This window comes from Sphingobium sp. 15-1, from assembly GCF_013375535.1.
Classification (GTDB): domain Bacteria; phylum Pseudomonadota; class Alphaproteobacteria; order Sphingomonadales; family Sphingomonadaceae; genus Sphingobium; species Sphingobium aromaticivastans.
The window spans coordinates 113,575-171,245 of the sequence record NZ_JABXJG010000001.1; the positions used below are offsets into that span (position 1 = coordinate 113,575).

General features: G+C 64.3%; 49 protein-coding genes (2 of these 49 only partly in view). 24 read left to right on the forward strand and 25 right to left on the reverse strand.

The window, feature by feature from the left end; all coding sequences use genetic code 11:
• The 3 genes in view from HUK72_RS00510 to HUK72_RS00520 are tightly spaced (at most 25 nt apart) and all read right to left on the reverse strand, a layout consistent with a single transcriptional unit that may run on beyond the window.
• A protein-coding gene (locus tag HUK72_RS00510) for an AMP-binding protein (RefSeq protein ID WP_176595042.1) crosses the window boundary here: on the reverse strand, positions 1-674 show its beginning. The gene continues 892 nt to the left of window position 1, outside the view; only the first 674 of its 1,566 coding nucleotides appear in the window; its start codon is at positions 672-674; the stop codon falls past the left edge of the window.
• Between the two features lie 19 nt (positions 675-693).
• On the reverse strand, positions 694-1,467 hold the full coding sequence (locus tag HUK72_RS00515; RefSeq protein WP_176595043.1) for an SDR family NAD(P)-dependent oxidoreductase: 774 nt from the start codon (positions 1,465-1,467) through the stop codon (positions 694-696).
• Between the two features lie 25 nt (positions 1,468-1,492).
• A complete protein-coding gene (locus tag HUK72_RS00520; protein ID WP_176595044.1) occupies positions 1,493-2,734 on the reverse strand; it encodes a thiolase family protein in 1,242 nt (413 codons plus the stop codon).
• 88 nt (positions 2,735-2,822) lie between these two features.
• On the opposite strand from HUK72_RS00520, the gene HUK72_RS00525 reads away from it, so the two are divergent.
• A complete protein-coding gene (locus HUK72_RS00525) occupies positions 2,823-3,770 on the forward strand; it encodes a nitronate monooxygenase (protein ID WP_336950549.1) in 948 nt (315 codons plus the stop codon).
• Here HUK72_RS00525 and HUK72_RS00530 read toward each other — a convergent pair whose 3' ends face one another.
• A complete protein-coding gene (locus HUK72_RS00530; RefSeq protein WP_218035882.1) occupies positions 3,771-4,430 on the reverse strand; it encodes a TetR/AcrR family transcriptional regulator in 660 nt (219 codons plus the stop codon).
• Between the two features lie 163 nt (positions 4,431-4,593).
• Between HUK72_RS00530 and HUK72_RS00535 the strand changes: the two genes are divergently transcribed.
• Genes HUK72_RS00535 through HUK72_RS00545 form a run of 3 tightly spaced genes read left to right on the forward strand, consistent with a single transcriptional unit; the run spans position 4,594 to position 8,560 of the window.
• Entirely contained in the window at positions 4,594-6,960 is a 2,367-nt protein-coding gene (locus HUK72_RS00535; protein WP_176595046.1) for a TonB-dependent receptor, read from the forward strand.
• Between the two features lie 60 nt (positions 6,961-7,020).
• Positions 7,021-7,779: an alpha/beta fold hydrolase gene (locus HUK72_RS00540; RefSeq protein WP_176595047.1), complete on the forward strand. Its 759-nt coding sequence runs from the start codon at positions 7,021-7,023 to the stop codon at positions 7,777-7,779.
• A complete protein-coding gene (locus HUK72_RS00545) occupies positions 7,769-8,560 on the forward strand; it encodes an enoyl-CoA hydratase/isomerase family protein (protein ID WP_176595048.1) in 792 nt (263 codons plus the stop codon). The genes HUK72_RS00540 and HUK72_RS00545 overlap by 11 nt, the downstream gene beginning before the upstream one ends.
• Positions 8,561-8,858: 298 nt before the next feature.
• Here HUK72_RS00545 and HUK72_RS00550 read toward each other — a convergent pair whose 3' ends face one another.
• Complete coding sequence (locus HUK72_RS00550; protein WP_176595049.1) at positions 8,859-9,686, reverse strand: IclR family transcriptional regulator C-terminal domain-containing protein; 828 nt, start codon at positions 9,684-9,686, stop codon at positions 8,859-8,861.
• A gap of 199 nt (positions 9,687-9,885) precedes the next feature.
• Here HUK72_RS00550 and HUK72_RS00555 point away from each other — a divergent pair, with 199 nt between their 5' ends.
• Complete coding sequence (locus HUK72_RS00555) at positions 9,886-10,332, forward strand: cupin domain-containing protein (protein WP_176595050.1); 447 nt, start codon at positions 9,886-9,888, stop codon at positions 10,330-10,332.
• A 17-nt stretch (positions 10,333-10,349) separates the two neighbouring features.
• Positions 10,350-11,204 carry an SDR family NAD(P)-dependent oxidoreductase gene (locus tag HUK72_RS00560; protein WP_176595051.1) on the forward strand — a complete coding sequence of 285 codons (855 nt, stop codon included), beginning with the start codon at positions 10,350-10,352 and terminating at the stop codon, positions 11,202-11,204.
• Between the two features lie 129 nt (positions 11,205-11,333).
• Here the strand turns inward: HUK72_RS00560 and HUK72_RS00565 are convergent, their stop codons facing one another.
• Together HUK72_RS00565 and HUK72_RS00570 are read right to left on the reverse strand one after the other, a co-directional pair.
• Entirely contained in the window at positions 11,334-12,185 is an 852-nt protein-coding gene (locus HUK72_RS00565; protein ID WP_176595052.1) for a fumarylacetoacetate hydrolase family protein, read from the reverse strand.
• Positions 12,186-12,243: 58 nt separating this feature from the next.
• The gene (locus HUK72_RS00570) at positions 12,244-12,708 is read right to left on the reverse strand and encodes a cupin domain-containing protein (protein WP_176595053.1); all 465 of its coding nucleotides are present in this window, start codon (positions 12,706-12,708) and stop codon (positions 12,244-12,246) included.
• 263 nt (positions 12,709-12,971) lie between these two features.
• On the opposite strand from HUK72_RS00570, the gene HUK72_RS00575 reads away from it, so the two are divergent.
• The 3 genes from HUK72_RS00575 to HUK72_RS00585 all read left to right on the forward strand — a co-directional run bounded on the left by HUK72_RS00575 (position 12,972) and on the right by HUK72_RS00585 (position 15,423).
• The gene (locus HUK72_RS00575) at positions 12,972-13,172 is read left to right on the forward strand and encodes a ferredoxin (protein WP_218035884.1); all 201 of its coding nucleotides are present in this window, start codon (positions 12,972-12,974) and stop codon (positions 13,170-13,172) included.
• Positions 13,173-13,176: 4 nt separating this feature from the next.
• Positions 13,177-14,409, forward strand: a complete 1,233-nt coding sequence (locus tag HUK72_RS00580) for a cytochrome P450 (protein WP_176595054.1) — start codon at positions 13,177-13,179, stop codon at positions 14,407-14,409.
• Positions 14,410-14,523: 114 nt separating this feature from the next.
• Positions 14,524-15,423: a LysR family transcriptional regulator gene (locus tag HUK72_RS00585; RefSeq protein ID WP_176595055.1), complete on the forward strand. Its 900-nt coding sequence runs from the start codon at positions 14,524-14,526 to the stop codon at positions 15,421-15,423.
• Between the two features lie 93 nt (positions 15,424-15,516).
• Here the strand turns inward: HUK72_RS00585 and HUK72_RS00590 are convergent, their stop codons facing one another.
• Positions 15,517-17,265, reverse strand: coding sequence for an MFS transporter (locus HUK72_RS00590; protein WP_176595056.1), 1,749 nt, complete (start codon positions 17,263-17,265; stop codon positions 15,517-15,519).
• A gap of 14 nt (positions 17,266-17,279) precedes the next feature.
• Complete coding sequence (locus HUK72_RS00595; protein ID WP_176595057.1) at positions 17,280-18,722, reverse strand: DcaP family trimeric outer membrane transporter; 1,443 nt, start codon at positions 18,720-18,722, stop codon at positions 17,280-17,282.
• A 180-nt stretch (positions 18,723-18,902) separates the two neighbouring features.
• Here HUK72_RS00595 and acs point away from each other — a divergent pair, with 180 nt between their 5' ends.
• Both acs and HUK72_RS00605 read left to right on the forward strand, forming a co-directional pair.
• Complete coding sequence (gene acs / locus HUK72_RS00600) at positions 18,903-20,855, forward strand: acetate--CoA ligase (RefSeq protein ID WP_176595058.1); 1,953 nt, start codon at positions 18,903-18,905, stop codon at positions 20,853-20,855.
• On the forward strand, positions 20,852-21,472 hold the full coding sequence (locus HUK72_RS00605; protein WP_176597678.1) for a response regulator transcription factor: 621 nt from the start codon (positions 20,852-20,854) through the stop codon (positions 21,470-21,472). The genes acs and HUK72_RS00605 overlap by 4 nt, the downstream gene beginning before the upstream one ends.
• Here the strand turns inward: HUK72_RS00605 and HUK72_RS00610 are convergent, their stop codons facing one another.
• The 3 genes from HUK72_RS00610 to HUK72_RS00620 all read right to left on the reverse strand — a co-directional run bounded on the left by HUK72_RS00610 (position 21,473) and on the right by HUK72_RS00620 (position 28,611).
• A complete protein-coding gene (locus tag HUK72_RS00610; RefSeq protein WP_176595059.1) occupies positions 21,473-24,802 on the reverse strand; it encodes a PAS-domain containing protein in 3,330 nt (1,109 codons plus the stop codon).
• A gap of 202 nt (positions 24,803-25,004) precedes the next feature.
• On the reverse strand, positions 25,005-26,264 hold the full coding sequence (locus HUK72_RS00615; protein ID WP_255325574.1) for an MFS transporter: 1,260 nt from the start codon (positions 26,262-26,264) through the stop codon (positions 25,005-25,007).
• 22 nt (positions 26,265-26,286) lie between these two features.
• Positions 26,287-28,611, reverse strand: a complete 2,325-nt coding sequence (locus HUK72_RS00620) for a TonB-dependent receptor (RefSeq protein WP_176595060.1) — start codon at positions 28,609-28,611, stop codon at positions 26,287-26,289.
• Positions 28,612-28,769: 158 nt separating this feature from the next.
• On the opposite strand from HUK72_RS00620, the gene HUK72_RS00625 reads away from it, so the two are divergent.
• Positions 28,770-29,387, forward strand: coding sequence for a TetR/AcrR family transcriptional regulator (locus HUK72_RS00625; RefSeq protein WP_176595061.1), 618 nt, complete (start codon positions 28,770-28,772; stop codon positions 29,385-29,387).
• Between the two features lie 14 nt (positions 29,388-29,401).
• Entirely contained in the window at positions 29,402-30,022 is a 621-nt protein-coding gene (locus HUK72_RS00630) for a glutathione S-transferase (RefSeq protein WP_176595062.1), read from the forward strand.
• A 15-nt stretch (positions 30,023-30,037) separates the two neighbouring features.
• On the opposite strand, the gene HUK72_RS00635 is transcribed toward HUK72_RS00630, so the two are convergent.
• Complete coding sequence (locus HUK72_RS00635) at positions 30,038-30,406, reverse strand: YciI family protein (RefSeq protein WP_176595063.1); 369 nt, start codon at positions 30,404-30,406, stop codon at positions 30,038-30,040.
• Between the two features lie 187 nt (positions 30,407-30,593).
• Between HUK72_RS00635 and HUK72_RS00640 the strand changes: the two genes are divergently transcribed.
• The gene (locus HUK72_RS00640) at positions 30,594-30,788 is read left to right on the forward strand and encodes a CYTH domain-containing protein (RefSeq protein WP_176595064.1); all 195 of its coding nucleotides are present in this window, start codon (positions 30,594-30,596) and stop codon (positions 30,786-30,788) included.
• A 31-nt stretch (positions 30,789-30,819) separates the two neighbouring features.
• On the opposite strand, the gene HUK72_RS00645 is transcribed toward HUK72_RS00640, so the two are convergent.
• Positions 30,820-31,991 (reverse strand): IS3 family transposase gene (locus HUK72_RS00645; protein ID WP_176595065.1). Its coding sequence is split into 2 segments (ribosomal slippage): positions 30,820-31,727 and positions 31,727-31,991, totalling 1,173 coding nucleotides; the frame shifts between segments, so codons are not numbered across the junction.
• Positions 31,992-32,091: 100 nt separating this feature from the next.
• On the opposite strand from HUK72_RS00645, the gene HUK72_RS00650 reads away from it, so the two are divergent.
• Positions 32,092-32,337 (forward strand): hypothetical protein, encoded by a 246-nt coding sequence (locus tag HUK72_RS00650; protein WP_176595066.1) that lies wholly within the window; start codon positions 32,092-32,094, stop codon positions 32,335-32,337.
• An 11-nt stretch (positions 32,338-32,348) separates the two neighbouring features.
• Here the strand turns inward: HUK72_RS00650 and HUK72_RS00655 are convergent, their stop codons facing one another.
• The 4 genes from HUK72_RS00655 to HUK72_RS00670 form a co-directional block, all read right to left on the reverse strand.
• Positions 32,349-33,302 carry a transporter gene (locus HUK72_RS00655; protein ID WP_176595067.1) on the reverse strand — a complete coding sequence of 318 codons (954 nt, stop codon included), beginning with the start codon at positions 33,300-33,302 and terminating at the stop codon, positions 32,349-32,351.
• Positions 33,303-33,511: 209 nt separating this feature from the next.
• Complete coding sequence (locus HUK72_RS00660; protein WP_176595068.1) at positions 33,512-34,309, reverse strand: YncE family protein; 798 nt, start codon at positions 34,307-34,309, stop codon at positions 33,512-33,514.
• Between the two features lie 163 nt (positions 34,310-34,472).
• On the reverse strand, positions 34,473-35,624 hold the full coding sequence (locus tag HUK72_RS00665; protein ID WP_176595069.1) for a TonB-dependent receptor domain-containing protein: 1,152 nt from the start codon (positions 35,622-35,624) through the stop codon (positions 34,473-34,475).
• On the reverse strand, positions 35,624-36,736 hold the full coding sequence (locus HUK72_RS00670; RefSeq protein WP_176595070.1) for an endonuclease/exonuclease/phosphatase family protein: 1,113 nt from the start codon (positions 36,734-36,736) through the stop codon (positions 35,624-35,626). The genes HUK72_RS00665 and HUK72_RS00670 overlap by 1 nt, the downstream gene beginning before the upstream one ends.
• 476 nt (positions 36,737-37,212) lie before the next feature.
• Between HUK72_RS00670 and HUK72_RS00675 the strand changes: the two genes are divergently transcribed.
• On the forward strand, positions 37,213-39,753 hold the full coding sequence (locus HUK72_RS00675) for a TonB-dependent receptor (protein WP_176595071.1): 2,541 nt from the start codon (positions 37,213-37,215) through the stop codon (positions 39,751-39,753).
• 272 nt (positions 39,754-40,025) lie between these two features.
• Here the strand turns inward: HUK72_RS00675 and HUK72_RS00680 are convergent, their stop codons facing one another.
• The 7 genes from HUK72_RS00680 to HUK72_RS00710 form a co-directional block, all read right to left on the reverse strand.
• On the reverse strand, positions 40,026-41,360 hold the full coding sequence (locus HUK72_RS00680; protein WP_176595072.1) for a sensor histidine kinase KdpD: 1,335 nt from the start codon (positions 41,358-41,360) through the stop codon (positions 40,026-40,028).
• 1 nt (position 41,361) lies between these two features.
• The gene (locus HUK72_RS00685; RefSeq protein ID WP_176595073.1) at positions 41,362-42,054 is read right to left on the reverse strand and encodes a response regulator transcription factor; all 693 of its coding nucleotides are present in this window, start codon (positions 42,052-42,054) and stop codon (positions 41,362-41,364) included.
• A gap of 285 nt (positions 42,055-42,339) precedes the next feature.
• Complete coding sequence (locus tag HUK72_RS00690; RefSeq protein WP_176595074.1) at positions 42,340-43,680, reverse strand: alkaline phosphatase family protein; 1,341 nt, start codon at positions 43,678-43,680, stop codon at positions 42,340-42,342.
• A 4-nt stretch (positions 43,681-43,684) separates the two neighbouring features.
• Entirely contained in the window at positions 43,685-46,006 is a 2,322-nt protein-coding gene (locus tag HUK72_RS00695) for a TonB-dependent receptor (RefSeq protein ID WP_176595075.1), read from the reverse strand.
• A 242-nt stretch (positions 46,007-46,248) separates the two neighbouring features.
• Positions 46,249-46,998, reverse strand: coding sequence for an SDR family NAD(P)-dependent oxidoreductase (locus tag HUK72_RS00700; RefSeq protein ID WP_176595076.1), 750 nt, complete (start codon positions 46,996-46,998; stop codon positions 46,249-46,251).
• 71 nt (positions 46,999-47,069) lie between these two features.
• On the reverse strand, positions 47,070-49,304 hold the full coding sequence (locus tag HUK72_RS00705; protein WP_176595077.1) for an amylo-alpha-1,6-glucosidase: 2,235 nt from the start codon (positions 49,302-49,304) through the stop codon (positions 47,070-47,072).
• Positions 49,305-49,319: 15 nt separating this feature from the next.
• Entirely contained in the window at positions 49,320-50,414 is a 1,095-nt protein-coding gene (locus HUK72_RS00710) for a glycosyltransferase family 4 protein (RefSeq protein WP_176595078.1), read from the reverse strand.
• Between the two features lie 277 nt (positions 50,415-50,691).
• Between HUK72_RS00710 and HUK72_RS00715 the strand changes: the two genes are divergently transcribed.
• From HUK72_RS00715 to HUK72_RS00750, 8 genes are all read left to right on the forward strand, one after another.
• Positions 50,692-51,228, forward strand: coding sequence for a hypothetical protein (locus HUK72_RS00715; protein ID WP_176595079.1), 537 nt, complete (start codon positions 50,692-50,694; stop codon positions 51,226-51,228).
• A gap of 235 nt (positions 51,229-51,463) precedes the next feature.
• Positions 51,464-51,916: a hypothetical protein gene (locus HUK72_RS00720; RefSeq protein ID WP_176595080.1), complete on the forward strand. Its 453-nt coding sequence runs from the start codon at positions 51,464-51,466 to the stop codon at positions 51,914-51,916.
• Positions 51,913-52,623, forward strand: coding sequence for a response regulator transcription factor (locus tag HUK72_RS00725; RefSeq protein ID WP_176595081.1), 711 nt, complete (start codon positions 51,913-51,915; stop codon positions 52,621-52,623). Before HUK72_RS00720 ends, HUK72_RS00725 begins: the two co-directional genes overlap by 4 nt.
• Positions 52,624-52,897: 274 nt before the next feature.
• Positions 52,898-53,596, forward strand: coding sequence for a carbonic anhydrase (locus HUK72_RS00730; RefSeq protein ID WP_176595082.1), 699 nt, complete (start codon positions 52,898-52,900; stop codon positions 53,594-53,596).
• A gap of 4 nt (positions 53,597-53,600) precedes the next feature.
• Positions 53,601-55,097 (forward strand): SulP family inorganic anion transporter, encoded by a 1,497-nt coding sequence (locus HUK72_RS00735; RefSeq protein WP_176595083.1) that lies wholly within the window; start codon positions 53,601-53,603, stop codon positions 55,095-55,097.
• A gap of 293 nt (positions 55,098-55,390) precedes the next feature.
• Positions 55,391-56,233, forward strand: coding sequence for a TorF family putative porin (locus HUK72_RS00740; RefSeq protein ID WP_176595084.1), 843 nt, complete (start codon positions 55,391-55,393; stop codon positions 56,231-56,233).
• Positions 56,234-56,424: 191 nt separating this feature from the next.
• The gene (locus tag HUK72_RS00745) at positions 56,425-57,135 is read left to right on the forward strand and encodes a response regulator (RefSeq protein ID WP_176595085.1); all 711 of its coding nucleotides are present in this window, start codon (positions 56,425-56,427) and stop codon (positions 57,133-57,135) included.
• Positions 57,132-57,671: the beginning of an ATP-binding protein gene (locus HUK72_RS00750; RefSeq protein WP_176595086.1), read on the forward strand. The gene runs 765 nt beyond the window's last position; 540 of the gene's 1,305 nt are visible here — the first part of the coding sequence; the start codon lies at positions 57,132-57,134; its stop codon lies off the right edge, out of view. Before HUK72_RS00745 ends, HUK72_RS00750 begins: the two co-directional genes overlap by 4 nt.

Consider the following 57,671-nt stretch of genomic DNA (forward strand, 5'->3'; position numbering starts at 1 on the left):
AGGATGAAGGTACCGGCCGCATGACTGTTGGGCGCGACGCCGAGATAGCTGGGCAGCTCCGGCAGCTCATAATCGCTCAGCGGCGCGAACAGTGCGAAGGCGCTGGCGGTCCGCTGAAGCCGGACTGCCCCTTTCGCCCGCCCCGTCGTGCCGCCGGTATAGTGGATCATGGCGATGTCGTCAGGTTCGGCGCGGCTGCAGGGAGTAGCCGTCCCCGTCTCTTCGGCCAGGCGGACCAGATCGGGGGCGAAGTCGGCCTTGCCGATCGCCAGCACATCGATGCCTGGCTCCAGCGCAGGCAGCAAGGCCGCCGCCGTCGCCCCATGTCCCAGCGCGTCGATGATGAGGCATTTGGCGCCGGCATCCTTCACCTGGAAAATATGGTCGGTGATGGCGTTTTTGGGATGCAGCGCCGTGACGCCGCATCCCAGTGTCTGCACGGCGATGGTGGCGCACCAGGATTCGAAACTATTGTCGGTCAGGATGGCGACGATGTCGCCGTTCCGCAGCCCGCGCCCCGCGAACACGGCCTGCATCCGCCCGATCAGTTCGAGCGTTGCGCCGTAGCTATAGCTTTCCATGTCGGTCCGGAACGCGATCCTGTCCGGGAAACGGCGCAGCGCGAGCAGGGCCTGGGCGCCGAAATTCACGGCATTATGATTGGATTGAGACATCATACCCTCCGATGGAGCGTCAGCGTGCCGTCATGCGCGCGCCACCGTCGAGATCGATGGTCGCGGCATTGAAATAGGCATTTTCCACGATCTGCCGGACAAGGCTACCGAACTCCGCCGGATCACCCATGCGGTTGGGAAAGAGGATCGTGTTCTGCACCAGCGAATCCACCACCTTCTCGGGAAGTTCCAGCAGCATGGGGGTCGCGAACACGCCCGGCGAGATCGTCATGATCCGGATGCCAAGCGGCGCCAGATCGCGCGCGACGGGCAGGGTGAGGCCGATGAGGGCCGCCTTGCTGGCGCTGTACGCGGCCTGACCGACCTGTCCCTGCGTCGCGGCGCCCGATGCGGTGCTGATGATGACGCCACGCTCCGCCCCCGGCTCTTCCGGCGCGTTGTTCGCCATGTGGACGGCCGCCAGCCGGATGATGTTGAAGCTGCCGGTCAGGTTGACGGCGATCACCCTGTTCCAGAGGTCGAGCGGGAAGGGCTTGCCCTTCGACACCGTCTTTGCGGCTCCCTCGATCCCGGCGCAGTTCACCGCGATGTCGATCGATCCGAAACGGTCGACCGCCCCGTCAAGTGCGGCGGCGACGGCCTGTTCATCGGTGACGTCGACCGCCAGGGTCAGGCAGGCGTCGCCCAGCTCGTCGCCTAGCGCGGCAAGGCGATCCTTATGCACATCGAAAGCGGCGATCCGGCTTCCGGCGGACGCCAGGGCGCGCGCGGTCGCAAGGCCCAGTCCCGACGCCGCGCCTGTGACGACCGCAACCTTATTTGTTGGATTCATGTCCTCTTACTCTCTTTTTTGAATTTCACCGGCCAAGGATCGTGATGCAGGCGACCGCTTCCTCGATGCCGAACAGCCCGCCGCCATTTTCAGCGAGGCCGATGCGGGCGCCCTCGACCTGACGGTTCCCGGCGTCGCCCCGCAGTTGAAGCACCAGCTCGTGCAACTGGCCAAGGCCGGTTGCAGCGATCGGATGGCCCTTAGATTCCAGTCCGCCCGATGGATTGATGGGAATATGGCCGCCGATCGCGGTTTCTCCGCGTTCGGCCAGCACCCCGCCTTCACCGAACGCGCAGAAGCCCAGATTCTCGGTCTGGATCACTTCGCCCACGGCGGTCGCATCATGGACTTCGGCAACATGGATGTCGTCCGGCCCCAGACCCGCCTGCGCATAAGCGTGCCGCGCCGCCAATGCCGTCAGATGTTTGTCGGACGCCAGCGGGTCCCGCGTGCTGCCGGTCTGGATCACCGACGCCAGGATGCGAACGGCCTGTCGCTCCGCAATACCCAACCGCTTCAGCCCGTCGCGCGATGCGACGATGACGGCGGCGGCGCCGTCGGAGATTGGCGAGCACATGGGCAGCGTAAGTGGATAGGTGATCGGCGCGGCGGCCAATATCTCATCCACTGTGAACGGGTCGCGAAACTGTGCCAGCGGATTATGGACCGAATGCTGGTGGTTCTTCGCCGCGACGCTTGCGAACTGCCGCTGGGTCGATCCGAACTGGCGCATATGTTGCCGGGCGAATGCCGCATAGACATCCATGAACACGCTATAGGGTTTGGGAGAGGTGGTTCCTTCCGGAATCTCGACGCCCCCGCCCAGCGCCGTCAGCCGCGCGCGGTTGGCTTCGGCATCGGCCATCTCCCAGCCGCTGTCGAAGACCGACATCATCCGGTCCCGGTCGGGGGAGAACATCTTCTCCGCGCCGACGGCCAAGGCGATGTCGCAGCCGCCGGCCCGCACATGATTGACGGCCAGCGCGAAGGCGGTGCTGCCGCCCGCGCAGGCATTTTCGACATTGATGACGGGAATCCCCTCTATCCCCAGCGGACGCAGGGCGATCTGACCGCGGATCATATGCTGCCCGTCCATATGGCCTTGCGTGGAATTCGCGAAATAGGCCGCGCCCACGGCACCGACCTGCGCACCGGCATCGTCGAGCGCTGCCCGCACGGCTTCGCCCGCCAGCGATTTCAGCGTCCTTTCCGGCCATCGCCCGAATGGCGTCATGCCCGTGCCGACTATGAACACCTCTCCCATCATGCGTCTCTCCCTTGATTCGTCTTATTAGAATATATATTGACCCATTAGTCAAATCGACAAATCGGGATTTTTGCAGGAGGGAAGAAGCGTGACCGATCGAATGGGCAATCCGGCGCTGATCAGCGAACTGAAGGCGAAAATGATCTTGCCCGTTATCGCCGGGCCCATGTTCCTGGTGTCCAGTCCAGAGCTGACGATGGCCTGTTGCCGCGCCGGTATTATCGGGTCCCTGCCTGCGCTCAACGCGCGTACATCCGACATTTTCGAAAGCTGGATGGCGGAGATGGCGCCGCAAGCGCGGGAAGAAGGGATGGCGCCTTACGCCATCAACCTCATCGTCCATCACAGCAATCCGCGTCTTGAAGCGGATCTGGCGATAACGGCCCGATATGAAGCGCCGATCATCATCGCGAGCGTGGGCAATCCCGCTCCCGTCGTCGACAGGGTCAAGGGCTATGGCGGACTCGTCTTTTCCGATGTGGCCTCCGTCCGCCATGCGCGGCGGGCGGCGGCAAGCGGCGCGGATGCGCTGATCCTGCTGTGCGCGGGGGCGGGCGGCCAGACCGGCTGGCTCAATCCCTTCGCCTTCGCTGCCGAAGTGCGGGAATTTTTCGACGGACCCGTCATCCTGGCCGGCGGCGTCACGCGTGGCTCCCACCTGCGTGCCGTCGAACAGGTCGGCGCGGACTTCGCGCTGCTCGGCACGCCCTTCATCGCGGCGACCGAGAGCTTCGCGTCCGAAGCCTATCGCGAGATGCTGATCGAAAGCGGCGCCGACGACATCGTCACCACATCTGAGGTGACGGGCATCCCCGCGAACATGCTGCGCCCCAGTCTGGAGCGGGCAGGCTTCAAGCCGTCGAAAGAGGTGAAGGAGGGGCCGTTCAGCGTGATTTCCGAAACCGACACGCTGCGGGCCTGGCGCGATGTCTGGAGCGCCGGCCATGGCGTGGGCGACGTGCGGGCGGCCGAGCCTGCGGCGGCGATCGTTGCCCGGCTCGCCAGCGAATATGGGGTGGCGGGCAACTCCTCCTGATCAGGCCTTGATCGCGGCGGCCAGCAGATTGGCGAACTGGGCGGCGACGAGGCTGCCGTCCAGTTCCCCGTCAGGATCGAACCAGCGGGTCGCCCAGTTCACCGCGCCCAGATAGAAAAATTCGGTGATCTTGGCATTGATCTCGCTCCGGATCGAACCATCGGCCTGGCCCCGCTCGATCAGCTCCCGGAAAAAGCCGCCGAAGCGCGCGCGTCCGGCCGCGACGATCTTGCGGTTTTCGGGTTCCAGCGCGTCGAACTCGGTGAGGACGGCGAAGGTGCCGGTCTCACCGACCAGCAACTCCATATAACGATGCGCCAGCGCCACCACGGCGTCGAAGCCGCTGCCTTCGATAGACCGGGCATAGTCGATCGCCCGGTCGCCCAGATCGATCGAGCTTTTGTGACATTCGAACAGGATTTCCTGCTTGCTCTTCACATAATAATAGAGCGCGCCCTTCGTCACGCCCAGCTCGCGGGCCACGTCGACCAGCGATGTGTCGTGATAGCCGCGCGCGGTGAAGGCGCGGGCCGCCTCCTGAATGAGCGCCTTGCGCTTGAGATCATATTGCTCATCGCGGCTCAGGACTGCGTCCTTCCAGACAGAAGCTTTTCCCAAATCCGCCACTGACGCCTGCTCCATTTCTGCTCCCGCGGGCACGACGCCGCGGATGGGCCTCCTCCATGTCGCATTCCAATCCGACAATCAACATTCCCTAAGGCATATCTATTGACTCATGGGTAGAATCAGGAGTAATCCCTCCTTCGGACAGGGGACAAACCCTGCCAGCCAATCCTGGGACATCCTTGGGAGGAGGGGATTAATGTCGAACAAGCCATATTCTTATCGTCACCGGTCATGGGCTATTGCTGCGCTGGCGGGCGCGTCCTGCTTTGCCTTCGCGACACCGGCGCTGGCGCAATCGGCGCAGGCGTCGGCCACGGCCGGGCCGGAAGAGCAGGGGAGCCTTCAGGACATTGTGGTGACGGCGCGCAAACGCGCCGAGAATCTTCGCGACGTTCCGGTCGCGATCACCGCCATCGGCGGCGAGATGCTGCAACAGAAGAACATCACGCAGGTGATCGACCTGCCGCAGATCACGCCCAATTTCAGCTTCAGCTATGGCGCGGTCCAGCCTTTCACCTTCATTCGCGGCTTCGGTTCCGGCGCGAACGCCTCGTTCGAACAGTCGGTCGGCAAGTTCATCGACAATGTGTCCTTCGGCCGCGACCAGGACGGCCGCATTCCGATCTTCGACGTCGAGCGGTTGGAGGTGCTCAAGGGGCCTCAAGTCCTGACCTTCGGAAACAGCGCGACGGTGGGCGCGATGAACATGACCACCAGGAAGCCCGGCAGGGATTTCGAGGCGGACGGGTCGATCGGCTATGAATTTTACAATCACGAATTTCAGGTGCAGGGCGGCGTGACCATCCCGATGGCGGACTGGGCCAGCCTCCGTCTGGCGGGCTTGTATCAGGATCTTTCAAAGGGACGGCTTTACAATCCGATCAAGGACCAGTCGGAACCCAGGACGCGGAATGTCGCGGTCCGCCCGTCACTGTTGCTCTCGCCTGTTCCGGGCCTGGAAATATTGCTCAAGGCGGAGGTGGACCGCCTGCGCGACTATGGCAATGCGGTCGTGCCGGTCGCGCAGCCGCTGGCGGCCGGGCGGGCGCCTTATCCGGTCGTCGGGGACAAGGACCGGCGTTACGTCACCTATGATGTCGCGCCCTATTTTACCGACGAATTCAGCTTCATGAACGCCAATCTTTACCAGATCGACGTCAATTACGATCTGCTTGGCGGCAAGCTCACATCGACGAGCGCATGGCGTACTTCACGATCCGATGTCCAGTTCGGCACGGACGGCGTCAATCATGCGCAAACCTATCTGAACGCCCTGTGGCAGCATTATCAGCAGTTCAGTCAGGAACTTCGCTTCAGCGGCACCTATGGACGTCTGGACGTGACGGCGGGCGGCTATTATCAGCGCGACACGCTGGGGATCGAACTGCTCCAGGAATTCACACTCGGCGGCTTTGGGCTGACGGGCGCCGCCGCCACCCCGATCGGCCGCGTGGCGACCTATGACCAGAATAATCGCGTCTATTCCGGTTTCGTCGATCTCAGCTACAGGCTGACCGATCGACTGAGCCTGTCCGGCGGGGTGCGCTATGTCGACATCCGCAAGATCGCCGGACAGGCGATGTTCGGCACCGGCATCATAGCCGCCGTCGATTTCGACACGAGCCGGGCCGATCTGGTGGCGGGCCGCAACCCCGCGCTCGATCCGATCTTCGCCGCCGTCTTCCGGTCGACGCAGCATGATTTCCCTTATGGAACGCTGCGGCTGTCGGAGGATCATTGGCAACCGCAAGCCATCATCCAATATGAGATCGCTCCGCGCAACAAAGCCTATCTGAAGTTCGTGCGCGGCGCGAAATCCGGCGGCTTCGACTATGCCTATGCGGGCGGCACGGCTTCGGCGGCGATGTTCCGGCCCGAATTCGCCTCCATGTTCGAAGCGGGGATCAAGGGTCTGATCCTCGACAACAAGCTCGAATATTCGGTCGCCGCGTTCAGGACCACCTTCACCGCGCTTCAGCAATCGGTCTTTCAGAATCTTGCCTTCGTCGTCTCCAATGTGGGCAAGGCCCGGTCGCAGGGCATCGAACTCGACCTGACGGCTCATCCGGCGGCTGGGCTGGAGATCGGTTTCAGTGGCTCCTATCTCGACGCGAAGTTCGTGGATTTTCCGGGAGCGGCCTGTTCCAGCGCGCAAAATGCCGGCTTGCAGTCCGGATGCGTCGGAGGGGCCCAGGACCTGTCCGGAACGCCGACGCAATATGCGTCCAAATGGACGGGTTCGCTGCGGGTTGACTATTCGCGGCCGATAGGGTCCGGCGCCTATCAGGTCGCAGGCGGCGCTTCGATCTTCGCGCGTTCCCGATATAATGCGGGCGCCTATAACGATCCCCGGATGGAGCAGGGCGGGTTCGCGCAGATCGATGCCCATCTCGACTTCGCTCCCTCCGACGATCGCTGGCGCATCTCCCTGTTCGGCCGCAATCTTGGTGACAAGCGCACCCTTGAATATGCGGTGACGCCGCCCGCTCAGCCTTCGGCGGTCGTGGGCACCTATTCGCGCGGACGGCAGATCGGCCTGAAGCTCAGCTTCTCGACGCGCTGATCTCATGGAACCGATCACCCCATCGATGATCCGGAAGGGTGGCCTGTCGGCCGCCCTTCCATGCCGTTTCGCAAGATGACGACGTTCCTGCTGATCCATGGCGGCTGGCATGGGGGATGGGCCTATCGTCCCCTCGCGCAAAGTCTCTCCGGCCATGGTCATGAGGTCTATCGACCTACCTTGGCCGGCCTGGCCGAACGCGCATGGGAGGCGCGCCTCGGGATCAATCTCCAGACCCATGTCGAGGAGATCAGGGCGCTGATGGACTGGGAAAATCTCGACGATGTGGTCCTTGTCGCTCATTCCTATGGCGGATTTGTTGCAACGGCGGTCGCTGATGCCATGCCGGAACGGTTCAGGGCGCTTCTCTATCTCGACGCCTTCGTGCCGGAGAATGGCGATACGCCCTTCGATCTTGTGCCGCGCTCCGATGCTCTCGTCATTGGGGCAGCCGCCGAGAACGGCTTGACCATGGCCTTGCCGCCCGGCGATGCCCTTGGCCTGGAAATGGATCACCAGCGTCGCGTTGCCCATTATCCCATCGGCCACCCGCTGGGCACAATGATGCAGCGCGTCAAGCTGTCGGGCCGATACGCGCAAATAGCGCGCAAGGCCTATATATTGGCCGAGGGAGAAGAGGGGGAAAAGCGCGTGACGCCCTTCCGGCGCTTCTATGAAGCGGCATCCCGGCATCCCGGCTGGGACGTCCACTCGCTTCCGGGCGGGCACAATCTCATGCTTCACGATCCCGCTGGCGTCGCTGCCATATTGATGCGCTACGCCGACAATGAAGATGAAGGCAATTCTCATGATATTTGAACAGATCGCACTGGAGCGTCGCGGACCTGTCGCGTGGATCGCCCTCGACCGGCCCGATGACCTCAATTGCCTCAGTCCGGCGATGATCACCGAACTGAACGCCGCATTGGATGGGATACAGGCGGACGAGGAAATCCGTTGCGTCGTGCTGACCGGCCGCGGCCGCGCCTTCTGCGCCGGCGCTGACCTCAAATTCGTCGGGGACTTCGCACCGGCCGAACGCGATGCGGCAACGGCACGCTTCCTTCGCCATGCGACCGATCTCGTTTCCCGCATCGAAGCCTTTCCCAAGACGGTCATCGCAGCCGTCAACGGCATTGCGACCGCCGGGGGGATGGAGATCATCCTGGGATGCGACATCGTGATCGCCGCGGCCGGCGCGCGGCTTGGCGACGGTCACGCCAATTACGGTCTTTTGCCCGGAGCTGGCGCTTCGGCCCGTCTGCCCCGCCGGCTCGGTCTCAATCATGCCAAATATCTGATGTTCACGGGTGACCTGCTCAGCGTTTCGAATCCGCTTTTCGCATCGCTGGTGAGCATGATCGTTCCGGATGCCGAACTGGCGGAGGCGGCGAACGAACTGGCGATGAAGATCGCCTCCAGAAGCGCATTGGGCCTGCGGCATATGAAGCAACTGTTGAACGCTGCTTTGGAGGCATCGCTGGAGAACGCGATCGAGCGGGAGCTTCAGGTCAATTCGACCTATTCCTCATCCTATGATCGCAATGAAGGATTGGCGGCGTTCCAGAACCGTCGAACGCCTGAGTTCAAGGGCATCTAGAGCATCGTGCGCAAAAGTGGGAACCGGTTTTGCGCTTAAAACGATGCGACAACAAAAGCTTAGAGCGCGCGGCCTGCGTCCGATTTAACGCAGCGCGCTCTAGAGCGTCGATTCCCCGCTGAGAGTTCACCCGGGATTTTCACCGAGAAGTGACCCAATAGGAACACCGCGGCGCCTTTGATGAGCGGATCGGATATATTCCAATCACTCGGCCCCACACACCCTAGTTGGGGCGACGATCAAGATAGCCGTGAAGGCGATGGAAAGTCAGTGGAACCATGTTGACCGCCAGCATCGCTCAGGCGCGGGTCGATGCGCGCGACCGGAGCGGCGTGGCGCCATATCCCATGTCCCGGCTGATCGCGGCAGCCAGCTCGACCACATGGGGAACCACGGTCTTGCGATATTGGGCGACGGTCGATCGCCCTTTCGATGTCCAGGAAGCGAGGGCTGCGATCACTTCGCCGTCCGCGTTGAAGACCGGCGCCGATACGGACAGCAGCCCTTCCTCAAGCTCTTCGTCGATGATGGAATAGCCATCCTTGCGCACTTGATCGAGTATGTCCCTGAAGGCTTGCGGTGATGTGACCGTCCGCGGCGTGAAGGCCTGGAATGTGATCGCGGCAAGATAATCGTCGATGGCGGCGGGGCCCCGCCAGGCCAGGAGAACCCGGCCCATGGATGTCGGATAGGCGGGCGTGCGCATGCCGACCGACACATTGACGCTCATGATGCGGCGGACGGGAACGTCAGCGATATGCACGACTTCCATGCCGTCCAGCGCGGCCAGCGAGGCCGGTTCCGACGTCCGCTCCGCCAGCGCGGCCATATGCGGTTGCGCGATCTCTATGAGGGCATGGCTTGCCGTATAATGCTGGCCGATGCTCAGCACGCGCGGCGTCAACGTCCATCGCCCGTCGGCGCCGGCGACATAGCCCAGTTGTTGCAGGGTCAGCAGGATGCGGCGGACCGCCGGGCGCGACAGGCGGGTCTTCTTGGCGATCTCCGCAAGGGTGGGGCGGGGCAGATCGGCGTCGAAGGCCGTGAGAACCGCGAAGCCCCGTTCGATGCTCTGGATGAAATCGCGATCGCTGACCTGGTCGTTCAGCGTGTCGGGGCTGTCCATTTCGAAATCGTCTCCGCGCCATGTGCTTGCGCCCTCCTTGACACAGCAGGTTTCGCAAGGCAAACATCCGTATCTGACGCATAGCGTTCATTATATACGCATAGCGTACATATCTGGCATGTCGGCCTTGGCCTGATCGGGCATGGTCGATGGGATTGGAAAGTCGGCAAGGAGCGTGGCGGCGGTGAGAGGAGCGAACATGAACATGGACGATGAAGTCGCCACGGGGCGAGCGGGCGGGCAACCCAAGGTTCGCCTGGCCGTGGCCCATGAAAAGTCGCTGCCGCGCATCCCTGGCCGCCGCGATTGGGTCGAGTTTTTCGACTATGGCGTGACCGACGCGACGGCCGGCCGGATGCGCGTGCAACGGGCCATGGTCAAAGGGCGGCCCGAGCCCACCGGCTGGCACTATCATCTTTGCGAGATGCAATATGTCTATCTGCTGGGCGGCGGATATACGCTGCGGTTCGAGGACGGGCGCACCGTGCGGCTGGAACGCGGCGACAGCATCCTCATCCCCGGCGGCTGCAAGCATAGCGAAGTCGATATTTCCGAGGATTTCGACGTGCTCGAAATCTCCATCCCGGCCGACATGGGCACCCGTCCCTGCGACGTCCCTGACCATTGGCGCGCTGAATTTCCGTGAAACCAAAGGAGCTTGTTATGGAGAGTGATGCTGTTGCCGGACCTGCGCGTCTGGCGCTTGTGACCGGGGCTGGCGGAGGATTGGGGCGCGCGATGGCGCTGGCCCTGGTCGATGCGGGACATCGCGTCCTGTGCGCTGAATATGATCAGGGGTTGCTGGACGAGTTGCTGAGCCAGCTTCCCAAGGATGCGAGTGACCGCGCCTATCCCGTCCTCGTCGATCTGACCCGCGCGGACGAGGTGGACGGCCTGATCGCGAAGCTGGAAGGGCAGTTCGGGCCGATCGACATATTGATCAACAATGCCGGCGTCGCGACCAGCATCATCCGCGGCGATATTTTCCGCCGGCCCGTCACGTCCGACGAGATGACGCCAGCGGTCGCCCGCCGCATGTTCGAGATCAATGCGATCGCGCCCTTTTCGCTCTGTCTCCAGCTCTTGCCGGGGATGAAGAGCCGGGGATGGGGCCGGATCATCAATGTGACGACCAGCCAGGATTCGCTACTGCGTCTCGGCAATATCGGCTATGGCGGGACCAAAGCTTCACTGGAGGCCCATTCCGCAATTCTGGCGCAGGAATTGCCCGGCACAGGGGTCACGCTCAACGTCATCGTGCCTGGCGGCGTCACCAACACCGCGATCATCCCCGACGATTGCGGCTGGGACCGGGCGAACATGCTGCAGCCCACCGTCATGGTGCCGCCTTTGCTGTGGCTGCTGGGCGAAGAGGGCGGCGATGCGAACTGCAAGAGGATCGTCGGCGCGGAATGGCGGCAGCCGGATGGCGCGGACGGGATTGCGGCGATGGACCCGATCGGCTGGCCTACGCCCAGCCGCGCTTTCTTCCCGGAACTGGCCGAAGCCGAAAGCTGAACGTCCGGTCTCTTTATCCGTCTCATGATCGGGAGAACGGCCCAATGCTCTAGCTAGGGCCGTTCTCCCGGCAATCGCTGCGCGGGATCGGTACGCCGGCCAGCCCCTTGGGGTGGAATTCTCCACCCTCTATTCGGGGCGCACGACATTCTCGATCGCGCCTATCCCCGCTATCTCCACCCGCACGACATCGCCGTCGCGAAGCCATCGCGGCGGTTTCATGGCTGACCCGATTCCGCTGGGCGTGCCGGTGAAGAAGATGTCTCCCGGTTCGAGCGTCATGGCCTGCGAAAGATGGGCGACCTGATCGTAACAGTCATAGATGAAGTGGCGGGTATTGGACCCTTGCCGTTGCTCGCCATTCACGAAGGTCCGGATGTCGAGCCCATGCGGGTCGATGGCGTCGGCGGTGACGATCCACGGTCCCATCGGGGCATGGCTGTCGAACGACTTGCCCAGATTGAACTGCGACGTCCTGAACTGCCAGTCCCGCACCGACACGTCGTTTCCGCAACAGAAGCCGAAGATCGCCTCTTTCGCTTGTGCGCGGGTTGCATGCCGGATGCGCTTGCCGATCACGAAGACCAGTTCGCCTTCATAATCCAGAGCATTGGACATTTTGGGAAGCTGGATCGTGCCGTAGGGATCGTTGACGGTGGTCGCCTGCATCGCGAACCAGAGCTGATCCTTGGGCATTTCGATACGGGCTTCGCTGACATGATCGGCGTAATTGAGGCCAAGGCCCATGATCTTGCCTGGACGCGGGACGGGCGCGTGCAGGACGATATCGTTCAGCGCATGGGTCGGCGTCGCGCCGGCAAGCGAGCGCACCGGCGTCTCCCACGCTTCCCAGTCGCGCATCAGATCGATCATGGTCGTGGGCGCTCCATCGAGCCGGGTTAGCGCGATCACGCCATTTCCCTCCACGAGCCCAACTTGCAGCGGGCCGCCGTCGCGCGGCGAAAAGCTTGCGAGTTTCACCTGTCTCTCCTCACTGCTTTGAAAAATCGATCGGCGCGCTTTGCTCAGCCGTCGCCTTCTACGCATCGACCTTGTTCCGCCACGCTTCCGGCGGATCGCAGGGGACCGTGCCCAGATCGGCCGGAACGGACAGTTCGAGCGTGTCGAAATCCTCTGAAATATCGATCTCGGCATGTTTGTAGCCGCCCGGAATGAAGCCGGCATCGCCCGCATCCAGCCGCAATGTGCTGCCGTCTTCCAACTGGAAGACGATATGGCCCTTCAACACATAGAAGAACTGCATCTCGCACACGTGATAGTGCCAGTCGGTCCCCTGGGTTTTGCCGGTCACGATGATCCGTTGCGCGCGCATGCGGCCGCTCGTCGCATCGGTGACGCCGAAATCCAGATAGTCCATCCAGTTGCGCCGCCCTTTGAGCACGGGAAGATCATTGCCGTGCGCGGCAACGAAGCGGAACCCCTGTTCCTTGCCCAATTTGCCGGGCTTCCCCAGGCTTGCGTCCGCCGTCCCATTCTCCGTCATGGAAATCCCTCCACCTATTTGCTGCCGCCGCGGGGCCGGTGGCCTGGGCCGCATATGCGTTGTGTACGAATTGCGTACTATATGAACGCTATGCGTCATGCAATCTCCTGTCTGCCGCGCGGCGCATTTTACGGATCGGATTGTGGCGACCGCCTGTCGCGGCCTCTGTCTTGACGGCCGCCGGCCTCGCTTATATATGAACGCAATGCGGTCAGGTGGTACGCATTGCGTTCAATCGAAGAAGCAAGCTTTTTTGGGGAGGCATGGCGATGAAGGTGAAAATAGAGGCGAGCTGGTGCGTCGCCAGCGGTTCCTGCGTCCTCGCATCTCCCAAAGTCTTTGGTCAGGACGAGAATGGCGTTGTCGTCTTGCTCGAAGGCGCGCCTGGCCCTGAATTGCACGAAAGCATCCGAACGGCGGCCTCCGTCTGTCCGAGCGCCGTCATCACGATCGAGGAAGACTGAGAAGATGAGCATGCCCGAAGATCCCATCCAGTTCCCGCCGCCACGCAGCATGCAATGCCCGTTCGACCCGGCGCCGGCGCTCACCGATCTCCAGCGGTCGGTTGGCATCGCGCGCGTGAAGATCTGGGACGGCAGCGAGCCCTGGCTGATTACGCGTCATGCGGATGTGAAAGCCATCTTCATGGACGAAAGCCGGGTCAGCGCGGACCCGGACAAGCCGGGCTATCCCGAACAGAATGCTGGCTACAAAGCGACCGTGGGAGCCGATCGGTCCTTGCGTACGCTCGACAACCCCGAGCATGACATCCAGAAGCGCATGATCATGGGTAGTCTGTCCGCCCAAGCCGTCGAAGCGATCCGGCCGAAGATCCAGGAGACGGTGGACGGTCTGATCGACGCCATGCTGCGCCGGGGGACGCAGGCGGATCTGGTTGCCGATTTCGCTGCCATAATTCCGATGATGGTCCTGTGCGACCTGCTTGGCATCCCCTACAAGGATCGGGATTTCTTCAGTGAGAATGTGGAGATCAGTTTCTCTCACGCCTCCACGCTGGAAGAGGCGCAGGCGGCCGCCGACGCCTTTTTCGACTATCTGGACCGGCTGGTCGACGAAAAGCTGGCGCAGCCCGACGATGCCTTGATGAGCCGGCTGGTTCACCAGCAGATGGCGACCGGTCGGCTGACCCGGCAAGAGGTGAAGGAAATCACGCGCTCGCTGGTCTTTGCGGGCACGGAAACGACGACGTCGTCGATCGCCCTGGGCATGCTGACGCTGATGCGTCATCCGGACCAGTTGGCGGAGATCGCGGCGAGCGATGATCGCAAACTCATCACCAAGGCCGTCTATGAATTGATGCGCTATCTGGGCATCACCCATACGGGCCGCCGGCGCGCGATCACCGCGCCGGTCGAAATATGCGGCCGGACGCTCCAGCCCGGCGATGGCGTCATCATCGCCAACACGCTGGCGGATCGGGATGAGGCCATGTTTCCGGAGCCGGACAGGTTCGACATCCACCGGGCCAATGCCAATGCGACATTGGCGTTCGGCTATGGCATCCACCAATGCCCCGGACAATATCTGAGCCGCGTGGAGCAGCAGGTGGTGCTGGGCACCCTGCCAAAGCGGATACCTTCGTTGCGCCTCGCCATTCCCTTCGACCAGGTGCGGTTCAAGGAGACGGGGACGATGTATGGCCTCCATGACCTGCCCGTCGAATGGGATCGGCCGGCCTGACCCATGTCCGAATGATGGCGTCGCGATCCGCGCATCGCGCCGCCATCGCTTGGCCGTTGCCGCAAGCCGCCCCATTTCCTTGCGGTTTCAGCCCGATAGAAGCTAATATGAGTCATGCTTGACCGCAGAATCAACCATGTCGTGGCCATCGCCCATGCGGGCTCGTTCACGAAGGCGGCGCTGGCCGTCGGGATTTCCCAGTCAGGCATCACGAAAAGCGTGGCGGACCTGGAGGATGAGCTCGGCATCTCGCTATTCTATCGCACGGCGAAGGGCGCCACCTTAACCGAAGAGGGGCGGGATTTTGTCGAGCGGGCCGAGCGCCTGCTGGACGATGCGCGCATGCTTCTGGCCGGCAGTCATGAGCGCCGGGATATTTTTGCCCAGACCCTCCGGATCGGCGTCTGTCCTTCCTCGCTGGAATCGTTGTTGGTGGACACGTTGGTCACCTTGCTCAGCCGCCACCCCAGCATCAGGTTCGATGTCGTGCGCCTGACCTTCGAACATGCGGCTCAGCTCTTGCGGACGGGGGCGATCGACATCGGGATCGGCTTTGAGGAAGCCTTTTCCGAATGGGGCGAGTTCAAATGCGAAAATATCGCGACGATGCGGCTCAGTTTCTTCGTGCGGAAGGGGCATCCGATCCTGGACGTGGAAGAGGTTAGCGCCGCGGAACTGGGGGCGTATAACGTCATTCTGCCGAGCGATTCCCGGCCTTATGGGCCAGCCGTTCGATCGCTTCTCGGGGAATATGGGGATTGGCGGCGGCGGCTGCACGTCATCGATTTTTTCCCGATCGTCACGCGCATCGTCCAGTCGTCCGACACCATTGGTCTGGCGCGTCAGGGCTTCACGCAAACGGCGGAATTTGCGGAGGCCTTCGCCCATGTTCCGGCCGATCATCTGCTGCCGCAGATGCGCCTGTGCTGCGCTACGCGCGCGCGCCGGGACCCCAGCCCGGCGGTGCGCGCGCTGATACAGGTCTTGCGGGAAACCCTCTCGCCCAATCTCTAGCGGATGTCAGCGCCTGCTCCTTGAGCGAGAGGGGCGGCGCGCCTCGATCCTGGGCGACCCCCCAGGATTCTGGCGCGCCCGCCGGGATCTGCGCTATGCGTCGATATTCCGCCGGAAGGTTTCGGGCAGGAAGATCAGGCCCAGGACGACGGTCCCCGCCGCCACCACCACCGGATACCAGAGGCCGTAATAGATGTCGCCGGTCGCGGCGACCATCGCGAAGCCGATGGCCGGCAGCAGCCCGCCCAGCCAGCCATTGCCGATATGATAGGGCAGCGACATGGAGGAGTAGCGGATTCGGCTGGGGAACAATTCGACCAGCATCGCGGCGATCGGACCGTAAACCGCCGTCACCAGCAGCACGAGGTAGAAGAGCAGCGCGACGACGAGGGGCTTGTTGATCTCGTCGGGATTGGCCTTGCTGGGATAGCCGACCCTGGCGAGTTCCCCCGCGACAGCAGGCTGGGCTGCGACGGCGGGCTTGCCGCCCTCGGCCGCCTTTGCGGGGCTGGCGGGCGCGCCGATCAGTTGGGCGGAGAAGGCCGCGATGGCCGCTTTCTTCTCTTCGCCCGAAAGCCGGGACGGATCGGGCGCGGTGAAGCGCTTGTCACCGACCGCGACCGTCGCGACGGTGCCGGGCGCGGCGACAACATTGGTGTAGTTGACGCCCGCTTTGGCCAGCGCGTTCTTGACGATGTCGCAGCTCGTCTTGTCGAACTTGTTCGCGCCGACCGGGTCGAACTGCGAAGAACATTCCGCCGGATCGGCGGTCACGGTCACGGGGGCGGCGGCCTGCGCCCTGGCGAGCGCCGGATTGGCGGCGTCGGTGAGCATGTGGAAGACCGGGAACAGCGTCAGCGCGGCCAGCGCGCAGCCCGAAAGGATGATGGGCTTGCGGCCGATGCGATCCGACAGCCAGCCGAAGAACAGGAAGAAGGGAGCGGCCATCAGCAGCGCGACGATGATGAGCGTGTTGGCGGTCAGCCCGTCGATCTTCAGCATCTTTTCCAGGAAGAACAGCGCGTAGAGCTGGCCGCAATACCAGACCACCGCCTGGCCCGCGATCGCGCCGAAAAAGGCGATGAATACGATCTTGAGGTTCTTCCACTGGCCGAACGCCTCCTTGATCGGTGATTTGGAGCCGGTGCCTTCCGCCTTCATCTTCTGGAAGACAGGCGATTCATGCAGCTTCAGACGCAGCCACAGGCCGACGATCAGGAACAGGCCGGAGACCAGATAGGGAATGCGCCATCCCCAATCCTTGAACGCTTCCTCGCCAACGCCGGTGATGGGCGAGCGGACGCCAATGACGATCAGCAGCGCCATTGCGAGACCGGCGGTCGCGGTGATCTGAATCCAGCTCGTGTAGAAGCCGCGCCTGTTGTGGGGCGCATGCTCCGCGACATAGGTCGCCGCGCCGCCATATTCGCCGCCCAGCGCCAGTCCCTGGAACATGCGCAGCACCACCAGCATAATCGGCGCGGCGACGCCGACCGACTTGTAGGTGGGGAGGCAACCCACCAGGAAGGTGGAGAGGCCCATGACGAGCAGCGTGATGATGAACGTGTATCGCCGCCCGAACAGGTCCCCGATGCGGCCGAAGACGATGGCGCCGAAGGGGCGGACGATGAACCCCGATGCGAAGATCAGCAGCGCCATGATGAAGGAGGTCGTCGGGTTGAGGCCCGTCAGGAACTGCGCCGCGATGATCGCGGTCAGCAGGCCGTAGAGATAGAAATCATACCATTCGAACACGGTGCCGAGCGAGCTGGCGGTGATGATCAGCTTCTCGCTTCGCGTCGCCTGGTGGTGCTTTGGCAGTCCGTCATATGTCGAAGCCATAACAGTCCCTCCTGTCAGAAATTATACTTCGCCGCGACGTCGAAGCGATCGACGTGGCCGTTGAGGTCGTTGACGAGCCGGCGCTCGCCATGTCGGTACTCGATGCCGAGGTCGACATTCTTCACCGGGGAATAGAAGAGGTTGCCCGCGACACTCCATGCCTGACGATTGAACATCGCTATACCCGCAGTCGTCGCTGGATTGAGGGTATCGGCGTAGAAGATGCGCTGGTAGCTTGCGATAAGATTCACGCGCCACTGATCGTCCAGCGCATAGCGGCCCGCGCCGAACAGCGCGAGGTTGCGGACGCCCGCAAGCTTCCCATTGGTCTGGAGAACCGCGTCCGGCCCGAAGTTCAGGCCAAGATAGCGTCCGATCCCTTCGCCATAGGTCGCCTGGAAGCGGATGTCGCTGCCATGCTTGTCGTCCAGGAAAATCTTGCCGGAGGTGCTGATGCCCCATCCAAGCCGGGAGTCGACGATATGGGCAGCGCCCGTCTTCGCATTGTCGACGCGCAATTGGCGCCCCAGCACTGCAAGATCGAGGAAACCGAACCCGCCCGCATATTCCAGCCGCCCGGTCATGTCGGGCGCATGATCCTCGCCATTTTCGATGAGGGCGGGCGCGCCGATGGTGGCCGAAGCGGTCTCCGGATTTTCGGCGGCCAGATGCAGGGTCAGGCCGTGGCTGAGCGGCATGCTGTAGCGCACCATCGGCTGGCGCACGAAGATCAGGCCGTCGACGCCGCCGACATAATCCGTGCTCTCCGGGAACACCGCCGGGTTCGAGAAATTGGTGAAATCCTGGCCGAAGGTCCAGCGGTCGAACTGGATGAAGGCGCGCCGCATCGCCAGATCATAGGCGTTGGTCGTACGCTGCGTGCCCTGGCCCAGCGCCTGCGGGGTGCCGGGGGCAGCCTGGAAATCGAATTCGATATAGGCCTTGAGCGCGTGCGTGCCGAGCTTGGTCGTGGCGTCCACCCAGAAGCGCGTCTGTTTGGCGGAAAAATCGGTGACGCGGGTGGGCGACGTCGGGGATGCGGGATTGAAGATCGGGATCGACTGCGGCAGGTAGAGGTCCCGTCCCAGCGTGTTGCTCGGGTCGTCGCCGCCGCTGTAGCGGGCGCTGCTGGCGAGCAGCTTCACATAGCCGGACAGGACGACATTGGTGTTGCCTGAGCGGAAGCCGAGCTTGGGCGTGCTGTCCGCCAGCTTGGTCACCTGCGCGGAAGCCTCATCGCTCTTGCGGACCGCGTTCGCGGCGGTGGTTGCGGTTTCCTCCTGCTGGTTGCGCGCGGCGGCGAGTTCGGTCCGAAGCTGGGTGACTTCGCCCTCCAGCCGCGCCAGCCGCGCCGTCAAATCCGTCTCTTCGCTGGTCTGCGCATGGGCCAGTTGGGACGCGGCGAGCGCCGTCGCTCCCAGCAGGATGCGCAACAATGGCCTGTTTGTCCGTGACATCGACCTCTCCATGGCCCGGCATCTTTTTCCGGATTGGGAGAGGATCGCGCAGCTTTGGGAAAGGCGACAGCCGAACCATGGTCGGTGATCTACGACCTTCGTCTAGGGTCCGATATGCGCCTGCGCCCTTTAGGATAGCCCCTACGGATCGGTAGCGATCGAGGAGAGGAGTGCGAGATTATGGACCAGGGCATTTATCCCGTCCCGGAGCATTGGGCGAAGAACGCGCTGGTCGACGCCGCGCAATATCAGCAAATGTATGCGCGCTCGGTGACCGAGCCGGAACGCTTTTGGGCGGAGGAGGCCCAGCGTCTCGACTGGATGCGGCCCTTCAGCCAGGTGAAGACGACGAGCTTTTCGGCGGACGATTTCGGGATAAGCTGGTTCGCGGACGGCACGCTCAACCTGTCGGCCAATTGCCTTGACCGGCACTTGGCGGAGCGTGGTGATGCCATCGCGATTCTCTGGGAGCCAGACGATCCGGCGGAGTCCGAGCGCCGCATCAGCTATCGCGCATTGCATGAGGCGGTGTGCCGTTTCGCCAATCTGCTGAAGGCGCGGGGCGTCAAGCGCGGCGACCGGGTCACGCTCTATCTTCCCATGATACCCGAGGCGGCGGTCGCGATGCTGGCCTGCGCGCGCATCGGCGCCATCCACTCGATCGTCTTCGCGGGCTTCTCTCCCGAAGCGCTTGCCGGCCGCATCGAGGATTGCGCGAGCCGCATCGTCGTCACCGCCGATGAAGGCCTGCGCGGCGGCAGGAAGGTTCCCTTGAAGGCGAATGTCGACGCCGCTCTTGCCCATTGCCCCGATGTCGAGACGGTCATCGTGTTCCGCCGCACGGGCGCCGCGGTGCCGATGGTCGAAGGCCGCGACATCGACTGGACCAAGTCGGTCGAAAGCCAGCCCGCCGAGTGCGAGCCGGAGGAAATGGGCGCGGAGGACCCGCTTTTCATCCTCTATACGTCCGGCTCTACCGGCAAGCCGAAGGGCGTGCTGCACACGACGGGCGGCTATTCGCTATGGGCCGCGATGACGCATGAATATGTGTTCGACTATCGCCCCGGCCAGATTTACTGGTGCGCCGCCGACATCGGCTGGGTCACGGGCCACAGCTATGTCGTCTATGGGCCGCTGATGAACGGCGCGACGACCGTGATGTTCGAGGGCGTGCCCAATTTTCCGGACGCCTCCCGTTTCTGGCAGGTGGTCGACAAGTTCGGCGTGGAGATTTTCTACGGCGCCCCCACCGCCCTGCGCGCGCTGATGCGCGAGGGGGACGAATGGGTGCGCAAGACCAGCCGCCAGTCGTTGCGCCTGCTGGGCAGCGTAGGTGAACCGATCAATCCCGAGGCGTGGGAATGGTATCATCATGTCGTGGGGGAGGGGCGCTGCCCCATCGTCGACACCTGGTGGCAGACCGAGACCGGCGGCGCGATGATCAGTCCGCTGCCCGGCGCCACGGCGCTGAAGCCGGGTTCCGCCACCTTGCCGATGTTCGGCGTGAAGCCGGAGCTGGTCGATGGCGAGGGGCGGCTGATCGAGGGGGCGGGAGAAGGCTGCCTCGTCCTCGCGGATAGCTGGCCGGGCCAGATGCGGAGCGTCTGGGGCGATCATGACCGCTTCTTCCAGACCTATTTCACGACCTTCCCAGGGCGCTATTTCACCGGCGACGGATGCCGTCGCGACGAGGATGGCTATTATTGGATCACCGGCCGCATAGATGACGTCATCAACGTGTCCGGCCATCGCATGGGCACGGCGGAAATCGAGAGCGCGCTCGTCGCGCATCCCAAGGTGGCCGAGGCGGCTGTCGTCGGCATGCCGCATGAGGTCAAGGGGCAGGGCATCTATGCCTATGTCACCACCAATGCCGATGTCGAACCGGACGAAGCCCTGCGCGGCGAACTGATCCGTTGGGTCCGCAGCGAGATCGGCCCGATCGCCTCGCCGGACGTGGTGCAGTTCGCGCCCGGCCTGCCCAAGACGCGCTCCGGCAAGATCATGCGGCGCATCCTGCGGAAGATTGCGGAAAACGATGTTTCGAACCTAGGCGACACGTCGACGCTTGCCGATCCCTCCGTGGTCGATAATCTGCTGGCCAACAGACCACGGTTGGAAGAGGCGCAATAGAGACGATTCTCATCGCGGACGACCACCCGCTCTTCCGTCAGGCGCTGATGGTGGCGGTGATGAAGGTCGCTCCGCAAGCCAGCATCATCGAGGCAGGCACGCTCGCCGCCGCCGTGCGGGCGGCGAGCGAGGCCACGTCCCTGCGCCTCATCCTGCTCGATCTGAAGATGCCGGGCGCGGTCGGCTATTCGGGCATCGCGCTGCTGCATGCGGAGCAGCCGGGCGTGCCGATCCTTGTCGTCTCCAGCGCCGACGGGGCGAAGGCGGCGGAGGAAGCCCAGGCATTGGGCGCGGTCGGCTTCCTCTCGAAAGACAGCGACCTGTCCGTCATCGAGACGGCGATTGCGCGGGCGCTCGGCGGCCATAAGCTTCCGCCCGCCCCGCCGCGGCCCGAAGATGCGGTGCAGAAGGAGATTGCCTCCCTGACGCCGACCCAGTTGAAGGTTCTGCTGGAAGTGCTGAACGGCAAGCTCAACAAGCAGATCGCGCACGACCTCACCATGAGCGAGGCGACCGTCAAGGCGCATATGACGGCGATCATGCGCAAGTTGGATGTGCAGAACCGCACTCAGGCGGCGTTGGTCGCGCGTTCGCTAGGGCTCGACCTCAGGCACTGATCAGGCACTGACGCGCGCGAGGAAGGCGGAAATGGCCTCCGGCGCGGCGGGCTTGGGGATGAAGGCGATGTCGAGCATGGCGGCGCGGGCGGCGATGCTGGCTTCGTCCTCCGCCGTGACCAGCGCGGCGGGCAAGCCGGGATGCCGGTGGCGCAGCGCCGCGATCAGGGTCAGCCCGTCCTCCTTCTCGCCAAGCTGAAAGTCCACCAGGGCGGCGTCCGCTCTGCGCGCCAGCTTGCGGGCGGTCTCGCCATCCCCGGCGGTGAGCGCCCGATGGCCGAGGCTGGCCAGCAGCGCTTCTGTCGCCGCCACGATCATCGGATCGTCATCGACCACCAGCACCGCAAGATCCTGCGCCTCCGGCATGGGCGTCTTGTCTGCCGGCGCCGGTTCCGGCGCGGCGCGTCCCGTGCCTTCGGGCATGAGCAGGCTGAACCGGCTGCCCTTTCCAAGGACGGAATGGACCTCTATGCTGCCGCCGAGCAGCCGGACGATCCGGCGGGCGAGGGCTAGGCCAAGGCCCAATCCCTCGACGTCCAGCGCGCCCAGGCGGGTGAATTCCCCGAATATCGCTTCGATCTGGTCGGTGGCGATGCCGACCCCGGTGTCGACGATGTCGATCCGGATCATGCCGCCCCTGCGCCGGACGCCGATCAATATCCCGCCATGCTGCGTGTAGCGCAGGGCGTTGGAGACGAAATTCTGAAGCACGGAACGGAGTAGCCCCGGATCGGTATCGAGATGACCGGCAAGCGGGCCAGTCAGCAGCCGCAGCCCTTTCTCCTTCGCCATCGGCGCGAATCCTTCGGCCAGGTTCGTGAGAAAGGGCGCGAGATCGATCGGCTCCGGACTCGGTTCGACACCGCCCGCATCGAGCTTGCTGATGTCGAGGAGTGCGCGAAGCAACCCCTCCGCCGCGACGATCGCGCCGTCGATGCGCTGGGCAAGCACATGCGGCGTTCCCTCTACCTCGCGTTGCAGGGCGGCGGTGAACAGCCGCGCCGCGTGGAGCGGCTGGAGCAGGTCATGGCTGGCGGCGGCGAGGAAACGGGTCTTGTCCCGCGTCGCTTCGGCAAGCTGCAAATTGGCGGTGCTGAGTTCGCGGGTGCGGTCCGCGACGCGGGTCTCCAGCTCCCCCAGCGTCCGGCCCAGCTCGTCGCGGACGCGGGCATCCTCGGTGATGTCGATGAAGCTGGTGACATAGCCGCCGCCCGGCATCGGACCGCCGATGGTCCGGATGACGCGGCCGTCCTTGCGCCGCCGCTCGAAACTGTGCGGCAGGCCCCGGCGCATGTGACGCAGGCGTTTCTTGACGTGGAATTCGATGTCCTCATCCCCGAAATCGCCCAGCCTGCCATTATAGCGGATCAGTTCCGCGATCGGCACACCCACCCGCAGGAAGCCGGGAGGAAAGTCGAACAGGTCGAGATATTGGCTGTTCCAGGCGACCAGGTTCATGTCGGCATCGACGACGCTGATGCCGGCGTCGATATGTTCGAAGGTTGCGGCGAGCAGCTCGCGGGAGAAGCGCAGCGATTGCCCCCGCTCGCCCAGCAGCCGGGTGACGTCGGAAAGGCTCATCTGCCCCCCGGCCAGCGCAGAGGCGACCAGCGCGCGCGCCGATGAGGCGCCGACGACGCGGGCGATCAACTCGCGGGCGCGTTGCGCCGACCGCCTGTCGATGGGCGTGCCGCGTGCTGCCGCCGGAAATTCGCGGGCTGCTTCTTCGTCACCGATGAAGCTGGCGGTGAGCTGCGCGAGTTCGGCCAGATCGGTGATCGGGCGTTGGCCGCCGAGGCTGGGCAGGACGGGCGCCTTCACCTTGCGCGCCGCGACGAGCGCGAAGACGAGGAGGTTGGCGCCCAGGCTCCATGCGACGCCATGCACCAGCGGGGAGGCGGCTCCGATGCCGAACAGGCGCAGCGGATCGAACGCGCTTCCCGCAAGCGCGGCCAGCCAGGCGGACGGCAATATGGGCGGCAGGGCGAGGGTGTAGAACCAGATGACCAGCCCGACGACGAGGCTCGCCCGTGCCGCCAGGGCATCGCGGCCTGGCGCATAGGTGGCAAGGATCAGGTGCGGCGTGAACTGCGCCATGGCGGCGAAGGCGACGAGGCCGATCGAGGCGAGCGACTGTTCGGCCGAGACCAGCAGCGCCCAGGCGAGCGCCGCCGCGATGATGGCGACGATCGAGAAGCGGCGCACAAGCAGCATCCGCCGGCCGAGCGTCCCCGCGCCAGTCTCGGCCCCGCTCTCCCGCGCCAGCAATGTGGGAAAGAGGAGGTCGTTCGAGACCATGGTCGCGAGCGCGGTCGAATCGACCACCACCATCGACGCCGCCGCCGCGATCCCGCCCAGCAGGGCGAGCGCAAGCACGATGCCCTGTCCGGTCATTTCGGGCAGTTGGAGCATGTAGAGATCGGGCTGGGCGCCGCGCAGCAGGCTGGCCCCGGCCAGCGCGATGGGCAGCACCATCAGCGCCATCGCGCCGAGATAGGCGGCGAGTCCCCAGCGGGCGCTCACCAGATCGCCGGGCTCGCGAGCCTCGACCAGCCCCATGTAGAATTGCCGGGGCAGGACGATGATCGCCATGACCGAGATGAGGAAGATGATGCCGACCTCGATCGACAGCCGTTCGGGCTGGAAATTGGCCGAGAGGATGGCGAACCCGCGCGAGAGACCGACGGCGTTCGCCTGGCCCAGCAGGACGAGGGCGAGGACCGCCACAGTCGTCAGCGCGATGATCTTGAGCAGGGATTCGATGCCGATGGCATAGACGAGCCCCTCGCTGCGTCCCGCCAGTTCGAATCGGCGGGCGCCGAAGAGCATGGCGAACAGGGACAGCAGCCAGGCGGCGGCCAGCATGGCCAGCGTGGCGACGGGGCGGCCCGTGACGATCGAGATCGCGCCGCCGATGGAGCGGAATTGCAACGCGACATAGGGGACGGTCCCCAGCAGGGCGATGACCGTGACGAGGCGGGCCACGACCACATCATGGCCGAAGCGCGCGGCGATGAAGTCGGAAACAGTCGTTGCCCGTTCTTCCGCGACCGCCTCGGCAAGCCGGCGCAGGAAGCGGGGTGCGGCGATCAGCAGGCAGATCGGCGCGAGATAGATGGGCAGATAGTGCCAGCCGTCGCGCACCGCGCTTCCGACCGCGCCGTAGAAGGTCCAGCTAGAGCAATAGACGCCCAGCGCTAGCGCATAGGCGCCGTGGCGCACATCATAGCGGCCAAGCGCAAGGCCGCCGCGCCTTTCCACGATGGTGGCGATCCCGAACAGCAACAGGACGATCGCAAGCGCGAGAAGGGCCGCCGAAAGCAAACTCATGGCTGATGTCTACTTGCTCCGCTGCGCTGGAACAATGCGTGGCCTAGTGCGGTGAAAACGAAGTTTGTTCCATTACCGTCACCCCGGGCTTGACCCGGGGTCCCGCTTCCTCTTGTCCGCTGACGGAAGAAAAGCGGGATCCCGGGTCAAGCCCGGGATGACGAAATTATGTGGCGAACTTCGGATACAGCCTAATCCAGGATCAGGCGTCGATCCAATCCTTGCGCAGCGCCTTGCCCGCGAGCGCCATGAACAAGCCTGCGAGCAGATAGAAGCCCAAAGCCGCTACGATCGCGTAGCGCAGCGCCTCGCCACCGAATTGCGGGGTGAGCGCATCGGACAGGGCGCCGACGCTCCAGCTCCCCAGACCCAGGCCCACCAGATTGTTGATCAGCAGGAAGGTCGCGGACGCGCTGGCGCGCATATGGGAGGGGACCAGATTCTGCACGGCGGTCAGCACCGGACCCAGCCAGACATAGACCAGCGCTTGCGGGATCAGGAACAGGCAAAAGGCGAAGGTGACGCTGTTCGACAGCACGCCGATCACGAACAGCGGCATGCCGACGATATAGCTGACGGCGGGAACCCAAGCATAGGCGGCCTTGTCGCGCCCGCCAAGACGATCCCCCAGCCAGCCCCCCAGCAGCACGCCCGCCACGCCGCCGATCAGCAGCAGCGCGCCAAGGAACTGGCCTGCGCCCATCAGGTCCAGCCCGAAGCTGCGCATCAACAGGCTGGGGAGCCAGAAGGCCACGCCATAGCCGCAGAGCGACGAACAGGCCGCGCCCAAAGCGAGCAGCCAGAAGCTGCGTTTGGCGGCCAATATGCCGAAGACTGCGGAAACCGGGATGACGTTCCCCTGCATCGCCGGGCGCGCCGGTTCCCGAACGGTGAGGCGGAAGATCGGTGCGATCAGCAGGCCGGCCAGGCCGACGACGATGAACGCCGTCCGCCATTCGACCGTCTGCGCGATATAGCCGCCCAGAAGCACCCCGCCCGCCGACCCCAGCGGAATGCCGAGCGAATAGATGGACAGGGCGCGGGCGCGCTGTTCCTGCGGGAAATAGTCGGAAATGACGGCATAGGAGGGCGCGACGCCGCCTGCCTCCCCCACCCCGACGCCGATGCGGAAAAGGAACATCTGGGCAAAGCTGCCCGCGAAACCGCACAGGGCGGTGAAGCCGCTCCAGACCGCGAGGCTGGCGGTGATGACCCAGGTGCGGCTGGTGCGGTCCGCCAGCAGCGCCAGCGGGATCGCCAGCGTCGAATAAAGCAGCGCGAAAGCGATGCCGCCCAGCGCGCCGAGCTGGCTGTCGCTAAGACCCAGCTCCGCCTTGATCGGCCCGGCGAGGATGCCCAATATCTGCCGGTCGAGGAAGTTGAAGGTATAGACCAGCAGCAGCATGGCGAGGACGAGCGAACGATAGCCTTTGCTTGCTGTTTCCCGCGCCTGTCCCGTCATGCCGCCGTTGGTCCCTTATCAGTTAGAAGCGGAAGCCCGCAGTGATCGTCCAGGTGCGCGGGTCGCCATAATAGACCGTCTGGATATTGCCGACGCTGGAAAATTCCTGGCCATCGGTCTTGTACAGTTCCTTGAAGGCGTTCTTCACCGCGCCGCGCAGATAATATTTGCCCTGTGCGAAATCGGCCTGAACATAGGCGTTGGCGATGGTGTAGCCGTCTTCATAGAGGCCGGGGCGGTTGTCGACCGACAGCCATTGCTTGTCGACGAAGCGCATGTCGCCGCCAAGGGTCAGCGATGCGCTGCCCAGCGGGATGGTATAGTCCGCCGCCAGCCGCATCGTCATCGGCGGAGCGAAGGGCGGCTTGCAGGTGATGGCGTTGCCGGTCGGGTTGCAGGAGAAGGTGGGCGCGCGGCGGCCGTCGTTGAATTCCTTGTAATCGGCATTGAGATAGCCGACCGATGCGGCCAGGTTCAGGTTGCGCACGGGCTTGACCGACGCCTCGAACTCGACGCCCCAGATGCGCAGCTTGCCGGCGTTCACGACCGGGAAGGACCCGCCCGCAATGCCGGTCGCGCCGCCGCCGACGCGGGCCTGGAAATCCTTGTAATCGGAATAGAAGGCGGCGGCGGACAGGTTGACCCGGCCGCCCAGGAAGCTGCCCTTGGCGCCCGCTTCGTAGCTCCACACCGTTTCCGGCTTGAAAAAGGGGACGATGGTGGTGACGCCGTCCACGACCTGGGTCACGTCGCCCAGGCTGTTGACGCGGCCATTGAAGCCGCCCGACTTGAAACCCTTCGACACGGTCGCATAGAGCAGCGTGTCGCGGGTCGGCTTGTAGGACAGCGTCGCCATCGGCGTCCACGCGTCGAAATCGACATGGTCGAGGCTGTTATAGGGCGCGGGCAGGCTGGCGGGGAAGAGGAAGGGGGTGGGCGCCAGTGTCGTGGTAGTCGAACGGGTATAGCGCTTGCGTTCCTTGGTATAGCGAAGGCCCGCCGTGATCGAGAGCTTGTCGGTGAATTGATAGCTCATCTGCCCGAAGGCGGCGTAGCTTTTTACATTCTGATGGTCGTCGATATAGCGGGTGAAGGGCAGCGGCACGATGACGCCGGGCGCGAGCTGCACCTGGAGATAATTGTCGTCATAGGCTTCCTGATGGGAGCGGATCGTCTCGTCCAGATAATAAAGGCCGAATACGCCCGACAATGGCCCGCTGTCATATTTGAGCTGCAATTCCTGGCTGAACTGCTTCTGGTGCACGCCGACGAAGGCATCGGCCACTTCCAGTTCACTGGCGTCGAAGTCGATATAATAGTCCGGGCGCAGCTTGCGGTAGCCGGTGATGGAGGTCAGCGTCACCGCCTCGTTCAACTCGACATTGGCGGTGAAGGACAGGCCCCAATGGTCGAGCCGCTGGCCCTGGCCCGGCGCCAGGCTGGTCGACGCCTTGTAATCATATTTGCCATAGGGATAGGCGGGCTTCACCACCGGCACCCCGATCACCTGGAAGGCGGAGTTGTAAAGCACGTTGGTGAGCGGCGCGGTGCCATAGCCCAGCGTCGGTGCCGTCCGCTGGCGGGTATAGTCGCCCGACAGGATCAGCTCCACCCGCTCGCTGGGCGTGGCGCGCAATATGGCGCGGCCTGCCTTGGTGTTGCGGTCATTATATTTGCGATCGGTCAGCGGGTCGGTGACGGTGCCGTCGCGCTTGTCGTAGATGCCCGCGATGCTGAGGGCGAGCTTGTCCTGCACCAGCGGCGCGGAGACATAGCCGTTCGCCAGCCAGGTGTCGTAGCTGCCATAGGTCAGGCTGCCCATTGCCTTGAAATCCGTGGTGCTGGGCTTGCGGCTGACGATGTTGACCGCGCCGCCGATGGTGTTCTTGCCGTAGAGCGTGCCCTGCGGGCCGCGCAGCACCTCCACCCGCTCGACGTCGAACAGGTTCACGAGCGCGCCCTGGATGCGGCTGAAATAGACGCCGTCGACATAGGTGCCGACCGCCGGGTCGAAGGTCTGGAGCGCGTCGGGCTGGCCAATGCCACGGATGAAGAAGTTGGAATTGGAGGTGGAGCCGCGTCCCTGCACCAGATTGACGTTCGGCACCGCGCCCTGGATGCCGGACATGTCGTTCGCCTGGAGCCTGGCGATGCTTTCGGCTGAAATGGCGGTGACGGACACCGGCACGTCGAGGATATTCTCCTCCCGCCGGCGGGCGGTCACGATGATCTCGCTGCCGCTGTCGAAGGCGGGCGTTTCATTTTGCGCAATGGCGGGAAGCGCGACGGCGCCGCCCCATGCGGCGGATGCGAGCGCGGCGATATGCAGGGAATGACGAGCCTTCATGGACGGTTCCTCTCCTGAAATGACGCCCGGAAATCCGGGTCGTGCAACTATTCTTCCGATTCGATAATGAAAGTTGAACCGACTTTCAACTTGAAATAAGAACGCATGACGGGATCGGGTCCGCTGCGGCAAAAAGATCACGGATGGGGAGGATGAGGATGACCGAATCGGCGGGCGAAAGGGACAAGACGCCGCGCACCGCACGGGGGGAGCGGACCCGCCGGGCCTTGCTGTCGGCGGCGGCCGAGGAATTTGGCGAAAAGGGATTCCACGAAGGGTCGATCAGCGGCATCACCCGTCGGGCCGGATGCGCGCTGGGCAGCTTCTACACTTATTTCGACACGAAGGACGATATTTTCCGGGCGCTGGTGGCGGATATGTCGGGGCAGGTCCGTGATTATGTCGGGCCGCGCATCGCCCAGGCGCGTGATGGGATAGACGCAGAACGGCTGGGGCTGCTGAGCTTCCTGGAGTTTGCGCGGGGGCATAAGGAAATCTACCGCATCATCGACGAGGCGGAATTTGTCGACCAGGCCGCCTATCGGAACCATTATGAAAGCACGGCGGCGCGCATATTGGCCCGCTTGCACGAAGCCGCGGCCCGGGGCGAAGTCGGCGGCGAACCGGACGAAGTCCATGCCTGGGCGATCATGGGGATGAACGTGTTCCTGGGTCTGCGCTTCGGCGTGTGGGACGACAGCCGCCCCGCCGAAGAGGTGGCGGCGATCGCCAACGGCTTGATCGAGCGGGGGATTGGGATAAGCGGCAGGGATTGACCGTTGGACGACCGATGACCGCCATCCTCTACAGTTTCCGCCGTTGCCCCTATGCGATGCGGGCGCGCATGGCATTGCTGGCAAGCGGCCTGTCCGTCGAACTGCGCGAAGTGGCGCTGCGCGACAAGCCCGCGCCGATGCTGGCCCTGTCCCCCAAGGGCACGGTGCCGGTGCTGGTCCTGCCGGATGGACCGGTGATCGACGAAAGCCTGGACATCATGCGCTGGGCGCTGGCGCAAAATGATCCGGAAGGCTGGCTGGCGGGCGATGATCCCGACCTGATCGCCGTCAATGACGGGCCGTTCAAGCATCATCTGGACCGCTATAAATATGCGGATCGCCATGGATCGGACCCGCTGGTCCATCGCGCCGAAGCTGTCCGGTTGCTGGAAAAGCTGGAGGCGCGGCTGGAGCAGGGCCGTCACCTATGCGGCGAACGGCGCATGCTGGCCGATGTCGCCCTGTTCCCCTTTGTCCGCCAGTTCGCGGCGACCGATCCGGACTGGTTCGCGACCCAGCCTTTACCGCGCCTGCGGGCATGGCTGGCCGATCATGTCGCGTCGGCGGTCTTCACCCGCGCCATGATCCGCGTCGCTCCCTGGCGGGAAGGCGATCAGCCGCAATTGCTGGGCTGAACGGCCTTCTGGAGCTTATGAAAAATCGGCCAGATCGTATAAAGGCCGGATTTCGATCTCGCTCGGTCCCGGCATGGGATTGGGGCAGCGCTGCACCCAGGCGACGGCCTCTTCCATATCCTTGACGTCCCACAGCCAGAAGCCGGCGACCAGTTCGCGGGGCTGGGCGAACGGCCCGTCGATGACCGTGCGGCTCGCGCCGTCGAACGCGACCCGCTTGCCCTGCGAAGAAGGTGTCAGGCCGTCCGCGGCGAGCAATATGCCGGCCGCCTCCAGTTCGTCGTTGAAACGGCCCATCGCCTCCATCGCGGCCATCGCCTCGGGCGTGGGAACGAAGCCCTGTTCGCTCTCCTCCGTGGCCTTCACGAGCACCATCACGCGCATTGCCGGTCTCCTGATCCCTTCAGGCCCAGAGTGCAGGAGAAGGTCCGCGCGATCAACAGGCTGGTCTTGCCCGACTGCTTTCCCGCCCGGTCATGGCCCGGCCGCGACGAACCGACTCCCGCTCGCCCCGGAGATGCGCTAACATGAACAGTTCGCCAGCCGCTGGCGATCCTTCATTGGGGCACTCATGGCAATCGAGATCGAACGGAAGTTCCTGGTCGTCAGCGATGAATGGCGCGCCCTGGCCGATGGCGGACGGCCCTTGCGCCAGGGATATGTCGCTTATGACGGCCATGGCAGCGTTCGCGTCCGCCTGTCCGCCGACGGAGCGTGGCTCACCGTGAAGAGCGCGCGGACGGGGTTGGTCCGGGACGAGTTCTGATCTGCCCCCACCGAGTGGACCGATAGGTTTGTTAGTGGATTAAGCCCATCGCCGCCATATCCGGACGGAGGTGGAGCGAAGCGGAACCGGAGGCCGGATATGGCGGTGTCGCCGTTTCCGGTGCCGGTGGCCGGTATCCCAGACTGCTATGCGGGCGGACGGTGTTGTAATGCCGCCGCCAAGCTTCGATCAGCACCTTGGCTTCGGCGAGGCTGTAGAAGATCTCGCCGTTGAGCAGTTCGTCGCGAAGCGACCCGTTGAAGCTTTCGTTATAGCCATTCTCCCATGGTGATCCCGGCGTGATGTAGAGCGTCTTCACGCCGATCTGCCCCAGCCATTGCTGGACGGCGGTCGCGATAAATTCGCTGCCATTATCGGACCGTATATGTGCCGGAGGGCCGCGCGAGATGAACAGGTCGGCTAAGGCCGCCAGAACATCCTCATGCTTGAGCTGACGCGCCACGACGAGCGCCAGGCACTCCCGGCTGGCCTCATCGATGATGGTCAGGATGCGGAACTTGCGGCCATCATGCGTGCGCCCTTCGACGAAGTCGTAGGCCCATACATGTCCCGGATATTCCGGCCGCAGGCGGATGCAGGATCCGTCATTGAGCCATAGACGCCCGCGCTTTGGCTGGCGCTGCGGAACCTTCAGCCCCTCACGCCGCCAGATCCGTTCGACCCGCTTATGGTTCACCGTCCACCCCGCATGGCACAGCAACGCCGTCACCCGGCGGTAGCCGTATCGACCATATTGCTTTGCCAGTGCGATGATGTCCTCCGTCAGCGCCTGCTCGTCATCCGCCCCGCGCGGCACCTTGCGCTGCGTCGATCGATGCTGACCCAGCACCCGGCATATCCGTCGCTCGGATACCGGAAACTCTCGTCGCACATGATCAATGCAGCGTCGCCGCCGCGCGGGGCTTAGAAGTTTCCCTTTGCCGCCTCCTGCAGGATCAGCTTGTCCAGGGTCAGGTCGGAAATCGCACGGCGAAGCCGCTGGTTCTCCTTCTCCAGATCCTTCATCCGCCGCGCTTGGTCGGTCTTCAGCCCGCCATATTCCTTGCGCCAGCGATAGTAGGTCTGCTCGCTGACCGCGATCCGCCGGCACGCCTCGGCGGTCGAGGCTCCCTGCGCCAGCACGATCTCAACTTCACGCAGCTTGCCGATAATCTCTTCCGGCTTGTGCTTCTTGCTCGGCATTCAATGTCCCTTTCGTGGTCCAGACTATCATAGTCTCTGGGCCACTCAGCAGGGGGCAGATCAGTTCGAATATCCGATTCCGGCGACCGATGCGGAAGAGATGCTCGATCGGCTCTGCGCCGACACCGTGATCAGGAAGACCCGCTATCGCGTGCCGCATGACGGCAAGATTTGGGAGGTGGACGTCTTCGCCGGTCCGGCGACGGGGCTGATATTGGCGGAAGTGGAGATGCGCTCCATCGATGAACGGTTCGACCTGCCCGATTGGGTGGGGGATGAAGTGACCAACGATCCGCGTTTCCGCAATTCCGCCATCGCCCTGATGGAAGGTTTCGAGGCGGCCTGACCATAACGGCGTCAGCGCCGCATGAAGCCCAGCCATCGCAAACCCATATAGGTCGCGATCGCCGCGCCGATGGCGATCAGCGTCGCGTGCATCGTGCCGTAGGGCCCCTGGGCCAAGGGCAGGCCGCCCGTATTCATGCCGAAGATCCCGGTGACCAGCGTCGCCGGAAGCATGAGCGCGGTGACGATCGACAGGATATAGAGATTCTGGTTCGTCCGTTGCGCTTCCTGAATGTCCAGCTCCTCCCGCAACAGCCGCAACTGGCCTTGCACCCCGAAAATGTCGGCATCCAGTTCCTGGAGTCTCTGCGCCAGCTTTTCCACGCTGGGGCGCAGCGCGTCCGGCAATTCCTCATCCTGTTCCAAGCGCTGGAACACGCCGCGCATGCCCGACAACAGGCGGTGTATCTGAGCCAGCCTGCGCCTGATGCCGATCAGGTCGCGCGCCTTGGGCGGATCGCGTCCTTCCAGAAAGCTGTCCTCGGCCTGTTGCACGTCGGTGCTGAGTCTGCGGCTGATCTCCGTGATATTGTCGCCTATGGCGCCGACCAGCAGCTCAAGCGCCTGCGCCGGACCCAGGATGCCGCGCGACAGGCGGTTCCTGACGATGTCGGCGGACCGGATCGGGTGCAGGCGTGTGGTCAGCATCAGGTCGGGCGTCAGGGCGATGCGCATCGCGCCCACCCGGGCCGTGTCCGCCACGTCGAAATCGCGCTCGAAATCGTGCAGCACGCATCCCACGGCGCCGCCGTCGACCAAGGCGCGTTGGTGCGTGTCGGCCGACAGCAGCAAATCCCGCACAGCCAGCGGCAGTTGTTCCGCCCGTTCGATCCAACTGCGCGTGCCATGATCGGCCAGATTGAGATGCAGCCAGCGGAAATGCCCGGCAGGCGGGCTTTCGCAATGCTGGACGGGCACGGTCCCCCGGCCGGTGACGTCGATGCCCCAGATCAGCCCCGGCGCCATGCCTCGGGCTGGCGCGGGAACCGGGCCGGGGATGGGGCCGTCGGCGGTTATGGCAGGCTCCGCCCGATGATCCGCGAAAGGAACTGGGGAAGGGTCATAGCCGCCATGGCCACGGTCGCGCTCATCGTCTCGCCTCGATCCTATGGGCTGGCTGAGGTTAGGCGTGGTTGATGACAGGCTTGTTGCAGGCGGCCATCGCCGGATTGTCGCTATCGTCCTACCGGGGTCGGCGCGATCTCGTTGGCGACGACTTCGTTCTTCGCCCGATCGATCGACCAGAGGCGGCGCGGCTGCGCGGGATCCCAGTCGATCGCCTGGCCAGGCGTCGCGATGCCGATGATGCGGCGCAGCTCCAGCGTCGACCCGGCCTCCGGAAAGGCGAGTTCGTAGAGTTCCGGTCGGTCATGGCCCGTCACGTACAGCCGGCCGTCGGCGCTCCAGCTCGCGCCGGAGCAGCTATAGGGGGTGAAGCGGGCCAGCACTTCCGGCGGGAAGGTCCAGGCGGCCTCCTGCCGGAACTGGTCGTCCATGCGGACCAGCAGCGTATAGCGCGTGTCGCGGCCCGGCTCCCCGCCCTTGCCGGCATAATTGGCGAAGACCGCCCACCATTTGCCATCATGTCGGTCCAGCGCCGTCAGCGATCCGGGGCCGAAACCCAGGCTGACCGTGCGGATATGGCGCAGCGTGGCGGTGTCGAAAAATTCGACCGCGCTGGTCTGCGGCACCGCCGGATAGTTGGACGCGGCGCAGACCAGTTCGCGCCCCGCCACGGTGCAACTGTTCATATGCGGAAAAAGCCGCCGTTCGCCCTGCCATTGGGCGACGCGTTCCCCGGTGGCGATGCGATATTTGCCGATCCGGTCATTGTCCACGGCATAGAGGAACTTGCCGTCGGACGCTGCGCCCTGATTGGCTTCGGGCGCGGTCATGCGGAAGGTCACAGGGGACGGGGCGGGCGATGGCGCGTCGGACGGCTGCGCGCCTGCCATGCTGGCAAGTGTGGCCATAAGCGCCGCGGGAACCAGAAAATTCGCTTTCATATCGGCTCGGGCGATCGAATCCTGTCGGGGATGGGACTATCCCATGCTCCCGCTTTTACGGGAATGGGGTGCTGCCTGGATGGAGCAGGCCTTAGGCCGGTTGCGTGACAATTTCATGTTGGCGTCCGCCTCACCAAAGGAATTCGGCCCCCAGCATCAGTCTGCGCGCCTGCTCGGCGGCAAGGATGGACCCGGACGGAGCGTCGCTGAGCAGGGCGGTGCTGGCGAGCCGGTCGGGATCGGTCAGCCGCAGCGTGATGGCGAGCGGGACTTCGGGGCTTTGATACCGCATGTCCGCCTCTATCCTGAAGCGGCGCGGCGATGTTCGCGCATCGCTGGCAAATGCGGGCAGGCTGCCGCGCGTGCCGCGCAGCGTCGCCCTGAGCGGCCCGCCGGTCCAGCCCGTCTCGATGGCGAGGCTATGTTCCCGCGCGCCATGATCCGCCGCATGGTCGAGGCGCGCCTCGCCATAGCGCAGGCCCCAATGCCAGTTCGGCGTCAGGCGATGACGAAACCCGATGCTGACGCCGCGCAATTGGGCCGAACCGCCGTTGAGGGGCAGGGCGGAGCGGTCCGCGAAGGACAGGCGGTCGCTGATCCGCCCCCGATAGGCCGTCACCGCAAAGCCAAGGTCGCTTGATGCTTGCCAATCCGCGTCGAAGCGCGTGCGGCTGATCCTTTCGGGTTGCAGGCGGCGGGCGAGGGCGCGAAAATCCTCATGCGCCAATCCCAGGGGGCCGGAACGGCCGGTCTCCCCAAAGCCGCGCATATTTTCCCTGTACCCCAAGGACAGGGCAAGGTCGGAGCGCGGGGTGAAGGCGAGCGTCCCTTGAGGCAGGAACCAGTCGCGCACCCGCAGCCGGCCGTCCCGGCCGGTCGCGGTCACATTGGCGCTGCGGTTGCTGAGCTTCATGCCCTGGAATCCCAGCACGGCGGTCAGCGTGCCGCTGAGCGGCATCTGGTCTTGAACGGTCAGCAGGACCATGCGGCTCCGCGGCGCGAAGCCGGGGAGCGGTTCGGCCATCATGGCCGTCGAAACGCTCTGCTTCTGTCGTCGGAGCATGATCTTCACCATGTCGGCCCGGTCATCGACCGGCGCCAGGTCCAGCCGGTCCATGCGCGCCCGCGACGACCTGACCGGGAAGGCGGAGCGCATCATCCGCAGCCCGGCGCGGGGCTTCAGCGAGAAAGCGGCGCTTTCGGGGGATAATTGCGCCGTAGCGGGCGGATGCGCCGCCAGCAGCGTGGCGGACAAGGCGAGCGCCAGGGGGCGGCGGTGCATCAATGCCCCTCTCCCGGACGGATGGGCAAGGGATCGCGGCTGGCAAAGTGGACCGGTTCATGCGGGCGGCGCACCGGCATGCGGTAGCGGACGACATAGCCGAAATGATCCGACAGCGGTTCGCCTCCGGCCTCGCTGCCGAACGGCACTTGCGCCCGGAGGACCGCCATGGGCCTGTCCCTGCCGTCGCGGGCGAAGATCCAGTCCTTGCCATGTTCGACTGCGTGGAGCAGGTCGCGGCGCGCGCCCTTGTCGGCCGCCGCCTGGGCGAGAGCCTGGCGGGCGCCGTCCAGGGCGGGCGCGACAAAGCGCAGGCCGGACCGGTCGAAGCCGCTGAAGAAGGCGTTGCGCCGCCGCATGTCGCCGCCGATGTTCATGTCGCCGCCCAGGATTAGCGCCTGTCCTTCGGGAACATGGCCGGCCACGAAACGGGCCATCAGTCCGACCTGCCGCGCAAAGGCCTGCTGCGTCCGGTCGATGGGCACCATGGCCGCGGCGCGGGCATTCAGATGCGCGTTGACGATGCTGACCGGTCCCGCGCCCGGCACATGGAGATGCGCGATCAGCACCCCCTTGTTCGCCATGCAGTCCAATCCGGCGCAGGCGAAATCGGGAAAGGCCATCCGGTCGATTCCGGCGATCCGATAATCGGACAGGATCATGAGTCCGCTGCTCAAGGATTTCCCCATCCGCTCGCCCCGGTCCCAGCGCGCCGTCTGGAGATAGGCGAGGTCGGCCGCATCCGTGCGCGTCTCCGTTCGCAATGCGCTGTCGGGACCGAAGGCGACGTGCCGGTAGCCCGCCTGGGCGGCAAGCGCCTGCGCCTCCGAAGAAAAGGCCTCCTGCAACAGCACGACATGGGGTTGGCGGCCCGTCCGGCGCATGGCCACCAGTCTTTGGCCGATCCGGTCCAGCGCTTCGTCCCGGCCCAGGGCCAGCGGCCATGGCAGTCCCTTGATATTATATGTCATGACGGACAGGACAGGGCTGTCCGCCGTCGCCATGGCGGACGCCGCCGCCATTGACGCGAGATGCGGATCTTCCCTGCCCGATCCCGATGTCGCAAGCATGGCCAGCCCGGCGAAGAGCAATGGCTGAAATGCCTTGAGCATGATGATGACCCCCCGGTTTGAGGGCGCAATTAGCAGGGCATTGGGTCAGGGCAGTGGCGGTAGCGCTGCAACGGGATGAAATTTCGGAGTCAGGTTTTTCATCGAAATGCCATCACTCTGTCATGATTCCATTTTGGAAAGAGCATAGGTCGGGGAACGGCCGCTTCGTTCGTCTTTGTTGATGCGCAAAGAAATTTTTTGAATTTATAATAAAAAACAGTTAAATGCTGAAATATTGAAAATATATTATAATATATATTACGATAACTACATTCATATATTTAGTTATAATTGTAAATTGCGGCGATATATGTGAAATATACAAGATAAAATCCATGAAAAGATGGATTATGAAACGAAAATTACAGGAGATAGAGGGTTATTGTTACAGTTGATGTAACAAAAATGTTGTGATCCCGACCTAATGGCGGCCCCGCAAAACATCCACTCGATGGGTTTGAAAAGGGGTTACACGCATGATTCGTTCTTCCGCCTCCTTGCTGCGCGCGTCGCTGTGCGGCCTGCTGCTGGCGTCGGTTTCCGCGCCCGCGCTGGCCAGCGCCGCCGCCGATGAGCAGCAGCCCGCAGACGCCGCCGCCGTCGACGATGCCGGCCTCGGCACGATCGTCGTCACCGCCACCAAGCGCGAAACCAACCTGCAGGAAACCCCGATCTCCATGGCGGTGATGAGCACGGAAGCGCTCAAGGACCGTCACGTCGCCAGCCTGTACGACCTGGCCGACGGCGCCGTCCCGTCGCTGCGCATCGCCACCTTCGAAGCGCGCCAGTCGGCTCTTACCATCGGCATTCGCGGCATCGTGCCGCTCGACGCCAACCAGCCCGCCCGTGAACAGGGCGTCGGCATCTATGTCGACGGCGTCTATATGGGCCGTCAGCACGGCCTGAACGCCGCGCTGTTCGACGTCGAGCGCGTCGAAGTGCTGAAGGGCCCACAGGGCACGCTGTTCGGCCGCAACACCGAAGGCGGCGCGCTCAGCATCGTCAGCAAGGCGCCGACCGGCGAATGGGGTGGCCGTGTTGAGGCTGGCGCCGGCAATTATGGCGGCCGTACCGCCGATGCCCATATCGACCTGCCCAAGATCGCCGGCTTCTCGATCAAGCTGGACGGCGTGATCCAGCATCAGGACGCGACCACCCGCAATCCGCTCGCTGGCCAGGCCGGCTTCAACTATTATAACCGCAAGGGCCTGCGCGCCGCCGTGCGCTGGCAGCCGACCAGCAGCATCACCAACGACTTCGCCTATGACGTCGCGAAGGATGAAAACACGCCCTTCTACAGCCAGTTGCTGAACTACAACCCCAATGGCTGTCATGCGGGTACCCAGGCTTCGCAACCCGCCTGCACCCTGCCGGGCACCGCCTATACCAACCTCGCTTTCAGCGGCACGCAGACCGCTGTGCGGCCGCTGCTGCCTGGCGTCGTGGTCAATGGCGACACCCGCATGAAGGTGGCCGACATCGGCGTGCCGCAGCAGCCCAGCGTCGACAAGACCCACGGCTTCACCAATACGCTGAAGTGGGAAGTCTCGCCGGAGATCGAGCTGCGCTCCATCACCGCATGGCGCGGCGTCGACGCGACCCAGTGGGACAATAGCGGCGGCGCCCATCGCGTGCCGCTGGTCAATCTGACCGCGTCGTGCACCCAGGCCGCACCCTGCGGGTTTAGCCGCTACAGCCTTGCCGACCTGCGCCAGCGCCAGTTCAGCCAGGAACTCCAGGCCGTCGGCACCATCAGCAACATCGACTATGTCGTTGGCGGCTTCTACTTCAACGAACATGTCAGCGACGACGCCGCCACGCCGAATTCGGTGGGTGCGGTTGCCGTACTCAACAATCTGGGCCAGGTGGTCGGCGCGAATTATGTGACCCTCAACCCCTGCACCGGTTCGAGCGGTTTCGGCTCGCAGGTCGGCTGCCGTTCGATCGACCGCGCCTCGGAAGTCTGGTCGAAAAGCTATGCCGCCTATGGCCAGCTCACCTGGAACGCCACTGACGCGCTGCACATCACTGTCGGCGGCCGCTACACGCATGACGAGAAGAAGGGCGTTCTGCACTTCTCGCGCAACGTGAATTATGACGTCAACACGACCGCGGCGACCGCTGCCGGTTACAAGCCGCTCGACAAGACGTGGAACCGCTTCAACCCGATGGCGACCGTCGCCTATGACGTCAGCAACGACGTGCATGTCTACGCCAAATATGCGACCGGCTACCGCGCTGGCGGCGCCAGCTCGCGCACGGCCAACTATCAGCCCTTCAATCCTGAAGATGTGAAGTCCTATGAAGTCGGCCTGAAGAGCGACTTCTGGAACAACCGCGCCCGCTTCAACCTGGCCGGTTACATCATGGACCGCAAAGACAGCCAGGTCGACATCAGCTCGATCCAGCCGTTCAACGGTTCCAACTTCAACAATCTGGTCACGATCAATGCGCCAGGCACCACCAAGATCCGGGGCATCGAGGCGGACCTGACCGTCGAGCCGGTCGACGGCCTGACGCTGAACGCATCCTATGCCTATACCTACACGCACATCCCGCTGGTGCCGATCACCTATACGGCGGGCGGCGCCTCGACCACGGTCCTCCAGCAGTTCTACATCGTCTTCACGCCGCGCAACGCCGCGAGCGGGTCGATCGACTACGCGCTGCCGATCGGCAGCGGCGACACGGCGCTGAAGTTCCACTTCGACGGCAATTATGCGCAGGCCACCCAGGCCTTCGACCAGTTCGCCACGAAGGCCGACAGCTCGCTGATCTTCAACGGCCGCATTTCGTTGGCCAATATCGGGACCGGCCATGGCCGCAACCTGACGCTGAGCGTCTGGGGCCGCAACCTGTTCAACGAGCAATATGTCTTCCGCCGCGATCCGTCGAACAGCCTGCCTGCCGCGCCGACCTCCAGCGTGTCGACCGGCAATATCAGCAACATCCTGGGCGACTACGGCAACTTCAACGCGCCTCGCACCTACGGCGTGGAAGCGTCCATCAAGTTCTGATCCGGACAAAGGAAGAGGCCGTGGCGTGCAACCCAGCACGCCACGGCCTCTTTTTTATGCGCGAGAGTCCTTTCCGGATTGGGCTTGGGGGGATTGCGAGCCGTCTTTTGTCTTGAAGTGCACCGTGCTCCTGCGAAGGCAGGAGCCCAGTTCCTACGGTGCGATGATCCACTAGGGGCGGGACTGGGCTCCTGCCTTCGCAGGAGCACGGCGCGCGCAATGGCCGCTACTGACCAAAGCCGGTCAAATCCCAACACAGCCTGCAACAAGCCCTAGGCTTGGGGCAGCCGCACCGTCACCCGCAACCCCGGCTGCGCATTGCCGAGGTCCAGCACCCCCCCATGCAGTTGCGCGATCGACGCCGCCAACGGCAGGCCGAAGCCATGTCCCTTTGCATGGCCGCCGCCTGACAGGCGCCCGAAACGGTCCAGCGCTCTGGCCCTGTCCTCTTCCGCGATGCCCGGACCGTCGTCGGCAATGACCAGCGAAACCGCCGTTCTGTCACGGCGCAGGGCGATGGAGATGGCGGTGCCCGCAGGGGTGTGCCGCAGGATGTTTTCGACAAGATTGACGACCATCTGCACCAGCAACTGCCGGTCGCCATTCACTGTGAGGGCTTCCAGAGCCAGAGCCGCGATCCGATGCCCGCTTTCCTCGATCACGGGTTCCAGCGCCTCGATCGTCTCCTCGACCAGGGCATGCAGATCGACCGGCGCGAAATTCGCCCGCCGCGCGCCGCTATCCACCTCCGCAATGCGCAGCAGCGCCGCGAACAGCGCCAGCAGCCGGTCGGCCTCTGCTTGCGCCGCCTCTATGCCTGGCCGCACCGGATCGGCGGCAGGATCGGTCCCGATCAGGCTGAGCTGGTTGCGCAGCCGCGCCAGTGGCGTGCGCAGTTCGTGCGCGACGCCGTTGGTGACGTTGCGGACCTCCTCCATCAGCTCGTTGATGCGATCCAGCATCCGGTTGAAGGCGGCGGCCTGGCTGTCGAAGGCGGTGCCCGATCCGTCGACCGGCACACGCTGCGACAGGTCGCCCTCGAATATCGCCTCCACCGTCCGGCGCATGTCGACGATCCGCCGCCGCACGATCAGCGTGAAGGTGGTCGCCGCGGCCAGCGCAATGGCGATGATCGATCCGAAGCCGATCAGGTAGATGCGTTTGCGCGCCGCATTATAATGGTCGAACGGCTCGGTTTCCGCGATCACCGCGAGGCGCAGGCCCTTGCCCAGATCGCGCACCAGCACCTTGCCGTGGGTGAGCCCCTTGATCCTGTCCGCGACATCGACCCGCGACGGGCCAAGCGGCAGGGGCCGGGTCACGCGCACATTGCCCGCGATCTGCCGCCCGTTTTCGAACAGGATGAAACCCAGGTCGCCCGTATCCCGGTCCCGCGCCGCCGCCATGATCCGCATGCCGATGCGCCGCGCCTGATGCACCTCTCCCTCCGGCGCGACCGACGCGCTGGCGCTTTCCAGGCGCTGGCCAACCAGATGGTCGATCGTCCGGAAGGTCGCGAAATAGATGCCGAAGGCGGTCGCCAGCGTCGCGCAGAGAAAAACCGCAAAGAAGGCGAGCGTCAGCGCCCGCAGCGATCGCAACTGCAAATCATCCCCTCAACATATAGCCGACGCCCCGGATGGTCCTGATCGGATCGTCGTCGCCAAATTCGGTGAGCTTGATCCGCAGCCTGCGGATATAGGCCTCCACAATGTTGGTAGCTGGCTCGAAATCATAATTCCAGACGCGCTCCAGCAGCATGGCGCGCGTGACCGTGCTGTCGGCATTGCGCACCAGTTCGGTCAGCAGCTTGAACTCGATCTTCTGGAGATTGAGCACCTTGCCGTTGCGCCAGGCGCAATGCTTTGTCGGGCTGACCAGCAGGTCGCCGGCGCGCAGCGTCTCGTCCGACCCGCGCCCCACCCAGCCGCGCGCCCGGACCAGCGCCTGGAGCCGGGCGTTGAGTTCGGCCGGGTCGACCGGCTTCACCACATAATCGTCGGCGCCGCTGTCCAGCCCCTCGACCTTCTGCCGGGACTGGCCCAGGGCGGTCATCATGATCACGGGCGTCAGGATATTGTTGGCGCGCAGGCTGCGCAGCACGGCGATGCCGTCCATGCCGGGAAGGATGCGATCGAGGATGATCGCATCGAACTGGGTGCCCGCCACGGCTTCCATGGCGCTGCGGCCGTCGGGCATGATGACGGCGCTATGCCCGATCAGGCGGAGTTGTTCGGCAAGTTGCAGGGCGAGGGCTTCGTCATCCTCGACGATCAGCAGATGAAGGGACACGCGATCCATTCCGTGATGAAGATTGTCCCCTGCCGTCCGGCGTTAGCATTTCTGGCCTGCAATGCCAATGAAATGCGGGGGTCGGGGGAGGCGGCGTTTGTTTTGTTTGGGCCAGGGCCAATCGCTAGCGTGAATGGCGACTGGCAATCGCCGTTCTGAAATCGTCATGCTGAACTTGTTTAACTGCGTTGGCCTTCGGCTCAGCATCCATTGTGCCTCCAGGTATGTTGGTCGCCTGGGGAGAAATGGATGCTGAAACAAGTTCAGCATGACGAAGGAGGATGAGACCGGGGATTATGGCCGCAGATCGACCGGTGGCTTCTCGGCCTCCGGCAGCTTGGCCCCCATGATCTGCGCCAAGGTGGGAGCAATGGCGCGCATGTCCATCTGGCCCAGCTTCTTGCCCGCGGGGATGCCCTGGCCCATCAGGAGGAAGGTCGACTGCAAATGGGCCGGTCCCGGGAAATAGCCGTGCATGCCCTTGATCGGGGCGGGCGCCACCAGCGGCGCGTCTGGCCCGCGGAAAATATCGGTCACGAAGCCCGGCTGAAGATCGACATAGAAGACTGCCTGGGGATTGCCGCCCATTTGCGCCACCTGCCCGCGATCCGCGATCCGGGCGATGCCATGGGTGGGATCGGCCGCCAGCCTGTCGAGCAGCGCCTTGACCCGGTCGGTCAGGGCCTGATCTTCCGGCCGGGCCAGCATGATCGCAGCCGACCCGCCCGAAATCCAGGGCATGGCCAGCCAGGAGGCGACCTTGCCGTCCTTGTCGAGCGTGATCAGCTTTTCGTCGAGGAAGGGGCGGAACAGGTTGACGGCGCTGTGCGTCGCTTCGAATCCGTGGTCGCTGACCAGCGCGATGACCGCGTCGGGATGCGCCTTGCGTTCCGCGGCGATGAGCTGGCCGACGATCCCGTCGATCTTTTCCAGAACCGCCTTCGCCTCCGGCGAACCCGGTCCCTTCGCATGCTGTTCATGGTCGAGCGCGGTCAGATAGACGGTCAGAAAATCGGGCTTGTGGTTTTCGATCAGGGCGGTGGCGAAGCGGCCCCGATTTTCGTCGCCCGACAGGCTTTCGTCGATCCCCATGGCATAGGATGCGCCGGTCGCGCGCTCCAGTTCCGCCTTCAGGCCGGGCGTCGACAGCGCGTCGAGCAGCTTCGCGTCGTCGGCATGGCCGGTGCGCCAGATTTGCGGCAGGTTCCAGGTCACGCTTTTCGCCGCGACGCTGACCGGCCAATGGACGTTGCCGGTGGTGAGGCCTGCCTTCGCCGCTGCTTCCCACAAGGTCGGCACCTGGATGTCGGAGGCATACCAGGTCCAGCCGCCCTGATTGATCTGCATGGGATCGAAGCTGTTATTGGCCGTGATGCCATGCCGGGCGGGCGCCGCGCCGGTGATCAGCGTCGTATGGCTGGGATAGGTAAGGGTGGGCAGCACTCCCGTCACGCCCGAGGCCGAGGCGCCCTCCTTCACGAAACGGCGCAGATGGGGAATGGCAAGGCCGCGCTTGTCCGCCTCCAGCACATCGCCGGGCCGCAGCCCGTCGATGGAGATGAGCAGGACGGGATTCGCCAGCGCCGACCCCGGAAGGGCAGCGAGGGCGATCGCGAACAGCGCGGCCTTGGTCATCGCCCTAGAACCCCGCCTTGATGGTGGCGAAGAACTGGGCCGGGGCGCCGACCAGCAGGGTCTGGGCGTCGCCGCTATTGCCGAAGCCGCCCGACCCGATAGTGCCAACATAGCGCTTGTCGAGCAGGTTGGTGGCGTTGAGCTGCAACTCAAGATGCTCGTTGAAATGATAGCCGACGCTGGCGTCGACGATCACCCGGCCCGGCACCGACACGTCATTGGTATAGCTGTAATAGCGGCGCGACATGTAATTGACGCCGATCCGGCCATAAGCGCCCTCATGCTCATAGCTGAGTTCGCCGCGCGCGATATGCTTCGGGCTGTCGACCACCGTCTTGCCCTTGATCGCCGCGACCAGCGTGCCGTCGCTGTTCACCACATCGTCGCGATAGGTGGAGTCGGTGTAGCTGTAGGAGGCATAGAGGCTGAAGCCGCCGCCCAGCTTCAGGTCGCCCGCCGCTTCGACGCCCACGGCGCGGACATTGCCGACATTCTGAAGCGCCGAGGCGAAGCCCTGGATCGGGCTGCCGACCTGCACCGCCAGCAAGCGGTTGCGGAAGTTGACCAGATAGGCGCCCAGCACGCCGTTGAACACTGACGTGTTGTAGCGCAGGCCCAGTTCATATGTGTCCGACGCTTCCGGCTTCAGATTGTCCTTGATCGCGTCGAAGCCGGTCTGGTTGGTTGAGAAGGGGCCGGTCGTCGTGGCGCTGGCAAAAGCGCGGGTCGCCTGGGTGAAGCCGCCGAACACTTCCGCCTCCGGGGAGAGTTCGACCGCAAAACCGGCATGGGGCTGGAACCAGTCCTCCGCCTTGATGCGGCCCTGCGGGAAGGTCGCCTGAACCACGGCGTCGGCCTCGTTGGTGACCTTGAAACCCTTCCAGCCCAGGTTGATCTTCACCATGCCGAAATCGATCTGGTCCTGGACATGATATTGGATCGTGTCGGTGGTGAAGTCGAACTCCCACTGGGTCGCGAAGGGATTCTTCGGATAGTCGCGGAAGCTCAGGCCCGGCTCGGTCCGGCTGGCGAAGGCGTAGAAGCGGCGGGCCTGGTTGAACTTGTTATTCTCATACCAGCCGCCGACGGTGAAATTCTGGATGCCCAGCGCGAAGTCGACGCTGCCGAACACGCCGATCCGGTCCATCTGATATTCGGTGGTGCGCACCGACATCGGGACGCCATTGGGGCTGGGGGTATAGGGCGTCGCCCACAGACCCATGCCCTTGTTGTTGTGATAATAGCCCTTCAGCTTGAAGCTGGCATGCTCGCCCAGCGGCGCGGCGACGCCGATCGCGCCCAGCCAGTCCTTGCGCAGGCCCGACGCGTCATAATAGGCGTCGTCGGCGCTGGTGACATTGCCGGGATAGACCTGACCTCCGGCAACCAGCGCGCCGCTATAGTCGTAGCGCCCATCGGGGAAGGGCGACCCGCCGCTGTTGCTGATCCGATCGACGTCGTTGAGGCGGCTGGCATAGTCGATGGCGCGGGCATAGTCGGGATATGTATTGTCCCAGTTCCAGCCCAGCCGACGGATCATCGACATCGACATGTCCTGATAATCCTGCTCGCGCCGGTCGGAATAGCTGAGCCAGCCGTCGACCGTCACGTCACCGACGGGGATCACGACCTTTGCATTGCCCATATGCTGGTCCTGCGTGCCTTGCCCCTTATATTTATCGGTCGAGCCATAGCCATAGGAGACATAGCCCCGAATGCCGTCGCGGCTGCCCAGCGCGAGGCGGGCGAAGGCGCGCCAGGTCTCATCGCTGCCATAGGTGAGGTTGCCCTGCCCGGCGAGCGCGCCGCTGCTCAGGAAATCGGCCGGATCGGCGGAGAAATGCTCGACCGTGCCGCCCAGCGCATTGGTCGCCTGGGTGCTGATGGAGCCCGCCCCCTGCGACACGCGCACGCTGCCGATATTTTCGGAGCTGATGGCGCGGGTGATGTGCAGGCCGTTATGATTGCCATAGCTCATGTCGCCCAGCGGAATGCCGTCGAAGGTGAAGCCGAGCTGGTTCTGGTTGAAGCTGCGGATGGTGACGCGCTGCGACCATTCATAATTGCCGAACGGATCGGCCGACTGGAAATTGACGCTGGGCAGCTTTTCGATGGCCTTCAGCGGATTGGTGCCGGGTGTCAGGGTGACGATGTCCTGCGCCTGGATTTCCTGCACCTGGCGGGTTTCGCCCCGCCCGAAGACGATGATGTTCGCGCTTTCTGCCGCGGCGTCGGCGGATGCCGAGGCGGGCGCGGTTTCTTGCGCGAAGGCAGGCGTGGCGGCCATGGCTGTCGAGGCCATCAGCAGGACGGTGGCTATACGCATGTGGACTTCCCCTTTTTCCGCAATCGTGGATTGGGGGGCGCCCTAGCCGTTCAATGTTGCACTGCGATGTGGGGTGTTTGACTGGGGTGAGACTTTTCCGTGACGGGGGTGTCACAATGAAGAGTGCTATCTCATCTGTCATGCTGAACTTGTTTCAGCATCCATTGTGCCTCCAGGAGCCGTGGTCGCCTGGGGAGAAATGGATGCTGAAACAAGTTCAGCATGACGAGTCCGGAAACCTCCTAACCCTCGCGAGCGACCTGGAACCCGGCGAAGGACTGGGTGACCGGCATCAATTCGATCCGGTTGAGGTTGATATGCGCCGGCTGGGTGGCGACCCAGAACAGCGTTTCCGCAATATCCTCCGCCGTCATCGGATTGGCGGTGCCGTAGAGCGCGTCCGACGCCGCCTGGCTGCCGGTGCGGACTAGCGTGAATTCGGTTTCCACCATGCCCGGCTCGATCGACGTCACCCGAACGCCGGTGCCGTGCAGGTCCGACCGCAGCCCCAGCGAGAACTGGCTGACGAACGCCTTGGTCCCGCCATAGGCATTGCCGCCCGCATAGGGATAGGTCGCCGCGACAGAACTCAGGTTGATGATGACGCCCTTGCGCTCGATCAGGCGCGGCAGCAGCTTGTGGGTGATGGTGACGAGACCAGTGATGTTGGTGTCGATCATCTGGCGCCACTGGTCAAGATCGGCCTTATGCGCGGGCGCAGTGCCCAATGCCAGCCCAGCATTGTTGATCAGCAGGTCGATCTGCGCAAAATCGGCGGGCAGGGCGGCCAGCGCGGCGTCGATGGCCGCTTCGTCGCGCATGTCGAAGCTGATCGCATGCACCTTGTCCGCGCCCAGTTCCGCCACCAGCGCGTGCAGCCGTTCGGCGCGGCGTCCGGTGACGATCACCTTCCAACCCGCCGCGACGAAACGCCGCGCCGATGCGGCGCCGATGCCTGCGGTCGCTCCGGTGATCAGCGCGGTTCCTGCCATGCTCTTTTCCATCCTTTCAGCCCGATGGGCCGGGATGTAAGCCTATTTGCGGCAATGCCAAGCGCCATTTGTCAGGCAATGGTCACGACGCGCGCGCGGCCCTTCCGGTCGAGCGGCTTCACCACCACCTTGTCGCCCATGCGGTCGAAGGCGATGTCGACCGCCGCATCCCCCACGCGCAACCCGTAAAGCGTGAGCTGGTCGATGAAACGGGGCAGGGTGGGTTCCCGCAACGAAATCTCCGCACCGTCGACATCGAAGCCCAGGCCCAGGCTCGACTGGATCAGCGACAGGGGGGCGGCGGCCGACCAGGCCTGCGGGCTGCACGCGACGGGGTAGAAGGTCGGTCCCTGCGCGCGCCGCCGCGGAAAGCCGCAGAAGAGTTCGGGCAGGCGCATCAGGTCGACATAGGTCGCCGCCGCGAACAGCCCCTCGAAGATCTGCGCCGCCTGCGCCCGATAGCCGTAGCGGGAAAAGCCCGCCGCGATCAGCGCATTGTCATGCGGCCAGATGGAGCCGTTATGATAGCTCATCGGATTGTAGCGCGCTTCGGTCGAGGCGATGGTGCGGACGCCCCACCCCGAAAAGGAGGAGGGCGCCATCAGCGTATGCACCACCATGTCGACCCGCTCTTCCTTGGCGAGCCCGGTGAACAGCACATGGCCCGCATTGGAGGATCGCACGCGGCAGGGCCGTTTCTCCCCGTCCAGCGCCAGCACATAGGTGCCGATCCCGGCGTCGAAGAAGGTGGCGTCGAACCGTTCCCGCAAACCCTCCGCCCGCGCGCGATAGTGCAGCGCCCTCTCCGGATCGCCCAGCGTCACGAAGATCGCCTCCGCCGCCCGCCAGGCGCCATAGACATAGGCCTGCACCTCCGCGAGCGCGATCGGGCCGCGTGCGATGCTGCCGTCGGCGTGGAAGACGGAATCATGGCTGTCCTTCCAGCCCTGATTGACCAGCCCCTGGTCGGTCAGCCGCCCATATTCGACGAAGCCGTCGCCATCGCGGTCGCCATGCTCGTCTATCCATGTCAGCGCGGCCTGGACATGCGGCAGGATTGAGGCGATGAAGGCGGCGTCCCCGGTCCGCTCCAGATAGGCGCCCGCCAGCATCACGAACAAAGGCGTGGAATCGATGCTGCCATAATAATGTCGGAAGGGCACTTCGCCCAGTTCTGCCATCTCGCCATGGCGCACTTCGTGCAGGATCTTGCCCGGTTCGGCATCCGCGGTGGCGTCGAACGCTGTCGCCTGATGCGCGGCCAGGTAGCCCAGCACGCCCCGGCTGATCGCCGGGTCCATCCATAAGGTCTCCAATGCGGTGATGATGGCGTCGCGTCCGAACACCGTGCTGAACCAGGGGATGCCGGCATAGGGGTAGGGGCCATATTCGGTGTCGGTCGACAACATGGAGATGTCGGCCACCGACCGCCGGGCGACTTCGTTGAAAAGCTGGTTGGAGGAGCACAGCGTCGCGCCGCGCGATCGCGCCTGCTTGAGCGCCTGCATCGATTCCCGCAGGGTCTTGAGGAAATATTTGGAAAGATCCCCGACGGGCTGCTCCTTGGGCTGGCAGCAGATATTGAGATAGATGGTGCGCCGCTCACCCGGCGGCACCGTCACCTGGAATTTGGCCTGGCTCTCCGTCAATGACTGGGGGACCGGGTCGAAGCGCAACAGCGTCTCGCGCCGCTTGTCGTCCCGCCCGTCATAGCCCAGCAGCACGGCGTCCGCGCCGATCACCGGCTCCCGCAGCGTGCCCCGCCGCAGCCGCGTCATGCCCCGTATCTCGAAGAGGTCCGCGAAATCGGCGGCAAAGCCGATATTCACCTCGACCGTGCGGATTTCGGTGTCGAAATTGCGGATGGTGATGCGCTCATGCACCGCCCCTTCCCACAGGAAGCGGGTGCGGCGCAGGTGGATGAGGTCATGCTCCACCGTCACCCGATCGTCCCCCCCGGTGAAGTCGGGGTTGGTGAGGTCGCAGGTCAGCATCGCATTGTCGTCGCGCAGCCCCGAACTCAGCAATATCGGCCGCGTGTCGTTGATGGTGAGGTAGAGATGCGACAAATGCCGCGTGTCGCGATGATACAGCCCCTCCGGACTGCCCGGCCCGGCGATCGCGTCCCCGCTATGGTCGAAGACGGCGAAACTGTCCCCATGTTTCAGCGTCCGGGGGCGCCGCTCATGCAGCGACGCCGTGGCCGGGATGAAAAACTGGGTCTGCGCTTGCGACAGGGCCTGTCCGGGGTTGATGTTCTGGACGGAAGGGCTCGGGTCTTCCGGCTTCAACTGGCTTGCCGTCATGCCTTTTTTCCTCCGCTATCCCACCACCAGAAGTTCGGCGCCCTCTCCGCGCAACCGGCGCAGCATGGCGGCTTGGGTGCGCGCGCCGGGGAGGTCATGATAAAGCTGGACATAGTCGGCGGCCATCCGTTCTGCCGTGAAGCGTGCGTCAAAGGCGGCGCGCACCCGCGACCGGTCGAGCGCCGCCAGGTTCCGGACGGCGGCTACGGCCTCATCCTCGCTTTCGACGATGAAACCCGACACGCCATGATCGATCACCTCCGGCACCGATCCGCAGCGGAAGGCGACGACCGGCGTGGCGCAGGCCATCGCCTCGATCATCACCAGGCCGAAGGGTTCGGGCCAGTCGATGGGGAAGAGCAGGGCGCTCGCCCCGCCCAGAAATTCGGCCTTCTGCGCTTCGTTAATCTCTCCGATATAGTCGATATTCGGGTATCGCTCGACCAGCGGGGCGATTTCCTGTTCCCAATAGAGCCGGTCGACCGCATCGATCTTCGCCGCGATGCGCAGCGGCAATCCGGCTCGCGCCGCGATGCGGATCGCCCGGTCGGGCCGTTTTTCGGGGGAAATCCGCCCCAGAAAGGCCAGATAGCCGTCACTATGGCCCGTGCGGGGCTGCAACAGGTCCGCCGGCAGGCCGTGATGGATGGTCCCGGCCCAGTTGACCGGCGGCATCGGCAGACGCTGATGGTCGGAGATCGACACCAGCCCATGGTCGGGAAAGGCGCGGTAGAAGGCGGGCAGGTCGGGCAGGTCCAGCCGCCCGTGCAGCGTCGTCACGCACCGGCCGATGAAATCCTGCACCAACGGCATGTGGATGAGGTCGATGTGGAAATGCAGCGCATCGAACTCGTCCGCCCGGCGCCGCACCGCGTCCAGCAGGATCATATGATAGGGAATGGGATCGCGCACCGCGGGGTTCAGCCGCAGCGCCATCTCCGTCACCGGCACCAGTTCCGCCGCCGTGACCGAATCGCCGCTGGCGAACAGCGTCACATCATGGCCCTGACGGACCAGTTCCTCGGTCAGATAGGATACGATACGTTCCGTGCCGCCATAAAGGCGCGGCGGCACGCTTTCGGCAAGGGGGGCGATCTGGGCAATTTTCATGGCCGGGCATTCCTCTCGATGGTCGCGCCGTCACCGATCCCCCGACCTGCGGTCGACGCCCCTCTTAAAAGCCTGAGGGCCTCGCAAGTTGCATGACGATTGCATCCGCATGTCGGGATTTTGCCGAAGCATGATCCTGTTCGGCTGGTCGATGGAAAGCGCCCGTCCGCATCATTTTTGGCGCGGCTGACTTCGGACTGACATAGTCCACATGCATGAAGGGAGCATCGAAAAGCTGGCTGGCCGGTCTGAAGAGGGGCGGACATGGCCTTGAAATATGGAGAGTAAATTGACGATCCTCACGATCGATTTCGAGGCGTCGTGCCTGCCCCGGCACGGCCTGTCCTACCCGATCGAAGTCGGTATTGCTGGCGATGGTAGAGCGCAAAGCTGGTTGATCCGGCCGCATGACGATTGGGCCGGATGGCATTGGTCGGCGGAGGCGGAGGCGCTGCACGGCCTCAGCCTGGAGCGGGTGAATCGCGAAGGCCTGCCCGTCGAAACCGTACTCGCGGAGCTGACGGCCGCTTGCGACGGATGGCGGATGGTGGCCGACAGCATGATCGACCAATATTGGCTGGACACGCTGGCCGACGCGGCAGGGCAGGCGACGCCTTTCCTGATCGATCATGTCTCGCTGTTACTGGACGAGCATCGCGCGGATGAGCAGCGGATCGGCGCCGCCGTCGCCTTTGCCGACGGACGCCATGCCGAGCGCCACCGGGCCGCGAGCGATGCCCTGTGGCTGTCGGCGCTGCTCGATCATATCGCGGCCGGGAGGGTCCATCGCCCCGCCCTGATGCGCGTGGCTTGAGACAAATCCTCCCCATCGAAAGATGGGGAGGGGGACCGTCGGCGCAGCCGAGGGTGGAGGGGAATCGCGCAGGTCGTGCCATTTTCCCGTCCGCCGGCATGGGAAGGATTTTTGCCTGTGCCTTCGCCACATGGAAAATGCTTGAGCAACAATTTGTAACGCCCGGCAAATTACGGAGACATTCAGGGGGCCTAAATCCCGACCGACCATTTCCGGTTGTTAGGGAGCAGACCCCATGTTTCTCATTCTCGCGTCCAGCGCGGCAGCCCTGGCGGTTGCGACGCCGATCCACAGCGCTGAAATCACCCACGCATCCAACGCCTATCTGGCGAGCTACAAGACGGAATCGACCCTCCGTCTGCGCGAAGTCGAATCCCGTTTTGCCAATCGTCCGTCGGTGCCAGTGTGCCGCTGGCAGGCCGAGCTGGTCGTGAACCGCGACGTCGCGGCCCAGGGCCGCACCCTCGCCGCCGTCGCCAAACCGATCCATCGTTTCGCTCCCCTGTCGGGCAGCCATGCGGGCAATTGCACCGCAGCGCGCGGCCAGATCGAGGCGGAAGTGGCGCGCCACAGCGCCGCCCGTTCGGCCGAGGCTGTCGCCGTCGCGCAGCAGGACCGCGCAGTTTTGGTCAATGAGCTGGACGGCATCCATGCGCTGTCCGTGAAAGGCGCCGTGACCGGCGGATGACCCCGCCGCTCATATTGATTGCGGAGGCCCAGCAGGAGGTGCGCCATGAGGTGCGCCAGTCGCTGGAGGAAAGCGGGTTTCGCGCCCTTTCCGCCGCCTCCGCGAACGACATATGGAGCGCGATGGACAGCATGGCCGTGGGTGCGGTCGTGCTGGACGCCGCGCTGCGCGGCCCGGACGGCATGGATTTGTGCCGTGACGTCCGGGAACGCAGCGACGTGCCGATCATCCTGGTCGGCGCCAACAGCAGCGAGGTCGACCGGGTGGTCGGGCTAGAGCTGGGCGCCGACGACTATATGGCGAAACCCTATTCGACCCGCGAGCTGGCCGCGCGGCTGCGCGCCGTGCTGCGCCGTGGCCGCAATGAGCGCGCGCTGGGCCAGAAGCGCCCGGCCGAGGCGCGCTTCGATGGCTGGGTGGTCGATTCTTCCCGGCGCGAGGTGCTCGATCCCGACGGCGCGCCGGTCGACCTGACCGCCGCCGAATTCTCGCTGCTGCTCGTGTTGCTCGACCATCCACAGGTGGTGATCGCCCGTCCGCGCCTGATGGAGCTGGCCGGGGTGCGCGACGCGCCATCCTCCGACCGGAGCGTCGACGTGCTGGTCAGCCGGTTGCGGCGCAAGCTCAGCCATGGCGGCCGGCCCGCGCCCATCGTCACGGTAAGGGGCGGCGGCTATATGTTCAGCGCCGTCGTCGACCGGCGTTAGCGCATTAATCCGTCATCCCGGCTTTATCCGTCATCCCAGCGCAAGCTGGGATCTCAGGCGATAGGGCACAACCCAGCCTCACGAGATCCCAGCGTTCGCTGGGATGACGGATTCATGCAGGTCCGGCATTGGCCAACTGCATGGCCGAACTGGAAAATTTTCCGGACACATTATTTAACAAAGCCGCTGCGCCGCAGCAAAACCGCATCCCTATCCTTCATCCTCAATGCTGGTCTGTCCTCCGACCGGCCCCCATTTAGAAGGATGCAACGACATGAACGATCTGATCGGTCGCGTATTCAGCTTCGAAAGCCATGTCTTTCCCAACCAGAGCGCGCTCTACAGCCGTCTGGTGAACGAAGGGCAGAGCCCCAAGGCGCTGATGATCTCCTGCGCGGATTCGCGCATCGTGCCGGAACATATCATGCAGGCCGACCCCGGCGACCTCTTCGTCTGCCGCAACGCGGGCAACATCGTGCCGCCGCATGCGACGCAGAATGGCGGCGTCACGTCGACCGTCGAATATGCGGTGATGGTGCTGGGCGTGCGCGACATCATCGTCTGCGGCCACAGCGATTGCGGCGCGATGAAGGCGCTGTCCACCGACGCCGATCTGACCGCCATGCCCAATGTCGCCGCCTGGCTGCGCCACAGCCACGCCGCGCAGAAGGTCTGCCGCGAAAGCTATCCCGACGATCTGACCGACGCCGACAAGCTGCGCAACATGGCGCTGGAGAATGTCGTGGTGCAGCTCGCTCATCTGCGCACCCATCCCTCGGTCGCGTCGGGCATCGCCCGCGGCGAGATCGCGCTGCATGGCTGGTATGTCGACATTCATGCGGGTCAAGTTCTGGGTCTGGACGGCGAGACTGGCCGCTTCCTGCCGCTGCGCGAAGGCCAGCCGCTGCCAGTCGCGCTGCCGCATGCCCGGCGTCTGGCCGCCGGCATCGCCTATGCCGAGGCCGCGGAGTAAGCTTATGCTCAAGGCATTTTCCGGCGGCACTTTCAGCCGCGACTTCACGGCCTCCATCGTCGTCTTCCTGGTGGCGATGCCGCTCTGCATGGGCATTGCCATCGCCTCCGGCGTGCCGCCGGAAAAGGGGCTGATCACCGGCATGATCGGCGGCCTGATCGTCGGCCTGCTGGCGGGTTCGCCCTTGCAGGTCAGCGGTCCGGCGGCGGGTCTGGCGGTCATCGTCTTCGAAATCGTGCAGAAACAGGGGCTGTCCGCCCTTGGCCCGATCCTGATCCTGGCGGGCGCCATTCAGGTCGTGGCCGGGCTGCTGCGGGTTGGCGGCTGGTTCCGCGCCATCTCTCCGGCGGTCGTGCACGGCATGCTGGCGGGCATTGGCGTGCTGATCGTCGTCGGTCAGTTTCATGTGCTGTTCGATGACAAGCCGCTCTCCAGCGGTCTCAAGAACCTTGTCGCCATGCCGGGCCAGATTCTGGGCCTCTCCAATCAGGATGCCGCCACCGCCTTTGCGGTCGGTCTGGTGACTATCGGCGGCATGCTCGGCTGGGAAAAGATTCGGCCCGCCTCGATGAAGCTGCTGCCGGGCGCATTGGTCGGCGTGGTGCTGGCGACGCTGGTGGCCTTTCTCTTCAGCCTGCCGGTCGCCCGCGTGGTCGTACCGGAATCGATCGTCGCCGCCATTTCGCTGCCGGAACAGGGGCTGCTCCAGCAGCTCATGAACCCCACGGTCATCACCACCGCCATCGCCATCGCCTTCATTGCCAGCGCCGAAACCTTGCTGTCGGCGGCGGCGGTCGACCGGATGCATGACGGCGTGCGCACCAATTACAACCGCGAACTCAGCGCGCAGGGCGTGGGCAACTTGCTCTGCGGCGTGGCGGGCGCGCTGCCGATGACCGGCGTCATCGTCCGCAGCTCGGCCAACGTTCAGGCCGGGGCCAAGACGCGCCTGTCGACCATCCTGCACGGCGTCTGGATTTTGGGCTTCGTCGCTTTGCTGCCATGGCTGCTGCGCGAAATCCCGATGGCGGCGCTGGCGGGCATATTGGTTGTCACCGGCATTCGTCTGGTCAGCCTTGATCATGCGAAGCATCTGTTCCACCGCTACGGCCCGCTCCCCGCCGTGGTGTGGGCGGCGACGCTGATCTGCGTCGTGGCGACCGACCTGCTGACCGGCGTTCTGGTCGGCATCGGCCTTTCCATGCTGGAAATGCTGCCCCATGTCCGCCGCCTGCGCCTTGGCATGGACGAGGAAGCGCGCGACGATGCGCATGAAGTCGCGCTGCACGGCACCGCCACCTTCCTCAGCCTGCCGAAGTTGTCGGCCATGCTGGAATCCGTGCCCGCCGGCCGTCTCGTCATCCTGAATGTCGAGCGCCTTGGCCATATCGACCATACGTGCGCGGAAATGGTCCGCGAATGGGTCGACCGCCGCCGGGGCACGGGCGCGCAGGTCGAACTGTTCGGCGCTACGGGCCGCATGCGTCATCTCGTCGCCTGACACCCATTCCCCTCGTCAGGCGATGAACGAACCGCCGCATCATCTCCCAGTGATGCGGCGGTTTTGCGTTGCCGATCAGAAACCGAACAGAAACATTCAGAACGCCATAAGAAAATAATCGTGTTGCCGACAACACAGTGGCGCCATTCCTTTGTGCATCTGCGAAAAAGCCGTTTCCTGTATCCTCCGCATGACCCTAATCTGCTTTCGATCCGCCGGTATCGAAGACGAATGAAAGAAAAGATCTTCGGACGGAGCGGACGCAGGACGGAACATTCTTGCCTAAAAGGGGAATGTTCATGAAGTATCAGATTGCCTGTGCCGCGCTTGCGCTGCTTTCCAGCGCTCCGGCTTTCGCTCAGGAAGAGCCCGCAGGCCCCGTCACCGTTTCCGGCAGCGTCGCGCTGGTCTCCGACTATCGCTTCCGCGGCGTGTCGCAGTCCGACAAGGCCATGGCCATCCAGGGCGGCGTCACCGCCACGCATGAAAGCGGCGTCTATGTCGGCACCTGGGGATCGAGCCTGGCCGGCTGGGGCCAGTTCGGCGGCGCCAATATGGAACTCGACCTGTTCGCGGGCTATGCGATCCCGCTGGGCGGCGCGACGCTGGACGTTGGCCTGACCTGGTACATGTATCCGTCGGGCGCGGACATCACCGACTTTGCCGAACCCTATGTGAAGCTGTCGAGCCAATTGGGTCCGGTCAAGGGTCTGATCGGCGTCGCCTATGCGCCTAAGCAGGAGGCGCTGGGCAAATGGTGCAGCGACGCGGCCTGCACCGTCTTCGATCCGGGCGACAAGGAAGATAATCTCTATGTCTGGGGCGACATCAGCGGCGCCGTGCCGAACACGCCGGTCACGCTGAAGGCGCATTTGGGCTGGTCGAACGGCAATAGCGGCCTTGGCCCCAACGGCACGTCGGTCGCGCCGACCGGCAAATATCTCGACTGGCTGGTGGGCGCGGACGTCGCCATTCCGGGCACGCCGCTGACGCTGGGCATCGCCTATGTCGACACGGACATCGCCCGGGTCGAGGAAAATTATCTCCGCCCGAACTTCATGGTTCAGGATGGCGACAATTTCGGCAAGTCGATTGCGCGCAGCCAGGTGGTCTTTTCCCTTTCGGCCGCCTTCTGACGGGATGCATGCCGGGCCTTGGAAAGAGGCCCGGCATGACAAAAATTGCTGCGCCGGGACGGATGATTGTCCGGCGCGTGACAAATTGTTGCTAGGGTTCCTTCGCCCTGTTGCTGCGGCAACGTCCGGTTGACCCTCTGCGCAGGGGAACCTATCTCGCTCCCCATGTGCAAAATTCCCTGCTTCCCGGCATGACCGCCCCGACCATCATCCTGGTGGAAGACGACCCGCCGCTGCGCACGCTGACCGCGCGGGCGTTGCAGGAACATGGCTATCAGGTTCGTCCCGCCTCCTCCGGCCCGGAAATGTGGGTGGCCTTTGAGGCGGGACCGGTCGATCTGGTCGTGCTGGACGTCATGTTGCCGGGGACCAACGGCATCGACCTATGCCGCCAGATCCGGCGCAAGAGCGACGTCCCCATCATCTTCATCAGCGCCAAGGGCAGCGAGACCGACCGCATCGTCGGGCTGGAACTGGGCGCGGACGATTATCTGCCCAAGCCCTTCGGCACCCGCGAGCTGATCGCCCGCATCCGCGCCATATTGCGCCGCGTCGGCGTGGAGCGCGGGCCGGACGAGCATCGCGAGAATGAAGCCCGCTTCGACGGCTGGACCGTCAACTTCCCCCGCCGCGAATTGCGCTCCCCCACCGGCGCGGTGGTCGACCTGACCGGCGCGGAGTTCGATCTGCTGGGCAGCTTCCTCAGCCACCCGCAGCGCGTCATCGCCCGCGAGCGGCTGATAGAACTGTCCCGCACCCGCATGGGCGACAGCAGCGACCGCAGCATCGATGTGCTGGTCAGCCGCCTGCGCCGCAAGCTGACGACGGATGATCGGTCGGCGCCGATCACCACGGTTCGCGGCGTCGGCTATATGTTCAATGCGGAGGTCAGCCGCGCTTGAGACGGCATGTCAGCCTGGTCGGGCAGATTTTCGCGATCCTGCTGCTGACCCTCATGCTGGAATTTGCCGTCGGCACGCTGGTCTATGAGCGGGCCAACCATCTTTCGTTGCAGGATGACGAGGCCCGCCGCCTGGCCGAGCATCTGGTCATCGCCCGCAAGCTGCTGATCGAGCAACCGCCGGACGAGCGTCACGCGCTGGCGCTGCAACTGACCACCGACCGTTACGACGTGCACTGGACCTCATCCTCTCCGCCGCCGCCGCCGCTGGCGCCGGGGCTGGAGCGGATGCGCCGTCAGATCATCACCTGGGAACCGTCGCTGGAACAGTCCGGCCTGTGGCTGAGGCTGGCCTCGCCGGGGCGCGTGTCGGAGATCAACGGCGGGCTGAGGCTGGCGGACGGAAGCTGGCTCTATTTCGGCATGCGGCATAGCGGCGGCAAATGGACCTTCACCATCGGCCGCATGGGACTGGCGCTGATTCCGGTGCTGGCGCTGCTGATCGTCGGCGGCATCCTGATCCGCCGCACGCTGGCG

What these genes read in the sequence shown, in the direction of transcription:
- HUK72_RS00515 (WP_176595043.1), bottom strand. Translation starts at nt 1,467, where the DNA reads ATGAATCCAACAAATAAGGTTGCGGTCGTCACAGGCGCGGCGTCGGGA.
- HUK72_RS00520 (WP_176595044.1), bottom strand. Translation starts at nt 2,734, where the DNA reads ATGATGGGAGAGGTGTTCATAGTCGGCACGGGCATGACGCCATTCGGG.
- HUK72_RS00535 (WP_176595046.1), top strand. Translation starts at nt 4,594, where the DNA reads ATGTCGAACAAGCCATATTCTTATCGTCACCGGTCATGGGCTATTGCT.
- HUK72_RS00540 (WP_176595047.1), top strand. Translation starts at nt 7,021, where the DNA reads ATGCCGTTTCGCAAGATGACGACGTTCCTGCTGATCCATGGCGGCTGG.
- HUK72_RS00545 (WP_176595048.1), top strand. Translation starts at nt 7,769, where the DNA reads ATGATATTTGAACAGATCGCACTGGAGCGTCGCGGACCTGTCGCGTGG.
- HUK72_RS00550 (WP_176595049.1), bottom strand. Translation starts at nt 9,686, where the DNA reads ATGGACAGCCCCGACACGCTGAACGACCAGGTCAGCGATCGCGATTTC.
- HUK72_RS00555 (WP_176595050.1), top strand. Translation starts at nt 9,886, where the DNA reads ATGAACATGGACGATGAAGTCGCCACGGGGCGAGCGGGCGGGCAACCC.
- HUK72_RS00560 (WP_176595051.1), top strand. Translation starts at nt 10,350, where the DNA reads ATGGAGAGTGATGCTGTTGCCGGACCTGCGCGTCTGGCGCTTGTGACC.
- HUK72_RS00570 (WP_176595053.1), bottom strand. Translation starts at nt 12,708, where the DNA reads ATGACGGAGAATGGGACGGCGGACGCAAGCCTGGGGAAGCCCGGCAAA.
- HUK72_RS00575 (WP_218035884.1), top strand. Translation starts at nt 12,972, where the DNA reads ATGGCGATGAAGGTGAAAATAGAGGCGAGCTGGTGCGTCGCCAGCGGT.
- HUK72_RS00580 (WP_176595054.1), top strand. Translation starts at nt 13,177, where the DNA reads ATGAGCATGCCCGAAGATCCCATCCAGTTCCCGCCGCCACGCAGCATG.
- HUK72_RS00585 (WP_176595055.1), top strand. Translation starts at nt 14,524, where the DNA reads ATGCTTGACCGCAGAATCAACCATGTCGTGGCCATCGCCCATGCGGGC.
- HUK72_RS00590 (WP_176595056.1), bottom strand. Translation starts at nt 17,265, where the DNA reads ATGGCTTCGACATATGACGGACTGCCAAAGCACCACCAGGCGACGCGA.
- HUK72_RS00595 (WP_176595057.1), bottom strand. Translation starts at nt 18,722, where the DNA reads ATGTCACGGACAAACAGGCCATTGTTGCGCATCCTGCTGGGAGCGACG.
- acs (WP_176595058.1), top strand. Translation starts at nt 18,903, where the DNA reads ATGGACCAGGGCATTTATCCCGTCCCGGAGCATTGGGCGAAGAACGCG.
- HUK72_RS00610 (WP_176595059.1), bottom strand. Translation starts at nt 24,802, where the DNA reads ATGAGTTTGCTTTCGGCGGCCCTTCTCGCGCTTGCGATCGTCCTGTTG.
- HUK72_RS00615 (WP_255325574.1), bottom strand. Translation starts at nt 26,264, where the DNA reads ATGACGGGACAGGCGCGGGAAACAGCAAGCAAAGGCTATCGTTCGCTC.
- HUK72_RS00620 (WP_176595060.1), bottom strand. Translation starts at nt 28,611, where the DNA reads ATGAAGGCTCGTCATTCCCTGCATATCGCCGCGCTCGCATCCGCCGCA.
- HUK72_RS00625 (WP_176595061.1), top strand. Translation starts at nt 28,770, where the DNA reads ATGACCGAATCGGCGGGCGAAAGGGACAAGACGCCGCGCACCGCACGG.
- HUK72_RS00630 (WP_176595062.1), top strand. Translation starts at nt 29,402, where the DNA reads ATGACCGCCATCCTCTACAGTTTCCGCCGTTGCCCCTATGCGATGCGG.
- HUK72_RS00635 (WP_176595063.1), bottom strand. Translation starts at nt 30,406, where the DNA reads ATGCGCGTGATGGTGCTCGTGAAGGCCACGGAGGAGAGCGAACAGGGC.
- HUK72_RS00640 (WP_176595064.1), top strand. Translation starts at nt 30,594, where the DNA reads ATGGCAATCGAGATCGAACGGAAGTTCCTGGTCGTCAGCGATGAATGG.
- HUK72_RS00650 (WP_176595066.1), top strand. Translation starts at nt 32,092, where the DNA reads ATGCTCGATCGGCTCTGCGCCGACACCGTGATCAGGAAGACCCGCTAT.
- HUK72_RS00655 (WP_176595067.1), bottom strand. Translation starts at nt 33,302, where the DNA reads ATGGCGCCGGGGCTGATCTGGGGCATCGACGTCACCGGCCGGGGGACC.
- HUK72_RS00660 (WP_176595068.1), bottom strand. Translation starts at nt 34,309, where the DNA reads ATGGCCACACTTGCCAGCATGGCAGGCGCGCAGCCGTCCGACGCGCCA.
- HUK72_RS00665 (WP_176595069.1), bottom strand. Translation starts at nt 35,624, where the DNA reads ATGCACCGCCGCCCCCTGGCGCTCGCCTTGTCCGCCACGCTGCTGGCG.
- HUK72_RS00670 (WP_176595070.1), bottom strand. Translation starts at nt 36,736, where the DNA reads ATGCTCAAGGCATTTCAGCCATTGCTCTTCGCCGGGCTGGCCATGCTT.
- HUK72_RS00675 (WP_176595071.1), top strand. Translation starts at nt 37,213, where the DNA reads ATGATTCGTTCTTCCGCCTCCTTGCTGCGCGCGTCGCTGTGCGGCCTG.
- HUK72_RS00685 (WP_176595073.1), bottom strand. Translation starts at nt 42,054, where the DNA reads ATGGATCGCGTGTCCCTTCATCTGCTGATCGTCGAGGATGACGAAGCC.
- HUK72_RS00690 (WP_176595074.1), bottom strand. Translation starts at nt 43,680, where the DNA reads ATGACCAAGGCCGCGCTGTTCGCGATCGCCCTCGCTGCCCTTCCGGGG.
- HUK72_RS00695 (WP_176595075.1), bottom strand. Translation starts at nt 46,006, where the DNA reads ATGCGTATAGCCACCGTCCTGCTGATGGCCTCGACAGCCATGGCCGCC.
- HUK72_RS00700 (WP_176595076.1), bottom strand. Translation starts at nt 46,998, where the DNA reads ATGGCAGGAACCGCGCTGATCACCGGAGCGACCGCAGGCATCGGCGCC.
- HUK72_RS00705 (WP_176595077.1), bottom strand. Translation starts at nt 49,304, where the DNA reads ATGACGGCAAGCCAGTTGAAGCCGGAAGACCCGAGCCCTTCCGTCCAG.
- HUK72_RS00710 (WP_176595078.1), bottom strand. Translation starts at nt 50,414, where the DNA reads ATGAAAATTGCCCAGATCGCCCCCCTTGCCGAAAGCGTGCCGCCGCGC.
- HUK72_RS00715 (WP_176595079.1), top strand. Translation starts at nt 50,692, where the DNA reads ATGGAGAGTAAATTGACGATCCTCACGATCGATTTCGAGGCGTCGTGC.
- HUK72_RS00720 (WP_176595080.1), top strand. Translation starts at nt 51,464, where the DNA reads ATGTTTCTCATTCTCGCGTCCAGCGCGGCAGCCCTGGCGGTTGCGACG.
- HUK72_RS00725 (WP_176595081.1), top strand. Translation starts at nt 51,913, where the DNA reads ATGACCCCGCCGCTCATATTGATTGCGGAGGCCCAGCAGGAGGTGCGC.
- HUK72_RS00730 (WP_176595082.1), top strand. Translation starts at nt 52,898, where the DNA reads ATGAACGATCTGATCGGTCGCGTATTCAGCTTCGAAAGCCATGTCTTT.
- HUK72_RS00735 (WP_176595083.1), top strand. Translation starts at nt 53,601, where the DNA reads ATGCTCAAGGCATTTTCCGGCGGCACTTTCAGCCGCGACTTCACGGCC.
- HUK72_RS00740 (WP_176595084.1), top strand. Translation starts at nt 55,391, where the DNA reads ATGTTCATGAAGTATCAGATTGCCTGTGCCGCGCTTGCGCTGCTTTCC.
- HUK72_RS00745 (WP_176595085.1), top strand. Translation starts at nt 56,425, where the DNA reads ATGACCGCCCCGACCATCATCCTGGTGGAAGACGACCCGCCGCTGCGC.